49 protein-coding genes and 1 tRNA gene (2 of these 50 only partly in view) are annotated in these 57,029 nt (G+C 67.0%); 23 read left to right on the forward strand and 27 right to left on the reverse strand.

Annotated features, from left to right (window positions below):
* The 7 genes from metG to AC07M7_RS15815 form a co-directional block, all read right to left on the reverse strand.
* Window positions 1-841, reverse strand: the 5' portion of a protein-coding gene (gene metG, locus AC07M7_RS15785; protein ID WP_495207822.1) for a methionine--tRNA ligase. Its footprint begins 1,241 nt before the window's first position; only the first 841 of its 2,082 coding nucleotides appear in the window; the start codon lies at window positions 839-841; the stop codon falls past the left edge of the window.
* Window positions 842-943: 102 nt separating this feature from the next.
* Complete coding sequence (locus AC07M7_RS15790) at window positions 944-1,387, reverse strand: DUF2147 domain-containing protein (protein ID WP_136640082.1); 444 nt, start codon at window positions 1,385-1,387, stop codon at window positions 944-946.
* A 449-nt stretch (window positions 1,388-1,836) separates the two neighbouring features.
* A complete protein-coding gene (gene gloA2 / locus AC07M7_RS15795) occupies window positions 1,837-2,241 on the reverse strand; it encodes an SMU1112c/YaeR family gloxylase I-like metalloprotein (protein ID WP_495207823.1) in 405 nt (134 codons plus the stop codon).
* Window positions 2,238-3,308 carry a serine hydrolase domain-containing protein gene (locus AC07M7_RS15800; protein ID WP_495207824.1) on the reverse strand — a complete coding sequence of 357 codons (1,071 nt, stop codon included), beginning with the start codon at window positions 3,306-3,308 and terminating at the stop codon, window positions 2,238-2,240. The genes gloA2 and AC07M7_RS15800 overlap by 4 nt, the downstream gene beginning before the upstream one ends.
* A gap of 16 nt (window positions 3,309-3,324) precedes the next feature.
* Complete coding sequence (locus tag AC07M7_RS15805) at window positions 3,325-5,265, reverse strand: DUF885 domain-containing protein (RefSeq protein WP_046983548.1); 1,941 nt, start codon at window positions 5,263-5,265, stop codon at window positions 3,325-3,327.
* Between the two features lie 95 nt (window positions 5,266-5,360).
* On the reverse strand, window positions 5,361-6,146 hold the full coding sequence (locus AC07M7_RS15810; RefSeq protein WP_046983549.1) for a queuosine precursor transporter: 786 nt from the start codon (window positions 6,144-6,146) through the stop codon (window positions 5,361-5,363).
* Window positions 6,143-6,826, reverse strand: a complete 684-nt coding sequence (locus AC07M7_RS15815; RefSeq protein WP_046983550.1) for a DUF502 domain-containing protein — start codon at window positions 6,824-6,826, stop codon at window positions 6,143-6,145. Before AC07M7_RS15815 ends, AC07M7_RS15810 begins: the two co-directional genes overlap by 4 nt.
* A gap of 76 nt (window positions 6,827-6,902) precedes the next feature.
* On the opposite strand from AC07M7_RS15815, the gene AC07M7_RS15820 reads away from it, so the two are divergent.
* The gene (locus AC07M7_RS15820) at window positions 6,903-8,216 is read left to right on the forward strand and encodes a hypothetical protein (protein WP_295378723.1); all 1,314 of its coding nucleotides are present in this window, start codon (window positions 6,903-6,905) and stop codon (window positions 8,214-8,216) included.
* Window positions 8,217-8,224: 8 nt separating this feature from the next.
* On the opposite strand, the gene AC07M7_RS15825 is transcribed toward AC07M7_RS15820, so the two are convergent.
* The 5 genes from AC07M7_RS15825 to trxA form a co-directional block, all read right to left on the reverse strand.
* Window positions 8,225-8,941 (reverse strand): hypothetical protein, encoded by a 717-nt coding sequence (locus AC07M7_RS15825; RefSeq protein ID WP_046983552.1) that lies wholly within the window; start codon window positions 8,939-8,941, stop codon window positions 8,225-8,227.
* A 47-nt stretch (window positions 8,942-8,988) separates the two neighbouring features.
* Complete coding sequence (locus AC07M7_RS15830) at window positions 8,989-9,441, reverse strand: DUF4442 domain-containing protein (protein ID WP_046983553.1); 453 nt, start codon at window positions 9,439-9,441, stop codon at window positions 8,989-8,991.
* A gap of 73 nt (window positions 9,442-9,514) precedes the next feature.
* Window positions 9,515-11,140: a CHASE2 domain-containing protein gene (locus AC07M7_RS15835; RefSeq protein WP_136639641.1), complete on the reverse strand. Its 1,626-nt coding sequence runs from the start codon at window positions 11,138-11,140 to the stop codon at window positions 9,515-9,517.
* Entirely contained in the window at window positions 11,137-12,837 is a 1,701-nt protein-coding gene (locus AC07M7_RS15840) for a FecR family protein (protein ID WP_495207825.1), read from the reverse strand. The genes AC07M7_RS15835 and AC07M7_RS15840 overlap by 4 nt, the downstream gene beginning before the upstream one ends.
* 107 nt (window positions 12,838-12,944) lie before the next feature.
* Window positions 12,945-13,802 carry a thioredoxin gene (gene trxA, locus AC07M7_RS15845; protein WP_046983556.1) on the reverse strand — a complete coding sequence of 286 codons (858 nt, stop codon included), beginning with the start codon at window positions 13,800-13,802 and terminating at the stop codon, window positions 12,945-12,947.
* Between the two features lie 124 nt (window positions 13,803-13,926).
* On the opposite strand from trxA, the gene AC07M7_RS15850 reads away from it, so the two are divergent.
* From AC07M7_RS15850 to AC07M7_RS15890, 9 genes are all read left to right on the forward strand, one after another.
* A complete protein-coding gene (locus AC07M7_RS15850) occupies window positions 13,927-14,529 on the forward strand; it encodes a DUF998 domain-containing protein (RefSeq protein ID WP_253079532.1) in 603 nt (200 codons plus the stop codon).
* 105 nt (window positions 14,530-14,634) lie between these two features.
* Window positions 14,635-17,277, forward strand: a complete 2,643-nt coding sequence (gene leuS / locus AC07M7_RS15855) for a leucine--tRNA ligase (protein WP_495207826.1) — start codon at window positions 14,635-14,637, stop codon at window positions 17,275-17,277.
* A 136-nt stretch (window positions 17,278-17,413) separates the two neighbouring features.
* Window positions 17,414-17,998, forward strand: a complete 585-nt coding sequence (locus AC07M7_RS15860) for an LPS-assembly lipoprotein LptE (protein ID WP_495207827.1) — start codon at window positions 17,414-17,416, stop codon at window positions 17,996-17,998.
* A gap of 9 nt (window positions 17,999-18,007) precedes the next feature.
* Window positions 18,008-19,045, forward strand: a complete 1,038-nt coding sequence (gene holA, locus AC07M7_RS15865) for a DNA polymerase III subunit delta (protein ID WP_495207828.1) — start codon at window positions 18,008-18,010, stop codon at window positions 19,043-19,045.
* A gap of 3 nt (window positions 19,046-19,048) precedes the next feature.
* On the forward strand, window positions 19,049-19,714 hold the full coding sequence (gene nadD, locus AC07M7_RS15870) for a nicotinate-nucleotide adenylyltransferase (protein ID WP_337302903.1): 666 nt from the start codon (window positions 19,049-19,051) through the stop codon (window positions 19,712-19,714).
* 58 nt (window positions 19,715-19,772) lie between these two features.
* Window positions 19,773-20,186: a ribosome silencing factor gene (gene rsfS / locus AC07M7_RS15875; RefSeq protein WP_012511764.1), complete on the forward strand. Its 414-nt coding sequence runs from the start codon at window positions 19,773-19,775 to the stop codon at window positions 20,184-20,186.
* Between the two features lie 64 nt (window positions 20,187-20,250).
* Window positions 20,251-20,721 carry a 23S rRNA (pseudouridine(1915)-N(3))-methyltransferase RlmH gene (rlmH, locus tag AC07M7_RS15880; protein ID WP_012511763.1) on the forward strand — a complete coding sequence of 157 codons (471 nt, stop codon included), beginning with the start codon at window positions 20,251-20,253 and terminating at the stop codon, window positions 20,719-20,721.
* A gap of 22 nt (window positions 20,722-20,743) precedes the next feature.
* Window positions 20,744-20,820, forward strand: a tRNA-Asn gene (locus AC07M7_RS15885).
* A gap of 111 nt (window positions 20,821-20,931) precedes the next feature.
* Window positions 20,932-21,879: an alpha/beta hydrolase gene (locus tag AC07M7_RS15890; RefSeq protein WP_495207844.1), complete on the forward strand. Its 948-nt coding sequence runs from the start codon at window positions 20,932-20,934 to the stop codon at window positions 21,877-21,879.
* 49 nt (window positions 21,880-21,928) lie between these two features.
* Here AC07M7_RS15890 and AC07M7_RS15895 read toward each other — a convergent pair whose 3' ends face one another.
* From AC07M7_RS15895 to AC07M7_RS15910, 4 genes are all read right to left on the reverse strand, one after another.
* Entirely contained in the window at window positions 21,929-23,350 is a 1,422-nt protein-coding gene (locus AC07M7_RS15895) for a basic amino acid/polyamine antiporter (RefSeq protein ID WP_495207829.1), read from the reverse strand.
* Window positions 23,351-23,488: 138 nt separating this feature from the next.
* Entirely contained in the window at window positions 23,489-26,323 is a 2,835-nt protein-coding gene (locus AC07M7_RS15900) for a TonB-dependent receptor (RefSeq protein ID WP_012511760.1), read from the reverse strand.
* A gap of 200 nt (window positions 26,324-26,523) precedes the next feature.
* Window positions 26,524-27,180 (reverse strand): energy transducer TonB, encoded by a 657-nt coding sequence (locus AC07M7_RS15905; protein ID WP_065724414.1) that lies wholly within the window; start codon window positions 27,178-27,180, stop codon window positions 26,524-26,526.
* A gap of 217 nt (window positions 27,181-27,397) precedes the next feature.
* A complete protein-coding gene (locus AC07M7_RS15910) occupies window positions 27,398-28,135 on the reverse strand; it encodes an SIMPL domain-containing protein (protein WP_046983566.1) in 738 nt (245 codons plus the stop codon).
* Window positions 28,136-28,264: 129 nt separating this feature from the next.
* Between AC07M7_RS15910 and AC07M7_RS15915 the strand changes: the two genes are divergently transcribed.
* From AC07M7_RS15915 to tldD, 4 genes are read left to right on the forward strand one after another with little or no spacing between them, the layout of a single operon-like run.
* A complete protein-coding gene (locus tag AC07M7_RS15915) occupies window positions 28,265-28,873 on the forward strand; it encodes a Maf family nucleotide pyrophosphatase (protein ID WP_495207830.1) in 609 nt (202 codons plus the stop codon).
* Window positions 28,866-30,353 carry a ribonuclease G gene (rng, locus tag AC07M7_RS15920; protein ID WP_006382134.1) on the forward strand — a complete coding sequence of 496 codons (1,488 nt, stop codon included), beginning with the start codon at window positions 28,866-28,868 and terminating at the stop codon, window positions 30,351-30,353. The genes AC07M7_RS15915 and rng overlap by 8 nt, the downstream gene beginning before the upstream one ends.
* Before the next feature lie 30 nt (window positions 30,354-30,383).
* Window positions 30,384-34,235, forward strand: coding sequence for a YhdP family protein (locus AC07M7_RS15925; RefSeq protein ID WP_495207831.1), 3,852 nt, complete (start codon window positions 30,384-30,386; stop codon window positions 34,233-34,235).
* A gap of 59 nt (window positions 34,236-34,294) precedes the next feature.
* Complete coding sequence (gene tldD / locus AC07M7_RS15930; RefSeq protein ID WP_495207832.1) at window positions 34,295-35,740, forward strand: metalloprotease TldD; 1,446 nt, start codon at window positions 34,295-34,297, stop codon at window positions 35,738-35,740.
* Between the two features lie 41 nt (window positions 35,741-35,781).
* On the opposite strand, the gene yjgA is transcribed toward tldD, so the two are convergent.
* Entirely contained in the window at window positions 35,782-36,372 is a 591-nt protein-coding gene (gene yjgA, locus AC07M7_RS15935; RefSeq protein ID WP_495207833.1) for a ribosome biogenesis factor YjgA, read from the reverse strand.
* 68 nt (window positions 36,373-36,440) lie between these two features.
* On the opposite strand from yjgA, the gene pmbA reads away from it, so the two are divergent.
* Both pmbA and AC07M7_RS15945 read left to right on the forward strand, forming a co-directional pair.
* Entirely contained in the window at window positions 36,441-37,808 is a 1,368-nt protein-coding gene (gene pmbA, locus AC07M7_RS15940; RefSeq protein WP_495207834.1) for a metalloprotease PmbA, read from the forward strand.
* Between the two features lie 87 nt (window positions 37,809-37,895).
* Window positions 37,896-38,267, forward strand: coding sequence for a DUF4870 domain-containing protein (locus AC07M7_RS15945; protein WP_012511754.1), 372 nt, complete (start codon window positions 37,896-37,898; stop codon window positions 38,265-38,267).
* Window positions 38,268-38,379: 112 nt separating this feature from the next.
* On the opposite strand, the gene AC07M7_RS15950 is transcribed toward AC07M7_RS15945, so the two are convergent.
* From AC07M7_RS15950 to AC07M7_RS15970, 5 genes are all read right to left on the reverse strand, one after another.
* On the reverse strand, window positions 38,380-39,258 hold the full coding sequence (locus AC07M7_RS15950) for a polyprenyl synthetase family protein (protein ID WP_495207835.1): 879 nt from the start codon (window positions 39,256-39,258) through the stop codon (window positions 38,380-38,382).
* Complete coding sequence (locus AC07M7_RS15955) at window positions 39,248-39,508, reverse strand: exodeoxyribonuclease VII small subunit (protein ID WP_006381978.1); 261 nt, start codon at window positions 39,506-39,508, stop codon at window positions 39,248-39,250. Before AC07M7_RS15955 ends, AC07M7_RS15950 begins: the two co-directional genes overlap by 11 nt.
* A 36-nt stretch (window positions 39,509-39,544) precedes the next feature.
* Window positions 39,545-40,831: a tRNA lysidine(34) synthetase TilS gene (tilS, locus tag AC07M7_RS15960; RefSeq protein WP_495207836.1), complete on the reverse strand. Its 1,287-nt coding sequence runs from the start codon at window positions 40,829-40,831 to the stop codon at window positions 39,545-39,547.
* 534 nt (window positions 40,832-41,365) lie between these two features.
* Window positions 41,366-41,908 (reverse strand): WG repeat-containing protein, encoded by a 543-nt coding sequence (locus AC07M7_RS15965; RefSeq protein ID WP_447782184.1) that lies wholly within the window; start codon window positions 41,906-41,908, stop codon window positions 41,366-41,368.
* Entirely contained in the window at window positions 41,908-43,614 is a 1,707-nt protein-coding gene (locus AC07M7_RS15970; protein WP_430765916.1) for an alkaline phosphatase, read from the reverse strand. Before AC07M7_RS15970 ends, AC07M7_RS15965 begins: the two co-directional genes overlap by 1 nt.
* Before the next feature lie 154 nt (window positions 43,615-43,768).
* Between AC07M7_RS15970 and AC07M7_RS15975 the strand changes: the two genes are divergently transcribed.
* Window positions 43,769-45,103, forward strand: coding sequence for a dicarboxylate/amino acid:cation symporter (locus AC07M7_RS15975; RefSeq protein WP_006381938.1), 1,335 nt, complete (start codon window positions 43,769-43,771; stop codon window positions 45,101-45,103).
* 261 nt (window positions 45,104-45,364) lie between these two features.
* Here the strand turns inward: AC07M7_RS15975 and AC07M7_RS15980 are convergent, their stop codons facing one another.
* Together AC07M7_RS15980 and AC07M7_RS15985 are read right to left on the reverse strand one after the other, a co-directional pair.
* Window positions 45,365-46,138 carry a C40 family peptidase gene (locus AC07M7_RS15980; protein WP_495207837.1) on the reverse strand — a complete coding sequence of 258 codons (774 nt, stop codon included), beginning with the start codon at window positions 46,136-46,138 and terminating at the stop codon, window positions 45,365-45,367.
* Between the two features lie 131 nt (window positions 46,139-46,269).
* A complete protein-coding gene (locus tag AC07M7_RS15985; RefSeq protein ID WP_012511748.1) occupies window positions 46,270-46,809 on the reverse strand; it encodes a C40 family peptidase in 540 nt (179 codons plus the stop codon).
* A 111-nt stretch (window positions 46,810-46,920) separates the two neighbouring features.
* On the opposite strand from AC07M7_RS15985, the gene AC07M7_RS15990 reads away from it, so the two are divergent.
* The 6 genes from AC07M7_RS15990 to AC07M7_RS16015 all read left to right on the forward strand — a co-directional run bounded on the left by AC07M7_RS15990 (window position 46,921) and on the right by AC07M7_RS16015 (window position 52,749).
* Window positions 46,921-47,403: an FKBP-type peptidyl-prolyl cis-trans isomerase gene (locus AC07M7_RS15990; RefSeq protein ID WP_012511747.1), complete on the forward strand. Its 483-nt coding sequence runs from the start codon at window positions 46,921-46,923 to the stop codon at window positions 47,401-47,403.
* Between the two features lie 99 nt (window positions 47,404-47,502).
* On the forward strand, window positions 47,503-48,747 hold the full coding sequence (locus tag AC07M7_RS15995; RefSeq protein WP_495207838.1) for a DUF418 domain-containing protein: 1,245 nt from the start codon (window positions 47,503-47,505) through the stop codon (window positions 48,745-48,747).
* A gap of 215 nt (window positions 48,748-48,962) precedes the next feature.
* Complete coding sequence (gene gorA / locus AC07M7_RS16000) at window positions 48,963-50,321, forward strand: glutathione-disulfide reductase (protein WP_482997733.1); 1,359 nt, start codon at window positions 48,963-48,965, stop codon at window positions 50,319-50,321.
* A 404-nt stretch (window positions 50,322-50,725) separates the two neighbouring features.
* Window positions 50,726-51,646 carry a DMT family transporter gene (locus tag AC07M7_RS16005; protein WP_482997734.1) on the forward strand — a complete coding sequence of 307 codons (921 nt, stop codon included), beginning with the start codon at window positions 50,726-50,728 and terminating at the stop codon, window positions 51,644-51,646.
* Window positions 51,553-51,981 (forward strand): MGMT family protein, encoded by a 429-nt coding sequence (locus AC07M7_RS16010; protein ID WP_495207839.1) that lies wholly within the window; start codon window positions 51,553-51,555, stop codon window positions 51,979-51,981. Before AC07M7_RS16005 ends, AC07M7_RS16010 begins: the two co-directional genes overlap by 94 nt.
* Before the next feature lie 93 nt (window positions 51,982-52,074).
* On the forward strand, window positions 52,075-52,749 hold the full coding sequence (locus AC07M7_RS16015; RefSeq protein ID WP_005410509.1) for a rhomboid family intramembrane serine protease: 675 nt from the start codon (window positions 52,075-52,077) through the stop codon (window positions 52,747-52,749).
* A 229-nt stretch (window positions 52,750-52,978) separates the two neighbouring features.
* On the opposite strand, the gene AC07M7_RS16020 is transcribed toward AC07M7_RS16015, so the two are convergent.
* The 3 genes from AC07M7_RS16020 to AC07M7_RS16030 all read right to left on the reverse strand — a co-directional run.
* Window positions 52,979-54,562, reverse strand: coding sequence for a phytoene desaturase family protein (locus tag AC07M7_RS16020; RefSeq protein ID WP_495207840.1), 1,584 nt, complete (start codon window positions 54,560-54,562; stop codon window positions 52,979-52,981).
* 75 nt (window positions 54,563-54,637) lie between these two features.
* Window positions 54,638-55,132 carry a VOC family protein gene (locus AC07M7_RS16025; RefSeq protein WP_046983574.1) on the reverse strand — a complete coding sequence of 165 codons (495 nt, stop codon included), beginning with the start codon at window positions 55,130-55,132 and terminating at the stop codon, window positions 54,638-54,640.
* Window positions 55,133-55,255: 123 nt separating this feature from the next.
* Window positions 55,256-57,029: the 3' portion of a M13 family metallopeptidase gene (locus tag AC07M7_RS16030; protein WP_012511740.1), read on the reverse strand. It continues 233 nt past the right edge of the window; the window shows 1,774 of its 2,007 coding nt (coding positions 234-2,007); its start codon lies off the right edge, out of view — the gene reads right to left on this strand; its stop codon occupies window positions 55,256-55,258.

A 57,029-nucleotide genomic window follows, 5' to 3' on the forward strand; every position in this document is an offset into this window, starting at 1 on the left:
CGCGCAGGTGCGCCTCGAAGTCTTCGCCGATCCTGCCGCACATGGTCTGGAAGCTGGACAGGTAGCCGATCGGTGCGTCCAGCCAGACGTAGAAGTACTTGCCCGGCTGGCCGGGAATCTCGAAGCCGAAATACGGCGCATCGCGCGAGATGTCCCACGCGCGCAGGCCACCTTCGGCATTGAGCCACTCACCCAGCTTGGCCTTCACGCCCGGCAGGGCGACATCGCCGGCCAGCCATTCGCGCAGGAACGCATCGAAGTGGCCGACCTCGAAGAAGAAATGCTCCGAATCGCGCATTTCCGGTGTGGCGCCAGAGATGACCGAGCGCGGCTCCTTCAGGTCGGTCGGCGCATAGGTGGCGCCGCAGACTTCGCAGTTGTCGCCGTACTGGTCGGCGCTGCCGCAATTCGGGCAGATGCCCTTCACGTAGCGGTCGGGCAGGAACATTCCCTTGGCCGGGTCGTAGAACTGCGCCACCGAGCGGCGACTGATGTGGCCGGCTGCTTCCAGCTTCAGGTAGAACTGCTCGGTCAGTGCCTTGTTGGCTGCCGAATTGGTCGAGTCGTAATGGTCGAAGGCCACGCCGAAGGCGGCGAAGTCACGTTCGTGGCTGGCCTGGATGTTGGCGATGAAGGTTTCCGGGGTGACCCCGGCCTTTTCCGCGGCCAGCATGATCGGCGTGCCGTGGGTGTCGTCGGCGCAGACGAACCAGGCCTTGCCGCCGCTCATTCGCCGCGCGCGTACCCAGATATCGGCCTGGATGTAGCCGACCAGGTGGCCCAGGTGCAGCGGGCCGTTGGCGTAGGGCAGGGCGGTGGTGACGAGCGCGGTACGGGTCATGGTCGCGGGGTGCAGCCGAGGGGAACCGCAGAGTATCGCATGCCCGCAACGAGGTGACCCGGCCGGGGCCGGGTCACGGGTGTGAAGCGGGGGACGTGGCGCTTACTCGCGCTGCCAGGTCTGCGCGCGGCAGATGAAGGCGATGCAGCCGGACACGTCCAGCTTGGTGCCGCCGGCCTGCAGCTCCATCTTCGACTTGTAGGTCTTGCCGTTGGCCGGGTCGAGGATGGTGCCGCCGGACCACTTGTTGGCGCCGTCGGCCTTCAGGTTCCAGAGGATGGTCATGCCCTTCACCGGCTTGTTCTTGTTGGCACCTTCACAGCCGTCGCAGACCGGGTTCGGGCCCTTGTCCGAGTGCAGGATGTCGACCACCTTGCCGGACAGCGTGCCATTGGCGGCCTGGGTGATCTCGACGATCGACTTCACTTTGCCGGTCTTGTCGTCGATGGTCTTCCAGCGGCCGGCGGCGCTGTCGGCGGCCTGCGCCGACAGGGCGGCCAGGCACAGCGGCAGTGCCAGCAGCAGGGTCTTGAAGGTCTTGCGCATGGTCCCCTCCCAGGGTTCATTCCGGCACGGTGCCGGTATGGTTCGACTGTATACCCATTCGGCGGGGTATGGGGAAGGGGGGGCTTTGGCCGGGTTGCACCCGGCACCCGCACCCGCAACGGCAACAGCAACGGCAACGGCAACGGCAACGGCAACGGCAACAGCGTGCATTCCGTGCGGTGGCGGGGTGGGTCCGGTGGCGGGGGACGCCGTAAACCCATCCGTGGGGGCTTGGCCGCGGCATCCATGCCGCGGACACCCCCGCAACCGGACCCACCCCGCCTTCGACAGGTTCCGCGATCGGTTGGAATGGCATTGCCTGCTCTTGGTGGGTGTCGACCTTGGTCGACACGGTAAATCCACGCCATGTGTTGATGGAACTTTCCGTGGCGGCGGCGGGGTCAGATCCCTTTTCCATTGGAAAAGGGATCTGACCCCGACACACACGCTCAACCGACTTCGTACAGCTCCAGCGGCAGGTCGTCGGGGTCGGCGAAGAAGGTGAAGCGGCGGCCGGTGTATTCGTCCACGCGGATCGGTTCGCAGGCTATGCCATGCGCGGCCAGGCGCTCGATGAAGGGTTCCAGCATGGCGACGCGGAATGCGAGGTGACGCAGGCCCTGGGCTTCCGGGCGGCTGGGACGGGGCGGCGGGGAAGGGAAGGAGAACAGTTCCAGCTGGCTGCCGTCGGGCAGTGCCAGGTCCAGCTTCCAGGAGTCGCGCGCGCTGCGGTGGTTCTCGGCCAGCACGCGCAGGCCGAGGATGCGCACGTAGAAGTCTTTCGAGCACGCGTAGTCGCTGCAGATCAGTGCGGCGTGGTGGATGCCCAGCAGGGCGCAGGCGTCATCGCTCATTGCAGGGTGTCCAGCCAGCGCTGGGCAATCTTCTGCGCCAGCGGATAGGGTTCGGGGTCGTTGCGGTTGCTCAGCACGATCACGGTCAGGTGCTTTTCCGGATGGCGCACGATCACGTTGCGGAATCCGATGCTCTCGCCGCTGTGCCATTGCACCGGCCCGTTCAGGCGCCAGCCGAAGCCGTAGTGCGGCACGTCGGCTTCGGGCGTCGACGTGGCCGGGCTGAACATCGCGCGGCGCGAGGCCTTCGACAGCAGGCGGTCGTCATACAGCGCGGCATCCCAGCGGGCGAGGTCATCCAGCGAGGAATAGATGCCGCCATCACCCAGCACGGCGCTGGTGGTGCTCTGGTCGGTGCGTTGCCAGTGGCCGTCCAGCTCGCTGTAACCATAGGCGCGCTGAGCCACCACATCGACGCCGTCCTGGTGGGCCACGGTATGGGCCATGCCCAGCGGGCGGAAGATCCGCTGTTGCAGGAAGCCCACGAAATCCTGGCCGGAGGCGCGGCCGACGATCAGCGCCAGCAGCGCGTAGCCACTGTTGCTGTAGCGGTATTGCGTGCCGGGTGCGAAGTTCAAGCGGTCCGCGCGCGACAGCAGGGCCAGCACATCGGCATCGTGCACCTGGCGGGTGCCGGCCGGGTCCATCAGGTCTTCGTAATCGAGCAGGCCACTGGTGTGCGAGAGCAGTTGGCGGATCGTGATGTCCGCCGCCACCGGGGGCAGCTCCGGCAGCCAACGTCGGGCCGGCTGGTCGAGCCCAAGCCGGCCATCCTCCACCAGCAGCAGCACAGCCGCGGCGGTGAACTGCTTGCTGACCGAGGCCAGCCGGAAGTTGCTGGCCGGAGTGACTGCGGTGCGGTCTTCCACCACCGCCAGGCCATAGCCGCGGCGGAACACCGGTTTGCCGTCGTGCAGCACCAGCACGGCGGCGCCGGGCACCTGGCCGTCGTAGGCCTGCATCAGGCCGTCGATGCCCGTATCCGGTGGGGTCAGCACCGGTGCGGCGGCGCCCGCCAGAGGCAGCAGGCCCAGCACGGCAGCGAACAGGGCGACGGCAGGGCGCATGACGGCTCCAGAGGGGTCAGGGCGAAGGCGTGGGCGTGGTGCTGGCCGGCTGCGCCATCCAGCGTTCCATCTTGCGGCTCAGTACGTCCAATGGCATCGAGCCGTCCTTCAGCAGTTCGGCGTGGAAACGTCGCAGGTCGAAGGCTGCGCCCTGCCGTGCCTTGGCCTTGTCGCGCAGGGCCACGATGGTGGTCAGGCCGGCCACGTTGGACAGCGCCTGGCCGGGCTGGGCCATGATCCGCTCGACTTCGGCGTTGGCGTCATCGCTGCTCATGTCCACGGTCTTCTGCAGGTAGGCCACGGCCTGTTGCTTGCTCCAGCCCTGCGCGTTCACACCGGTGTCGGCCACTACGCGCGCGGCGCGCAGCAGGCGCGAGTACAGATAACCGATGCGGTCATAAGGGTCGGTGTAGATGCCGAGATCCTCGCCCAGGGTTTCCGCGTACAGGCCCCAGCCTTCGACGAAGGCAAGGTCGCCACCCAGGCGGCGGAAGCGCGGCAGCTTGGCAAGTTCCTGCTGCAGGCCCAGCTGCACGTGGTGGCCGGGAATGGCTTCATGCAGGTACTGCACCGGCACGCTCCAACGCTTGCGGCTGGGCAGGTCTCGGGTGTTGACGTACAGCAGGCCTGGTTGCCCGGCCGGCGACGGCTGGTAGGCCGCCGCAGCGGAGGTGAGTGCACGCTCGGGCTCCACCGCGCGTATTTCCAGTGTGGACTTGGGCAGGGTGTCCAGCACCTGTGGCAGGCGCGCGTTGACCTGCTGCTGCACCTGGCGATAGCGGTTGATCAACGCATTGGCGTCGCCGTACTGGAACTGGCGGTCGTTGCGCATGCTGCGCAGCAGCTTGGACGGCGTACCGCGCAGCTTGGCGTCCTTCATCACCGTGGCGATCTGAGCCTGCAGCTCCTGCACGCGCTGCTCGCCCAGCGCGTGCAGCTGCGCGGCGGTCTGGTCGCTGGCGGTGGTCTGCACGATCAGGTTGGCATACCAGGCCTGGCCATCGGGCAATGCGCCCAAGCCGCTGCTGGCGCGGGTGGCCGGCAGGTACTCGGTGGCGATGAAGCCGCGCAGGGCACGGTAGGCCGGCATGATGCGCAGTTCGATCATGCGCTTGTACTCAGCACTGATACGCGCCTTGTCCTCGGCTGCGATGGTGTTCGGCATGGTGCGGATCGGCGACCAGAAGATGCTCTCCTCAGCGGTTGGCTTGATCACTGCATCCAACTGCGGAATAACCTTCTCCATCAGGTCGCGCGGCTGCACCACGCCGGCCTTCACGCCCTGCCGCATGTTGTCGATGGCCTGGTCGAACAGCTCGGGAATGCCCAGCGAGCGGCGCGACCAGGTGTCGTAGTCCTGCGCGGTATTGAACGGCTGCGCGCCGGCACCGGAACCGAGGATCGCCATGATGCTGCCGACGTTGTAGTACTGGCTGATCGGCATCATCCAGCTCGGGTAACGCTCGGCGGCCAGCGAGGCGCGCGCATCGCGCACGAAGATCTCGTAGCTGAGCAGGTCCTGGCCCTGCAGGCCGTCATTGCCGAGTTTCTCGACCTTGCCCAGCCATTCGGTAGTGAAGTCGTGCGACTGCTGGCGCCAGGTGGGGGACAGGATGTTGGGCAGCTGGTCGTTGTAGCGGGTCTCGCCCTGGAAGGTGGCCTGCAGCGGATTCAACCGCATCGAGGCATCCCAGTACTCGTCGTACAGGCGCTCCAGCTGCACCTGCTTGGGCACGGCGCGGGCCGGTGCGACGGGACGTGGCGCAGCGCGGCGCGCCGAACTGCCACGGGCCGGCGCGGTGGCGCGGGCGGGCCTGGCCTTGGGCTTGGCGGCCTGGCGAGTCTGCGCGGCGGCAGGGCGGCTGGCCTTCTTCTTCGCTGCTTCGGCCGACGGCACGGCACTGAACAGGAACAACGCGGCAATGGCGGCGGCCAGGGCGCGGGGGGAATACGGCATCAAGAAGCTTCCGTGGAACACAGACCGTGGAGCTTGCACGATCCGCGCGCGTACGGCCAGCGTGAAGGCGCAGTCAGCTTGGTGGCGCTGGGGCTTCAGTCAGCCGCGGCGGCGGCACGCAGTGCGGCGGCGCGATCGGCGCCCAGATAGCGGGTGATAGCCCGCCGCATCAGGTACAGCAACGGAATCAGGGCAATCGCAAAGCCCATCTTGTACACGTAGTTGACGCTGGCGACTGCCAGGAACAGCGAGGTCGGCCAGTGTTGCGGGCCCAGCACGAAGGCGATCCAGATCACCACGAAGCTGTCCACCACCTGCGAGATCGCGGTCGAGCCGGTCGCACGCAGCCACACGTGGCGCTCACCGGTAGCCTGGCGGATGCGGTGGAACACCGCCACGTCGATCAGCTGGCCGAGCAGGAAGGCCACCAGCGAGCCGGCGATGGTCCACATGCCCTGGCCGAACACCGCAGCGAACGCGGCCTGGTAGTCGGGCACGCCGTAGCCGTTCATCGACGTTACCCACCAGCTGGCCGGTGCCAGCGAGATCGCTGCGAAGGCGAACAGGAAACCGTAGCCGATCAGCACCACCGCCAGCCACGAGATGAAGCGCACGCCGCGCTTGCCGAAGAACTCGTTGATGGTGTCGGTCATGATGAACACCACCGGCCACAACAGGGTCCCGGCGGTGAAGCTGAGCGAGCCGGTCTGGCCGAACAGGTTCCAGTTCAGCGGATCGATGCCGAGCGTGTCTTCGAGGGCGAAGATCTTCACCCCGATCAGCTCGGCCAGCACCGCGTTGCCGCAGAAGAACGCGGCCAGCACGATGAACAACAGGACCGCACGATCCTGCAGCGGGCGCTCGAATGGCGCCGCGGTCATTCGGCGCGATCGCCGGCGCGGGTGAACGGCACGGTGGGCGGGGCAACCGCGCCGCCGGAGATGATGAAGCTCATCGCCTGGTCCACGGTCCAGTCGGTCGGGGTCAGCAGCTCGACCGGCACGATCTCCAGATAGCCCGAGGTCGGGTTCGGCGTGGTCGGCACGTATACCGCGGCCAGCTCACGATCGGTGCCGTGTTCCTTGATGACCCGGGTCACCAGGCCGACCGACTTCATGTCGCGGTGCGGGAAGTCGATCAGCACCACGCGCTGGGTGCTGCCCGGCTCGGTCTGCAGCATGTCCAGCAGCTTCTTGGCGCTGTCGTAGATGATGCTGGCCAGTGGAATGCGCTTGATGACCGCGCCGACCCAGCGCAGCAGGCGCTGGCCGAGCACGCGGCGGCTGGCCACGCCCACCGCCAGGATCACCAGCAGGGTGGCCAGCAGGGCGATGATGTCCTGGATCCACTCGGCACGGACCCAACCGAGATAATGCGGGAAGTTTGTCGCGATCTGCTCGGACAATGGCACCACCAGCGGGCTGGAAATGCCCGACAGCAGCACGAACACGAATTTGACCACGACCCAGGTCAGCCAGATCGGCAGCAGGGTCAGCAGGCCGGTGAGAAACAGGCGCTGCAGGGAGGGGCGGGGGACCAGGGCGGGGGCTTCGAGCGACATGCGCGCATTGTAGCGGTCACTGCTGGTCGATTACGCTGGGTGATCGACTGCGGCAACGGCACATGGAAGGGAAGCTGTGTTGAAGATCCTGCGCGGACTGGGCTGGACCCTGGGCGGCCTGCTGGTGCTGGCGATCGTGGTGTGGTGCGCCTCGCGCATGTGGCCCGTGCCCGAATCGAGGGTGCTGGCGCAGCAGCGACTGGAGGCGCGCCTGCCGGCGACCGGGCGCAATGGCTATGCGCTGTTGTGGACGCTTCCGTTTGACGGGCTGGATGCCCGCCAGCGTGAGCAGGCGCTGGCCGAGGACGCGCGGCGCTGGGCGGCCGACCCGCGGGGCGGCAGTATTGGCCAGACCCACCTGGCGGCCAGCCACGCCGAGCTGCACTCACGGCCAGGTGCCAGTTGCGGGCCGACCGCCAGCAACTGCCTGGCCCAGGTGCGCGCCGACCCGCAACGCTTCGTGGACGCCCACGCCGGGCACCAGCAGTTGCACACGCGCCTGGACCAACTGGCTGAAGCGGACCACTTCGTGTCCCCATTCCAGCCGAAGGGCGAGGGCATTCTCGTCCCGTTGCCGACCTATGGCCTGGTGGTGGACGCCACCAGCGCCCGCGCGCTGGCCTATGTGCAGGGCGACGTCGAGGGTGCGTTGCGCGGCAGTTGCCGTGGCCTGCAGCTGGGCCGTCGGCTGGTGCCCGGGGGCAGCTACCTGGTCGAAAGCATCGTCGGTGCCAGCCTGGTCCAGGCCAACGCCCAGCTGCTGGCCGACATGCTGGTGGAACTGCCCGCCGACCATCCCTTGCCGGTCGAGTGCGAGCAGGCGATGCAGCCGATGCGGGCTGACGAACAAAGTCTGTGCCGCGCGACACAGGGGGAGTACGCAATGAGCCGGGCAGCGATTGAAACCTCGGCGAGCGAATTCGGCGGCGTACTGGTGCTGGACCGCAGCAGCACCCTGGCACGCGTGGCCGGCAATCTCGGCTGGGCCTGTGGTGCCACCGCCATGGCGGCGCTGGAAGCAGATCGACCGTTGCCGGTGCAGGCACCGCCGCAGCGGGATTTCGGTTGCCTGTCCAACGTCATGGGTTGCGTATTGACCGACATTGCGGCGCCGATCTATCCCGCGTATTCGTCCCGGACCCAGGACGCTGCGGCGATGCTGCGCCTGCTGGGTGCACAACGCTGGCTGCGCCAGCAGGCCGGTGATCCGGTCGATGCACTGCAGCGGTTGCCCGCGCAGTTCCGCTCGCCGGTACGCACCCCGCGCCTGTCGGCCGATGGCAGCCGCCTGCAGGTGCCACGCCGCTCGCCGCCGCGCAGCAACGATGAAAGCGCCTGGCTGTCGGTACCACTGGCCGCAGGTGCGCCTTCAACCGCCGCACGCGATTGAGGGCAGGTTCAACCGGCCCCGACCAACGGATCGAATCCCCAGCCATCGCCGACCGTTTCAAGCGTCCAGCGCCGACTGCTGCGCAGCGGTTGCCAGCGCACGCTGTCGGTATCGGTCTCGATGCTGCCTTCAACCTGTTTCACCTTGCCGGTGGAAAAGTTGACGCTCAACGACTCGGTCTGCCCGGAGTTGCGCATCACCGAATCGCGGTCATAGCCGATCAGGGCGAAGGCGCCGTTCTGCCAGCGGAAGGTGAACGCGGTCGTGCCCATCGACCAGCTGCCTGCGCTGGCGAACGAAAACAACGCCACCCTCAGCGTGCCGCGCTGGATGCTGACGCCGCCATCTTCGAGCGGATCGCTGAGCACGGGACTTTCCGGACGCGGAATCAGCTTGTGGTCCTGCGCTGCGAGCACGTAGCCGGACGGGCGCGACCAGGCGATGGCGAGAATGCGCGGATTGCTGTCATACGGAGAAGGACCGAAGCCATCGTGCTCGATGACGTTGCGCGGATCCTGCTGGCGCAGCACCAGCACCAGGTCGGCGCGACCATCGTGGTCGAGGTCACCTTCCAGTCGGGTTTCCAGCGTCCAGCCCTTGGGCACGAAGCCGGCCGCATCGGCCGCCTGCGCCGGCAGCGTCGGGTACTGCACCGGTGGCACATCCAGTGCGTGGGCGGCGAAGGACAGCGGGGTCAGCAGTGCAGCAAGGGCGAACGGGCGCATCGGAGCCTCCATGGCGGGGAGGCAGAGAATAGCGCCGATGCCGCCGATCAGCGTGCGTGTGGTTTCAACCGCAGGTAGACCTGCTTGCGTACCTGTGCGACCACTTCGCCGCTTTCATCGACCACGTCGTTGCTGAACCAGCGCAGCACTTTGTCGCCGCTGGCCGCTTCGGCGCGCAGTTCGTCCAGCAGTGCGTCATCGATGCGGAACGACGTACGTACGGTGCCGCGGCCGGGCTTGAGGAAATCGATCGCACCGGCACGGTCCCACACGTAGTAGTCGCGGCCGAGGATGTGCAGCAGGCCAAGCATCCAGAACGGATCGGTCATCGCAAACAGGCTGCCGCCGAAATGCGTGCCGACGTAGTTGCGGTTCCAGGGCCGCATGCGCAGTTCTACGTCGATCTGCCGGTAGTCCGGCGAGACCCGGGTGACGTGGATGCCGGTGAACAGGAACGGTGGCCAGAGGTTGATGCCGAAGCGGAACAGGCGGGCGTTCATGCGGGTCCGGGGGGCGCGGGGCGAGGCCTACAGTCTAACCATTCGCATGCGTATGTTGCACCCCGGCCGGTGTTCAGGCCTCGCCGTCGATCACGTAACCGTCGCGGCCATTGGCCTTGGCCTGGTACAGGGCGGTGTCGGCACCTTCGACGAAGTCGTGCGGTTGCAGCTCGCCGTCCGGCACGCGGGTGAACACGCCGATGGTGAGGGTGACGCCGGCGTCGCTGCCTTCACCGGGCGCCGGCAACGCCCGCACGCAGGCGATCAGGTCTTCGATCACCAGGCGCGCGCCTTCGGCCGGCGTATCCGGCAGCACCAGCGCGAATTCGTCGCCACCATAGCGTGCGGCCATGTCGCGCGGGCGCCGTGCATGCGCACCGATCAGGCGCGCGACATCGCGCAGCACGCGGTCGCCGACCTGATGGCCGTGGCGGTCGTTGTGACGCTTGAAATGGTCGACGTCGATCAGCGCCAAGCTGAGCGGCTTGCCACTGCGCCGCGCCGCATCGCATTCCTGCTGCAGCGACTGCTCGAAGCGCAGGCGGTTGCCGAGGCCGGTCAGCGCGTCGCGGTTGGCCTGGCGGTGCCAGGCCGAAATCCGCCAGGTCGCCCAGGCCAGCAGCACCAGGGTGATGCCCAGCATGGCGCTGGCCGGGGCCCACCACAGGTCGCTGGCGCGCAGCAGCAGCCAGCTCAGCAGCGGCGCCAGCGGCAGCGAGCACAGCGCAGCCAGCCATGGCAGGCGCAAGCCGAGCAGGATCACGCACAGTGCCACCAGCACGCCGCTGATGGCGTGCTGCCAGAGGCGGGGCAGCAGGTCGATCTGCTTGTGCTGAAGCAGCATCGAAGCGATGTTGGCCTGGTACTCGCTGCCACTCATCCAGAATTCGCGGGTAGTCGGGGTCAGCAGCCGCGGTGCGACGCCGCTGGCGGTCATGCCCACCACGATGCGACGGCCGCGCAGCATGGCCATGTCCACGTGGCCATCGAGCACGTCGGCGTAGGAAACCTGGGGCAGGCGTTCGGGTGGGCCGGCGTAGCGCACCCGCACGTAGTCGTCGCGCCGCCATTGATAGGGCGAGTTCACGCCAGGATCGGGATCGGGCAGTCCGCGTACCGCGCCCGGCGGCAGATCGGCCAGCGCCAGCCCGAGTGCAGGCCAGTGCGCGCGGCCGATGCCTGCGTGCAGGTACACGCCGCGGGCAACGCCATCGCCATCCACTTCGACGTCGGTATGGCCGATCGCCGCCGCGCTGGCTGCGATCCGTGGAATCGGCAGCATTTCCTCGGCCATGCGATCACCCGCTGCGGGCGCCGCCAGGACTGGCAGCACGACCCTGCCGTTGCGCCGGATGGCCGCCGCCAACTGTTCATCCTGGCGGCTGTCACGGCGATCAGGTTCGGACAGCATCAGGTCCAGCGCCACGCGCTCGGCACCGGCATCGGTCAGGCGATCCAGCAACCGCGCATGGATCGAGCGCGGCCATGGCCACTGGCCGATGCGCTGCAGGCTGCCCTCGTCGATGGCCACGATCAGTACGCTGGGATCGGGACGGTAATCCCAATTGCCGACCATGGCGTCGTAGGCGGCTTCGTCCTGTCGCCACAACCATTGGCCATGGCTGGCCACGATCGTCAGTATTCCTGCCAGCAGCGCCAGCACGATCCGCTTCGACCATGGAAGCGGCGACCGCCTCACAACAACAACCACAGCAGCAGGGCGCCACCACCGGCGCCGTAGCACAGGCGGCAGGGCAGCTTGATCTGCTGGGCAGGGGAATACTCGCCAGCGTGGCCGTCGTCATCGATGTACTGCACGCGCACGTGCAGGGTGCCGCTCCACGGCCGCTTGAAGCTGACCTGCGGCTCGGTCACGGTTTCGTCGACGAGCGGCGCCTTGAAGTCGCCATGGCGATCCACCTGCACCCGGTAGCGCTGGCCCTCGCTGCCGGCCTGCCAGCGCAGGGTCAGCGCGCCATGCGCGGCTTCGGGTGGTTGCAGGGCGGGATCGACCGGTTCATTGCTCAGTTGCAGCGGCAGTGCCTGGCCGTAGCGGCCCTGGTGGTCGTTGCCATCGCGCGAGGCCACCCGCCAGAAGTACTGGCCCGGCGGCAGGGGCTGTGCCAGGCGCAGGTCGGTGTTCTGAGTGGTCTGTTCCTGCAACGGCTGCTGGAAGGTCGGTTCGGCGGCGATCTGCAGCACGCTGCTGTGCGCGCCGGGGGCCTGGCTCCAGCGGAAACGCGGGCGGTCACTGTTGATCGTCTGGCCGTGCAGCGGTGCGACCGTCAACGGCGGTGGCGGCTGGTCGCTGAGTTCGAAATCGGCACTGGCATCGAGGCCTTCCACGCCCTGGGCATCGACGGCGCGCAGCAGGATGCGCAGCTGGCCCGGTGGCAGGTCGCCGATCGACAGGCGGGTGTCGGTGGTGGTGGCGGCGAACAGCAGGATCTCCGGTGTCGCCGCCTGTACCACTTCAACGCGGTACTGCGCGGCGCCGTCGACCGGCTCCCAGGCCAGTCGGGTCGGCAGCGGCGCCAGGCGCAGTTCATCGTTGCGCAGCTGCGGCGCAGGCAGCAGGGCGGAGACCGCATCGGGCGCGCTATCGGCGCTGCTGCTGCGGCTGGCGTGGCCAGGCTTGACCAGCTGCCGGCCATGGCTGTTGCCGACCTGTACCTTGCCCTGCAGGACTTCAGTGGCGGCAACATGCTGGGTGTCGCCGGCACTGACCCGGAACACGGTGCCGCGAACGCTGCTGGTCGCGGTGGGTGCGTCGATGATGTAACGCGACGCAGGACCGCGGGCTGGCGTCACGCGGTTGCTGGCGCGGCCCTGCTGCAGGCGCAGGCGGGTGTCGACCATACCGGTGTGGCCGTAGCGGCTGAGCTGGTCCAGGCGCAAACGGGAATATTCGCGCAACTGCAGGCGCGAGGCATCGGCAAATTCGAGAGTGACGCTGGAATCGCCTTCGGTCTCGATGGTGTCACCGATGTGCAACTGCTCGCCGGCCAGAATGGCGCGGGTAGCCCTGCCATCGGCGCCGGACAGTTCGACCTTGCCGCGTACCGACAGCACCCGGGCCGGCGCCGGTTCGATGCGCAGCCAGCTGATCGGGAAACGCAGCAGCTGGCCGGGCGGCAACTGGTAGGGGTTGTCGATGCGGTTGTGCTGCTGCAGCTGCTGCCAGCGCACCGAGGGCTTGAGGTAAACGCCACCAAGGTCCCACAGGGTATCGCCGGGGCGGACCCGGTAGTTCCAGTCCTGGGCCGCAGCCACGGTCGGCAGCAGGAGGAGGGCGCAGAGCAGCGCACCCTTGAAGCGCATGGCAAACGACAGCGAGCGGACGAAGGTCACAGTTGGCAATCCCGGCAATGCGGGGGCGCAGCTGCAAGACCCCATGGCCCCGACCTCATCCCCCCGAACGGATCGTGGCGACCGTACGGCCGCCATCCCGCGCATTATTGCCCGCGTTCAGTGCAGGGATTCTGAACGAAGCGGGCTCCCGTTCAGAACAGCAGGGACGCCATCCGGCGGCGGTACTGCCCGACCAGGTCCTCGTCGGAGATCACATTGAAGGCGTCGATCAGCGCTTTGCGCGGCAGCCCTTCCTCGAAACCACGGTCGATCCGCAGCATTTCCAGGAACTGTTCCAGCGCGGCTTCGTCGTGGCCGCCAAGCAGCAGCTGCACGCCGCGCAGGTGGCGGGCCTTGAGGTCCTTGCCGTCGGCGGCAATTCGCGCTTCCAGCACCTCGGCGGCCGGGGCGTCCTTCAACGCAGCGGCAAATGCCAGGCGGGCGCGGCCACGCACGGCGCGATCATCGGTGGCCAGGTTGGCCGGCAGGCCATCGATCAGCGTGCCGGCTTCGTCCACGCCGCCGATCTGCAGCAGGGCCAAGGCCAGGTCCAGCTTCAGCTCATCCTTGTCCGGCTCGGCGGCGATCTGCGCACGTAGCACGTCCACCTGTGCCTGCGGGTCCAGCGGCGCGTCGTCCTCGGTGAGGGTGTCACCAGCATCGGCCGGTACCACACCGTGCTGGGCCAGGAACTCACGCAGCTGGCCTTCGGGAATGGCGCCGGGGAAGCCGTCCACCAGTTGGCCGCCCTTGACCAGGAACACGGTGGGCACCGAACGGATCTGGAAAGCGGCGGCGATCTGCTGTTCGGCGTCGACATCGACCTTGGCCAGCTCGAAGGCGCCGTTGTATTCAGCGGCCAGCTTTTCCAGCATCGGGCCCAGGGTCTTGCAGGGCCCGCACCAGGTCGCCCAGAAGTCCACCAGGACCGGGGTCTGCAGCGACTTCTGCAGGACTTCGGCCTCGAAAGTCGCAGTGGTGGCGTCAAATACGTAGGTCGTCTCGGTCATGGGGGAGGCATCGCTTGGCGTCTGGAGACCGATTCTATGGTGACGATCGATGCCGGTCTCAACCCGGGTTGCGGCAAATACCTGACAATGCAGCCTTCCCATAGACGTCGTTTCCGGAGCCCGCATGTCGCCCCTGTCACCGTTGCTGCGCCTGTCCGGTCTGGCTGCCGCGCTGTTGTTCGTAGTGGCGGTGCTGGGTTTCGGCGCCGGCCTGGACGGCTACGCGCAGGCGCGCCACCCTGTGGCGCTGCTGGGTGCGCAGGGCGTGCCGCACGCGCTGGCCTTCAATCTGCTGGGCTTCGTGCTGCCGGGCCTGCTGGCGGTGGTGGTTGCCGAGTGCCTGCGCCGGCGCCTGCCGGCCACGGCCAGCTGGGCGCCGCGGGTCGGCAGCCAGATGCTGCTGCTGGCCGGGCTGGCGTTCGCCGCGATGGGCCTGCTGCCGCTGGACGTGGACGATCTGCACGGGCCGGCCAGCCAGCTGCACGCCAGTGCCTGGATGGTCTGGGTGCTGGGCTTCGTCGCCGGCACCCTGTTGCTGGGCATCTCCCAGCTGCGCCAGGTGCGCGGCCGCGCGCTGGGCGGGGTGGCGGTTGCCTGCGGCGTACTGGCGGCGTTGGCGGCTTTCGCCCTGCAGGGCGTACTGCCGGCACCGCTGGCGCAGCGGGTCGCTTTTGCCTGCTGGGCGGTCTGGCTGGCGCTGGCCCTGCCGCTGTCGCGGCCACGCTGAGACAGGTTCCGGGCGCTCGCGGCGCCTGCGTCGGGCGAGCGGGATTGGAGCCATTTGCCGCACTGCGGTACGCTGTACCGCTTTGCCGCCGCAACCGCGTGTTACATGACCAGCGTCGAACCCAACGTTTACGATCCGCAGCAGGTTGAATCCGCCGCCCAGCAGTACTGGGATGCCACCCGTGCCTTCGAGGTCGATGAAGCCTCGGACAAGCCGAAGTACTACTGCCTGTCGATGCTTCCGTACCCGTCCGGCGCGCTGCACATGGGTCATGTGCGCAACTACACGATCGGCGACGTGATCAGCCGCTACAAGCGCATGACCGGCCACAACGTGCTGCAGCCAATGGGCTGGGACGCATTCGGCCTGCCGGCGGAAAACGCTGCAATCAAGAACAAGACCGCGCCGGCGGCGTGGACCTACAAGAACATCGACCACATGCGCACCCAGCTGAAGTCGCTGGGCTACGCCATCGACTGGTCGCGCGAATTCGCCACCTGCCGCCCGGATTACTACGTCCACGAGCAGCGCATGTTCACCCGCCTGATGCGCAAGGGCCTGGCCTACCGCCGCAACGCGGTGGTGAACTGGGACCCGGTCGACCAGACCGTGCTGGCCAACGAGCAGGTCATCGATGGCCGCGGCTGGCGCTCCGGTGCGCTGGTCGAGAAGCGCGAGATCCCGCAGTGGTTCCTGCGCATCACCGACTACGCCCAGGAGCTGCTGGACGGCCTGGACGAGCTGGACGGCTGGCCTGAATCGGTCAAGACCATGCAGCGCAACTGGATCGGCCGTTCCGAGGGCCTGGAAATCCAGTTCGACGTGCGTGATGTCGACGGTGGCGTGCTGGACCCGCTGCGCGTGTTCACCACCCGTCCGGACACCGTGATGGGCGTGACCTTCGTGTCGATCGCCGCCGAGCATCCGCTGGCACTGCACGCGGCGAAGAACAACCCCGAACTGGCGGCACTGCTGGCCGACCTGAAGCAGGGCGGCGTGTCCGAGGCCGAGCTGGAAACCCAGGAAAAGCGCGGCATGGACACCGGCCTGCGCGCCATCCATCCGGTCACTGGCGAGCAGGTGCCGGTATGGGTCGCCAACTTCGTGCTGATGGGCTACGGCACCGGTGCGGTGATGGCCGTTCCCGGCCATGACCAGCGTGACAACGAAGTGGCCAACAAGTACGGCCTGCCGATCGTGCAGGTCATCGCGCTGAAGGATCCGCGCAGCGAAGAAGAGCGCAACTGGGACGCCACCCGCTGGCAGGACTGGTACAGCGACAAGAACCGTGCCTTCGAGCTGGTGAACTCGGCCGAGTTCGATGGCCTGGACTTCCAGGGGGCCTTCGAAGCCCTGGCCGAGCGTTTCGAGCGCAAGGCGCAGGGCCAGCGCCGCGTCAACTACCGCCTGCGCGACTGGGGCGTGAGCCGCCAGCGTTACTGGGGCTGCCCGATTCCGGTGATCTACTGCGCCAAGTGCGGCGCGGTGCCGGTGCCGGAAGAACAGCTGCCGGTGGTGCTGCCGGAAGACGTGGCCTTCGCCGGTACCGGCTCGCCGATCAAGACCGATCCGGAATGGCGCAAGACCACCTGCCCGGAATGCGGCGGCGCGGCCGAGCGCGAAACCGACACCTTCGACACCTTCATGGAGTCGAGCTGGTACTACGCCCGTTACACCTCGCCCGGTGCGCGTGATGCGGTGGACAAGCGCGGCAACTACTGGCTGCCGGTTGACCAGTACATCGGCGGCATCGAGCACGCGATCCTGCACCTGATGTACTTCCGCTTCTACCACAAGCTGCTGCGCGACGCGCGGATGGTGGACAGCAATGAACCGGCACGCAACCTGCTGTGCCAGGGCATGGTGATCGCCGAAACCTATTACCGCCCGAACCCGGACGGTTCCAAGGACTGGATCAACCCGGCCGACGTGGACGTGCAGCGTGACGAGCGCGGCCGCATCACCGGCGCCACCCTGATCGCCGATGGCCAGCCCGTGGTGGTCGGTGGCACCGAGAAGATGTCCAAGTCGAAGAACAACGGCGTGGACCCGCAGGCGATGGTCGGCAAGTACGGCGCCGATACGGTGCGCCTGTTCTCGATGTTCGCCGCGCCGCCGGAACAGTCGCTGGAGTGGAACGAAGCGGGCGTGGACGGCATGGCCCGCTTCCTGCGTCGCTTGTGGGCGCAGGTACAGAAGCACGCTGCCGACGGTGCCGTACCGGCGCTGGACGCGGCCGTGCTGGACGCCAGCCAGAAGGCGCTGCGCCGCAAGACCCACGAAACCATCGGCAAGGTCGGCGACGACTACGGCCGCCGCCACAGCTTCAACACCGCCATCGCTGCGGTGATGGAGCTGATGAACGCGCTGGCCAAGTTCGACGATGGCAGCGACCAGGGCCGAGCCGTACGCCAGGAAGCGCTGCAGGCCATCGTGCTGCTGCTCAATCCGATCACCCCGCACGCCAGCCACGCACTGTGGCAGGTGCTGGGTCACGGCGAGACGCTGCTGGAAGACCAGCCGTTCCCGCAGGCCGACGCCGCCGCGCTGGTGCGCGATGCGCTGACCCTGGCCGTACAGGTCAATGGCAAACTGCGTGGCACCATCGATGTGGCCGCCGATGCCGCGCGCGAGCAGGTGGAGGCACTGGCCCTGGCCGAGCCGAACACCGCCAAGTTCATGGAAGGCCTGACGGTGCGCAAGATCATCATCGTCCCTGGCAAGATCGTGAACATCGTCGCTGCCTGATGCTTCCCGCACCGGCCGCCCACGGGTGGCCGGTGCTCTTTCCGGTACAGGGCCAGGCACTTGATGGCCCTGCATTCACGCGGCTTCGGGCAGGCTGTGTGTTGCCGTGATCGCCCGGCTCCGCCAGACTGTCTCCATGACCCGAATCCTGCTTGCCCTCGTTCTTGTCCTCGGCCTTGCCGGCTGCGGTTTCCATCTGCGCAGCAAGCTGATGCTGCCGACCGACACGGCACCGGTGAAGGTGGTCTCCACCGCGCCGTACAGCGAACTGGTCAAGCTGCTCAACCGCAGCCTGCTGGCGTCCGGCGCCAGGTTGGCCGATGAGGACAGCAGGGAGCCCAGTGCCCAGCTGCAGGTGCTGTCCGAGCGCTGGGGTGATCTGCCGATCGCCATCGATTCGCAGGGCCGTGCACAGGAATACAGCCTGCGTTACGCAGTGATCTTCATCTTCCGCCGCGAGGACGGCAGCGAGCTGGTGCCGCAACAGGTGATCGAACTGTCGCGCGACTACGTGTCGCCGCCGACCGACGCCACCGGTACCACCACCGAACGCGAAATCCTGGCCAATGAGCTGCGCCGCGAGATGTCGGCCTCGATCATCCGCCGCATCGACAGCGTGGTCCGCGCCGAGATCGAGAAGGGTGGCAGCTTGTCGGCACCGAAGACCGCGCCGGTCGAAGACGCGGTGCCGGCCGGGCCGGCCCCTGCAGTGAAGCACTGAGCCGCGACGATGGAACTGCGTCCGGAGCAGCTGGCCAGCCAGGGCGCTGATACCGCGCTGGCGCCGGTCTATCTGATTGCCGGGCCGGAAACCCTGCGCGTGCTGGAGGCGGCGGATGCCATCCGCGCGCGTGCACGTGCCGCTGGCATCGGCGAGCGCGAGGTGTTCGACGCGGACGGCCGTGATTTCGACTGGAACCAGCTCGACGCAACATTCAACGCGCCCAGCCTGTTCAGCGCCCGCCGCCTGGTCGAGGTGCGCCTGCCCAGCGGCAAGCCGGGCAAGGACGGGGCCGAGGTGATCAGCCAGTTCTGTGCCAACCCGGCGCCGGACGTGGTGCTGATGATCACCGCCAACGAATGGAGCAAGGCCCACCAGGGCAAGTGGGCCGAGGCGGCCAACCGTATCGGCGTGCTGTCGGTGGCCTGGGCGATCAAGCCGCATGAACTGCCGGACTGGATCGAGCGCCGCCTGCGTGGCAAGGGTCTGCGCGCCGATCCGGCCGCGGTGCAGCGGCTGGCCGAACGGGTGGAAGGCAATCTGCTGGCTGCCGCGCAGGAGATCGACAAACTGGCGCTGCTGGCCGATGGCCAGCCGCTGGATGTAGAACGGATGGAGTCGCTGGTGGCCGATGCGGCCCGCTACGACGTGTTCCGGCTGGTGGAGGCCACCTTCTCCGGCCAGGCGCCGGCGGTGCTGCGCATGCTGGCGGGCCTGCGTGGTGAGGGCGAGGCCGTGGCGGCACTGATGCCGATCGTGATCCGCGAACTGCTGGCCGGTGCCGGCCTGGCACGGGTGCAGGCGCGTGGCGGCAACCTGGCCGCCGAAATGAAGTCCCGCGGTATCTGGGAATCGCGGCAGGCGCCGTACAAGCGCGCGCTGCAGCGGCACCCGGAAGGAAAGCGCTGGGAACGCTTCGTGGCGGAGGCCGGGCTGGTCGACCGCATCGCCAAGGGACGCGCCGACGGCGATGCCTGGCTGGCGCTGGAGCGCCTGCTGGTGGCCGTGGCTGAAGCGCGTGCCGTGCGCCTGCTGGCGCGGGCCTGAGCAATGAGCCTGCGGATCTATTACGGGGGCACCTTTGATCCGGTGCACCTCGGCCACCTGGCGATCGCGCGCGCAGCGCGTGACGAACTGCAGGTGGCGGTGCGCATGATGCCCGCGGCCGACCCCCCGCACCGTGCGCTGCCCGGTGCCAGCGCCGAACAGCGCTGCACCATGTTGTCGCTGGCCATCGGCGACGAGCCGGGCCTGCTGCTGGACCGCCGCGAACTGGATCGAGCTGCACGCTTTCCCGGCCGCCCGTCCTATACCGTTGATACCCTGCGCGACCTGCGCGGGGAGCTTGGCCCGAGCCGGCCGCTGGCCTGGCTGGTGGGGGCCGACAGCCTGCTTGGCCTGCCCAGCTGGCACGAGTGGCAAGACCTGTTCGGGTTGGCCCATTTCGTGGTGGCAGAGCGCCCCGGCAGCCCGTTGCAGGCCTCGGTGGACGGCGAGCTGGGCCGGGCACTGGAGGGGCGCTGGGCCGACAGCGAGCAGGCTCTGTTTTCCAGCCCGGCCGGCCGTATCCTGCGCCTGCACCATCCCCTGCGCGCAGAATCGGCCAGTGCTGTGCGTGCCCAGATTGCCGCCTCCGGCCCCTGGCGGGCGCTGCTGCCGCCGGCCGTGGCCGACTACGTCGCTGCACACGGCCTGTACCGCCCGGCCACGCCGTGAATGGCGCGGCAGCAGCATCCCCGTATAATCGCCCCTACGTTTATCGAGTCGATCCACTTTGAGCAACCAGACCCAGCCCCAGACCATCAAGGTCGATCTGCCCAGCCCGCCGCCGTCCGTGCCGGAACTGCTGGCCAGCGTCCGCCAAGCCACTGAAGACCTGAAGGCCAAGGACCCGGTCGAGATCGACGTGCGTGGCCGCTCCAGCGTCGCCGACTACATGGTGGTCGTGTCGGGTACGTCGACCCGCCACGTCAAGTCGATTGCCGATGAAGTCGTGCGTTTTGCCAAGAAGATCGATGTCATGCCGTTGGGCGTGGAAGGCGAGCGCGAGGCCGAGTGGGTGCTGGTGGACCTGGGCGACGTGATCGTCCACGTGATGCTGCCGCGCGTGCGTGAGTTCTATGCACTCGAGCGCTTGTGGACCGTCGGCGACCAGCCGCCGTCCCGCGACGACGACGAAGTGGCCTGAGCCACACGTTGATGCATCCCTTCGACGGCGCCGATGGCGCCGTCGACGTTTTGGAGGACCGTTGATGAAAGCCCGACTGATTGCTACCGGCGAGCGCGCACCCAGCTGGGTCGCGCAGGGCTTCGCCGAGTACCAGAAGCGTCTTTCGCACTGGCTGCCCTTCGAGCTGGTGGAAATCGAGCCGGGCCTGCGTGGCAAGGGCCGTGACCCGCGCCGCGCCACCGAAGATGAAGGCAAGCGGGTGATCGCTGCGCTGCCGAAGAATGCCTACGTGGTGGCGCTGGATGTACCGGGTCGCCAGCTCAGTTCCGAGCAGCTTGCACAGCGCCTGGAACATTGGCGCGGGCAGGGTAGGGATCTCGCGTTCCTGATCGGTGGGCCGGAAGGACATTCGCCGGAAGTCTCGGCGCTGGCTGATGAGAAGTGGTCGATCGGCCCGCTGACGCTGCCGCACATGCTGGTGCGTCTGGTGGTGGCCGAACAGCTGTATCGCGCTGCGGCGATGTTGGCAAATCACCCCTACCATCGCGCGTGAAGAGTGGTTATACTAGTCGTCTGCCCGAATAGCTCAGCCGGTTAGAGCACTTGACTGTTAATCAGGGGGTCGTTGGTTCGAGTCCAACTTCGGGCGCCACCTTGAGAAACCTGCATCGCGAGATGCAGGTTTTTTTTTGCGTCGATTGTCCGGCCCTACAATCCTTCTTCATCCATAGGGAAGTCGGATATGCGTGCGTCTGTCATTGTCATTGCCATTGCAGTGCTGCTTGTACTGTCGCCCTGCGCGGCGATGGCGGTAACGCCAACCTGGCAGCCACCACCGGGCAGCACCGAGATGCCGCTGTGGCCAGCGGGCAAGGTAACGGCGCCACCGAAACTGAAAGGGCCCGAAGAGATCAGGGATACCATCTCGAAGGCCAGCGGCGAACGCTGGGCGATGCTGCAGAACGTGGCCGTGCCGACGCTGACCGTGTTTCCCGCCAAGGGTGGTGGCAACGGAACGGCGGTGATGGTGGTGCCCGGCGGAGGCTACCGCGTGTTGGCGATGGATCTGGAAGGCAGCGAGATCTGCGACTGGTTGACCGGCCAGGGCATCACCTGCGCGCTGCTGAAATACCGTGTGCCGGCATCGGGGCCGAACTGGGATAGTGACTGCAACTGCCGAGACATTCCAGCGGTGCCGATGGCGCTGCAGGATGCACAGCGTGCGATGGGCCTGCTGCGTGCGCAGGCCGGACGCTGGAAGATCGATCCGAAGCGGGTGGGGGTCATCGGCTTTTCCGCTGGTGGCCACGTGGTGGCTGGACTGAGCACGCATGGCGCGCGCAGCTACGTTGCGATCGATGCCGTAGATGCGCAGCCGAGCCGCCCGGATTTCGCCATGGTGATGTACTCCGGGCATCTGTGGACCGGTGCGAAGCACGGGCTGTCGCTGGCCGGCGACATTACGGTGGATGATGCGGTGCCGCCGACCTTTATCGTGCAGGCCACCGATGACCCGACCGATGACGTGCGCGAATCACTGACCTATTACCGTGCGCTGGTCGGCGCGGGCGTGCCGGTGGAAATGCATCTGTTCGCGCGTGGCGGCCATGCCTTCGGCCTGCGTGTGAAGGACGCGCCGGTGGCTGCGTGGACAGGCTTGGCCGAGCGTTGGATGCAGGACATCGGCATGCTGCCGAAACGCCCGTTGTAGAGCCGAGCCATGCTCGGCTGCCTACGCGAAGCCGAGCGCGGGCTCGGCTCTACAGTGTCAGTGCTCCTCGCCAGAACGCCGCCAGCGTAGCAACCGCCACAACCAGGATCGCACCGAACAGCACCCATTCCCAGCGCGTGAATACCTGATCGCCGCGCTGGTGCCGGGTCAGCGCGAACAGCACCACGCCCGGCACATACAGCAGCACCGACAGCAGCAGGTTGTCGAGGCCGCCGGCATATACCAGCCACAGTGCATACGCGCTGGCCAGCAGCGCAACCGCGAAATCGCGCCAGCGCACACCCGGCTCACCGGCGTAGGCGTGACCGCGCCAGGCCAGCTGCACACCGAACGCGGTGGACAGGAAATATGGCACCAGGCTCATCGATGCGGCCAGCAGCACCAGTCCGGTGTAGCTGCCGGAATTGACCAGCACCAGCAGCAGGAACAACTGGATCAGCCCGTTGCTCAACCAGAGTGCATTGGCCGGCACACCGCGCGCGTTTTCGCGGCCGAGGAATGCGGGCATCGTGCCATCGCCTGCGGCGGCGTACAGCACTTCGGCGCAAAGCAGCACCCAGGCCAGCAGCGCACCCAGCACGGAAATGATCGAGCCGACGATGATCACCGTCGCGCCCCATTCGCCGACGATGGCGCGCAGCACATAGGCCATCGAAGGATTGGGCAGGCCTGCCAGTTCCGCCTGTGACAGCACGCCCATCGACAGCAGGCTGACCAGCACCAGCAGCAGCCACACACCCACGAAGCCGATCACCGTAGCGCGGCCGACATCGGCGCGGCGGGCGGCGCGACGTGAGTAGATGCTGGCGCCTTCGATGCCGATGAACACCCAGACGGTGACCAGCATCATGCCGCGCAGCTGCTGGCCGAGATCGCCGAGTGCAGGCGTGCCGAAGAAATCGGCACGGAACACGTCGAGACGGAACGCACCGGCAGCAAGCACCAGGAACAGTGCGATCGGCAGCAGTTTGGCCACCGTCACCAGTCCGTTGACGATGGCGGCAGTACGCAGGCCGCACAGCACCAGCAGGTGTACGGCCCACAGCAGCAGCGACGAGGCCGCCACCGCGGCCGGGGTATTGCCTTCACCGAAGACGGGCATGAAGTGGCCAAGCCCGCTGAAGATCAGTACGAAGAAGCTGGCATTGCCCAGTACCGAAGCGACCCAGTAGCCCCACGCTGCGGAAAAGCCGATGTAGTTGCCAAAGCCTTCGCGCGCATAGGCATAGATGCCGGTATCCAGGTCCGGGCGGCGGTTGGCCAGGGCCTGGAACACGAAGGCCAGCATCAGCATGCCGGCGCCGCTCAGCGCCCAGCCGATCAGCGCAGCGGCCGGGCCGGCGCTGCGCGCCACGTTCTGCGGCAATGAAAATATTCCCGCGCCCACCATCGAGCCGACCACCAGTGCGATCAACGCGGGCAGGCCCAGGCGTTGCGATGTCGCGGCCATGGAAATCCCCTGCGGCGGTGATGCCGCGTGCACACGGTAGCCATGTGCTTGTGAACATGCCTGCAAGGGGCAGAACGACGAAGGCCCGGGCAGCTGCCCGGGCCTTCGAAGGTACTGCGTTGACGGATGGTGCCTGTATTACTTGAAGGTGTACTTGGCACCGACGGTGAAGTAACGACCGATGGCACCGCTGAAGTGCAACGGGTTGTAGTTCACGCCGCCGTAGGTGGACGGATCCAGCGGCGCAATCCGATCGAACACGTTCTGCACCGAGGCATTCAACTCGAACGCGTCAGTGATGTTCCAGCGGCCCGACAGGTCGAACGTGGTGAACGAGGAGATCTTCTTGACGTCGGTGCCGTCCGCATACGCGAACAGATACGAGCCGTCCGGACCACGGAAGTCCTTGTTGTCCATCTTCGAGATGTAGTTGGCGACACCGCTGACGCTCCACGGGCCCTGCCGCCAGGTGGTGCCGAAGTTGATGCGGTCCTTCGGCGTGCCGATGCAGTTGGTCACGTCGCAGTTGCCGTGAGTACCCGCGTAGTCAACCGTCACGTCGGCATCGGTGCGCTCGAACTTGAGCACATGGCTCCACTGCAGATCCATCTCCAGCTGACCCGGACCGATGTCGAAGGTCTGGCGGATATCGGTATCGATACCCCGTACCCGGGTCGATGCGGCGTTGATGTACTGCGTGTTGACCGCCAGGATGCTGCCGGTGCCGGGTACGCCATTGAGCAGGTTGGTGTCACGCAGTACGTTGCCGGCAGCAATTGCCTCGGCAGTGCTGCCCTGGGCAATTTCGTTGGTGCGCTTGATCTGCCAGGCATCGATGGTCAGCGAGGTCGTGGACGTCGGCTGCAGGACGATACCCACCGAGTAGCTCTTCGACTCTTCCGGCTTCAGGTCCTTGTTCGGGCGGGTGATGATGGCGACCGGCAGGGCGCCACAGTCGTCACCGTTTGCACCTGGTGCCGGGTTGCCGCCCGGGCAGCGCACCGGATCGGATGCATTGGAGAACGCTGCCAGGCCGCCATCGCCGTTCTCGGCCGGGTTCGGTGCACGGAAGCCTTCGGCATAGCTGCCGCGCAGTGCGATCCAGTCGGCCGGTGTCCACTTGATGCCGATCTTCGGTGTGGCCTTGCCTTCGCCGCTTTCATACTTGTCGTAGCGCACAGCACCGGACAGTTCCAGGCTTTCCAGCACGGGGGCCGACAGTTCGACGTAGCCGGCGTACACGTTCTGCGTGCCGTCATAGGCCGAGTAGCCCAGACCAATGATCTGGCCCTTGTCGGTGTAGGTCTGCGGGGTCAGGCTGTTGCTGGTCTTGCGCCATTCAGTACCCAGTGCCAGGCCCAGCGGGCCGCCCTTGAGGTCCATCAGGCTGCGCGACACGGTGAAGTCGAACATGTCCAGGCTCGACTTGGCGCGGGCGCTGATATCCGGCGAGATGAAGTCGTACAACGCCTGCGAGTTCATGCCAGCGTTGTCACCGATGCGCCAAACACCACCGGCGCAGTTCGGATTGGCCAGTGCGCAACGTACGTTGTCGTAGTTGAGGAAACCGGTGCGCTTGTTGACCAGGTCGGTGCCGGAGTGCAGGTATGCGGTGTCGTAGCTCCAGTCACCCCAGTTGCCCTTGACGCCGACCAGGAAGCGAGTGAACTCGTTGGTGTTGTTGGTCACGCGCGGACCGACATCCCATGCCGAATAGCGCAGGCGCGAGGCCTGGCCCGGGATCGGATTGTCCGGGTGGTTGGGGCCGAGCACGACCGCGCCCGGGCCGCTGTTGCCGTTGACGGGACCCTCTGGGAAACCCCAGCTGCCGGATACGCCGGAAGGTGTATTGCTGAAGGTCGTTTCCTTCTTCGAGTAGCCGATTTCGGTGTAGATCTCACCCCCTTCACCAAAGGCGAAGCTGGCGCGACCGAACACGTTGATGTACTTCTCTTCAGGGGTCAGGTCGCGATACAGCTGGTTCGGATCCCACAGGCAGCCCTGCGCCTGTGCCGAGGCTTCGGTCTGACCCGGAATCGTGGTCAGGCCAGCACAGCCCGGCAGTGCGACCAGGAAGGCGGGGTTCTCCTTGGTTACATTGCGATCGTCATACACCGAACCGTTCGGACCAACACCGCCGCGGGTCTTGCCGCTGAGGAAGGCGCCGCCCAGGAACTGGGCGTTGTTGCCATAGCCCCACGGGCGGGTATCGCCGGTACCGATCCACTTGCGGTTCTTGCGATCACTGATCTTGATCGCGTCGGTCTTTGCCACATCCAGGCTGAAGAATGCATTCCAGCCATCGGTGGCGAGGTCGCCGGTACCGGCGGTCAGGGTCGCCTTCTTCGCGTCGCCATCGCCGTCGCCGGAAACGCCGTAGGAACCGCGAAGGATCGCACCCTGGAAATCGCTGCGCAGGATGATGTTGACCACGCCGGCGATGGCGTCGGAGCCATAGATCGCCGAGGCGCCATCCTTCAGCACTTCAACGCGTTCAACGGCGTCGAGCGGGATGGTGCTCAGGTCGGTGAAGACCTTCTGGCCGTCATCGGCCAGGCCATAGGTGGCCATGCGGCGGCCATTCAGCAGGACAAGGGTCGAACCCGCGCCCAGACCACGCAACGAAATGCCGGCGCCACCGCCGGCGAAGCCGTTGCCGAAGGTCTTGGGAATGGAGCCGGAACCATCGGCAGTCAATGTCTGCAGGTATTCAGCAACCGTGGTCTTGCCGGTACGGTCGATTTCCTGGCGGGTCACCACCTGCACCGGGGACGGTGTTTCGGTGTTGGTGCGCGGAATGTTCGAGCCGGTGACCGTGATCCGGTCCAGGTTGGTGGCCTTTTCCTGCGCGAAGGCGGAGGTGGAAGCCACGGCGCCAACCAGCAGCAGGGTGCCGCCGGTAAGGATATGGGTGATGGACGATGCCAGGGTGGAGCGGCGGCGGCTGGCGGGCCGTTGGATCGGGTGTTTCACAGCTTCTCTCCTAACTGGAAAACCTTAGCGTTGAGGGCTGTCTCCGGAAGGTTCCGGGACGGGCCAATCTAGGTTTCCAACGGGTGACGAAGTCGTGAAATTTTGCTTAATCCGTAACGCTTAAGGACGGACTTTGCTGAATCTGGCATTTCGGCCTTCCAGGCCGACCCGGCGGGTGCCGGGCCGGCGCTCGGAGAGGCTCAGTCCGGCAGCGAGAACTGCACCGGCACCAGGCCGATGGCCGGCACTGCCACGCCTTCACGCTGGGCGGGTTCGAAGCGCCAGTGCTTCAGTACCTGCTGGCGTGCGGCCTGGTCCAGGCTGCGCGAACCGCTGCTGCGCTCGATGCTGACCACCACCGGTTGACCGCTGTTGTCCACTTCCACCCGCAGCAGCACCGTGCCCTGCTCGTGGTTGCGCAGCGCCGGAACCGGGTAGGTCGGCGGCGGGGCGCTGCGATACTGCAGTTGGGCACCGGCCAGCGGCGTCGAGCTATCGATGCTCGGGGCCGCCTGCACCGGCGCAGGATCAGCAGCAGGCAGGACGATGCCCTGTGCCTCCTCGACGGTGGCGGTGGGGGCGGGCAATGGCGTGGGCACGGTCTGCTGCCGTGGTTCGGCCTTGACCTGTACCTGTTCCGGGTCAGTGGGCAGCTTGGGCGGCTCCGGTGGTCTGGGCTGTTCCTTCGGGATCAGGCGCACCGTGGTGTTGTCGCGGGGCAGTGCGGTGACGGCCTGGTAGGTCGCCGGGATCAGCAACATCAGCAGCGCGATCAGATGCAGGGCGATGGCCGCGCTCCAGGCGGCAACGCGGGCGGGGTCGAAGTGCGGGGATGCAACGGGATACGTACGAACCATGGTCCACCTCCATGCCAGTGACGAAGTCCTCAACGCACCAGGGCCGATGACGGGGTTGCCGCACGCGGCTGGCAGTGCATCAGTAGCGCGGCGCGGCGGCTACTGCCTAGAGGCAGGGGGGCGATCGTTGGGCTGGCCTTCAGCCAGTGCCGGCCGCGGGCATGAAAAAAGGCGGATCCCCTGCGGGATCCGCCTTTGTCGGCAATGACGAACGGGATCAGCGACCCAGTTCGAACACCACATCCAGGTTGACCGAGACGGTCGACTCGCCCGGAGCGACCGGGGTAGCCTTGTCCATTGCGGCGCCGGCCGACATCGCCCGCATCATCGGCATCGGGCGGTAGCCGCCGCCGGCATTCTCGGAAATGCTGACGATGCGACGGACCTGCAGGCCCAGCGACTTGGCATAGGTCTGGGCGCGGGCCTGGGCCTTCTTCAGTGCAGCCAGGCGGGCTTCGTCATAGACCGGTTCCGGCTGGTCGATCTCGAAGCTGGGGCCGTTGATCTGGTTGGCGCCCTGCGCGGCCAGTGCGTCCAGCACCTTGCCGAGCTTGGCGATGTCGCGGACCTTCAGGCTGACCGTGTTGCTGGCCTGGTAGCCGGTGATCTTCGGCGCCTCGTTGTCGGCATAGCGGTACTGCGGGTTGAGGCTGACGCCGCTGGTCTGCACGTCACGCTCGGCAATGCCGGCCGCCTTGATCGCGGCCAGCACCTTATCCATCTGCTGGGCGTTCTGGCGCATCGCGCTGTTGCCATCGGCGGCCTGGGTGACCACGCCGGCCGACAAGGTGGCCACGTCCGGCACGCGGGTGGCTTCGGCGTTGGACGAGATGTTCAGCAGGGTGCCTTCGGCCGGGGCGGCGATCGACGGCGACGACGGGGCAGCATGGGCGGTCATCGAGGTTCCAAGGGCGAGGGACAGGGCGAGCAGCAGCGGGGTGGCGGTCAGGCGCATGGGATCTCCTTGTTGTGCGGTGAGGGTGGTGTCGTAGCGATGAACGCGTTGTGAGCCTGTTCGGGGTTGGAAGCGTTCCGCGAGGGGTTGCCGACGATTCAGGTGGCGGCCTCAGGTTATGCTGTGCCGATGCTCTATCTTGCTTCCCGCTCCCCCCGACGCAACCAGCTGCTGGCCCGACTCGGACGCCCCTTCCAGGCCCTGGACCTGGAGGTCGTCGAGCAGCGCGCGCCCGCTGAAAGCGCCGAACAGTATGTCTGCCGGGTCGCTGCCGACAAGGCACGTGCCGGCCTGGCCCGGGTGCTGGCCGATGACCCGCAGGCGCGGGTGCTCGGCTCGGACACCGAGGTGGTGCTGGACGGCGAGGTGTTCGGCAAGCCGGCCGATGCTGGCGACGCGCGGGCGATGCTGGCGCGGCTGGCCGGGCGTACCCATCAGGTGATGACCGCGGTGGTGGTGGTCGGCGCGGAAGGCCTGGACAGCGAGCTGGTCGTTTCCGAGGTGACCTTTGCCCCGATCGACAGCGCCGACATCGCCGCCTACGTGGCCACCGGCGAGCCGCTGGACAAGGCCGGCGCCTACGCCATCCAGGGCGGTGCCGAGCGCTGGATCGAACATCTTTCCGGCAGCTACTCCGGTGTCATGGGGCTGCCACTGCTGCATACCGATCGTCTGCTGTCGCGCTGCGGCGTGCCGGCCCCAACTGCTGATGCCGCCAGGGAGGCTGCCGATGTCTGAGGAAATCCTGGTCAATGTGACCCCGCGCGAAACCCGGGTCGCGGTGATCGAGAACGGCATGCTGCAGGAACTGCACATCGAGCGCGGTTGGCGCCGGGGTGTGGTCGGCAACATCTACAAGGGCAAGGTGCAGCGGGTCATGCCGGGCATGCAGGCGGCCTTCGTCGAGGTCGGGCTGGAGCGCGCCGCGTTCCTGCACGCCAACGACGTGGTACGGCCGGCGCCGGTGGCCAGCGCCGACACCGAAAACACCACGCTGCCACCGCCGTCCAGCGTGCCGATCGTCGAACTGCTGCGCGACGGCCAGGACATCGTGGTGCAGGTGGTGAAGGATCCGATCGGGACCAAGGGCGCGCGCCTGACCACGCAGATCAGCATTCCCTCGCGTTACATGGTGCTACTGCCGCAGTCCAAGGTGGTGGGGGTGTCGGCGCGCATCGAGGATGAAGGCGAGCGTGCGCGGCTGAAGGCGCTGGTGACCGAGCTGTCGGCCCAGCATGGCGGCTACGGCTACATCGTGCGTACCAATGCCGAGGGCCAGCCGGCCGAGGCCATCGCCGAGGACGTCGCCTACCTGTCGCGGGTCTGGAACGTGGTCGAGCGTCGTGGCCGTGAAGCGGCCTCGTGCAGCAACATCTATGAAGACCTGAGCCTGCCGCTGCGTTCGGTGCGCGACCTGATCCGCAAGGATGTGGACAAGGTGAAGGTGGACTCCAAGGAGACCTTCGCCCAGCTGCAGGCCTTCGTGGCCAAGTACATGCCGGTGCTGGCCGAGAAGATCGAGCTGTACAGCGGCGATCGCCCGATCTTCGACATGTTCGGGGTGGAGGACGAGATCGGCCGCGCGCTGGACAAGCAGGTGCCGTTGAAGTCCGGTGGCTACCTGGTGATCGACCAGACCGAGGCGATGACCACCATCGACGTCAACACCGGCTCGTTCCTTGGCCAGCGCAACCTGGAAGAGACGGTGTTCCGTACCAACCTGGAGGCTGCGCAGGCAGTAGCCAGGCAGCTGCGGCTGCGTAACCTCGGCGGCATCATCATCATCGACTTCATCGACATGGACGATGCCGAGCATCGCCGCCAGGTGCTGCGCACGCTGGAAAAGGCGCTGGCGCGCGATCATGCCAAGACCACGGTGTACGACTTCTCGCCGCTGGGCCTGGTGGAGATGACCCGCAAGCGCACGGTGGAAAGCCTGGAGCGGCAGCTGTCGGAAACCTGCCCGCAGTGCAGTGGCCGCGGCACCATCAAGACCACCGAAACGGTGACCTACGAGATCTTCCGCGAGATCACCCGTGCGGTGCGCCAGTTCGACGCCGCGCGCCTGTTGGTGATTGCCTCGACCAAGGTGGTCGCGCGCATCACCGACGAGGAGTCTTCGGCGGTGGCCGAGCTTGAGGAGTTCCTCGGCAAGAGCATCCGCTTCCAGGCGGACGAGCAGTACCTGCAGGAGCAGTTCGATGTTGTGCTGCTCTGATCCAGGCCGACTGTCTTCTTCCGGTGGCCGATGAGCGCGCCGCCGCGCCTGCGACTGCGAAGGATCCGCCGTCATTTCATCGCCGCCTGCGCGGTTGGCCTGGTCGGGCTTGCACTGCTGGTGGGAACGCTCAGCCAGCTGCTGCCGCTGGCCGAGCGCCATCCTGAAAAGATTGCTGCGTGGCTGAGCGAGCGTGCCGGCCAGCCGGTCCGTTTCGATCAGTTGCAGACCGCCTGGACCCGGCGTGGTCCGCTGCTGCAGCTGAAGGGCCTGCGCATCGGCGCAGGGCAGGGCCTGGCCATCGGCGAGGCCGAAGTACTGGTATCGCTGTACAGCGGCCTGCTGCCGGGCCGCTCGCTGACCGAGCTGCGCCTGCGCGGGCTGGCGCTGGACCTGCAGCAGGGTGAGGACGGGCGCTGGTCGGTACGCGGCCTGCCCCGATCCGACAGCGGTGGCGACCCATTGGACGCACTGCGCCGGTTGGGCGAGCTGCAGGTGATCGGTGGCCGTCTGGGCGTGCATGCCCCTGGCCTCGGCATCGACACCACGCTGCCACGCATCGACCTGCGCCTGCGCGTCAACGGCGAGCGCCTGCGGGTGGGCGTGCGCGCCTGGGCCCAGACCGATGCGCTGCCGCTGACCGCGGTACTGGATGTGGACCGCGCAGGCGGCAACGGCCAGGCCTGGCTGGGTGCCGACCCAGTCGATTTCCATGCCTGGTCGCCGCTGCTGGCGGCCGGCGGCGTTCGCCTGCGCGAGGGCAAGGGCGAACTGAACCTGTGGCTGACCCTGCGTGATTTCGCACCGGTGGCGTTGACCACCGATTCGGACCTGCGCGACGTACGCATCGACGGCGCGCCGATGCCGGAGCTGGCTGCACCGCAGCTGCAGCTGCAGCGCCTGCAGGCACGCCTGCGCTGGCAACGCCAGGCCGACGGCTGGGCGCTGCAGGTCCCGCGCCTGCGCTTGAAGACGGAAGAGGGCGAGCAGCAGCTCGATGGCCTGCAGCTGCAGGTCGGCAAGCAGCTGCAGATGAGCTCCGGTGAAGTACAGGCGGGTACCGCGCTGCGCGCACTGGCGCTCAGCGACCGCCTTGACCCCGGCTTGCGCCGCTGGCTGTTCCTGTCCAAGCCGCAGCTGGACGTCGCAGAGCTGCAGCTGTCCGGCGAGCGCGATGGCCCGTTGTGGGCACAGGGCGAGCTGCAGTCGCTGGGCTTTGCCAGCGTCGGTCATTCGCCTGGCCTGCGTGGCCTTGGCGGACGCTTCGAGGGCGATGCCAATGGCTTCAGCCTGCAGCTGCAGCCGCAGCGCCAGTTGCAGTTCGACTGGCCGACCGGCTTTGGCGTGCGCCATGACCTGCATCTGGCCGGCCAGGTGGTGGGTTGGCGCGACGAGGGCGGTGGCTGGCGTATCGGCACTGCGGCGATGCGCGTGGAAGGCACCGACTACGCCGCTGACGTGCGTGGCGGGGTCTGGTTCCAGGGCGATGGCACCCGGCCGTGGCTGCAGTTGGCCGCGAAACTGGATGATGTGCCGATGATCGCGGCCAAGCGCTTCTGGATCCACTCCAGAATGAGCAAGGGCGCTACCGACTGGCTGGACATGGCGCTGGCCGGTGGCCAGGTGCGTGGCGGCATCGGTCTGGTCAGTGGTGACCTGGACGACTGGCCGTTCGACAACAATGACGGCCGCTTCGAAGCCACCGGCCACATCACCAACGGCGATATCCGCTTCCAGCACGACTGGCCGCTGATGAGCCAGGTCGACGCCGATATCGCCTTCATCGGGCCGGGCTTCGACATGCGTGGGCGCGGTGACCTGGCCGGTGTGGCCGTGCAGAAATTCGAAGCGGGCATTGCGGACTTCGGCCAGCAGCCGCTGTACGTGCGCGCCGACACCCAGAGCGAGGCAGGCAAGCTGCTGGCGATGCTGCGGCAGAGCCCGCTGCACAAGGATTATGGCGACACCCTGGACAACCTGATCGCGGCGGGCCCGGCGCATGTGACCTTCGATCTGCTGCAGCCGTTGCACCACGATGAAGGTGGCGGCCACCTGCAGGGCACGGTAGATCTGGCGGGGGTGAAGCTGGTCGACAAGCGTTTCCAGCTGACCTTCGACAACATGCAGGGGCAGGCGCGCTACGGCAACGGTGGTTTCGGCGCCGAGGAACTAGCGGTGCGCCATCTCGGCCAGGACGGTCGCCTGAGCCTGCGGGCCGGCGGCTATGTGCACGACAACAAACTGGCCTTCGAATCGCAGCTGTCGGCCAACCTCGACGCTGGCGTGCTGATCGACCGCGCGCCGGAGATGGCCTGGCTCAAGCCCTACATCAGCGGTGTCTCGCCGTGGACCATCGCGGTCAACCTGCCGAAGGTCGCGCCTGGTGCACCGGCCCCGCCGAGCGAACTGCGGCTGAGCTCGGATCTGGTCGGCACCCGTCTTGACCTGCCGGCACCGCTGGACAAGCCCGCCGGCGAGCCGCTGGCGACCACGGTGGCTGCGCAGTTGCCGATGGGCGCCGGCCGTATCGACGTGGCCTTCGGCCAGCGTCTGGCCCTGGCCGCGCGCAGCCACAACAACCGCACCGGCGTGCAGGTCACCCTGGGCAGCGACCATGTTGACCGGGAGCCGCCGCCCAGTGGGCTGACCGTCAACGGCCGCAGCCCGACCCTGGATGCGCTGGAGTGGATCAGCCTGGCCCGTGGTGGTGGCGACGATGATGCGATGCCGCTGCGTGCGGTGGATGTGCAGGTCGGCAAGCTGATGCTGATCGGCGGCGTCTTCGAACAGACCCGGCTGCAGCTGCAGCCCGGCCCGCAGGCACTGGACGTGCGCCTGGATGGACCTACGTTGGCCGGCCGTTTGACGGTACCCAACGCCGAGGGCAGCACCATCAGTGGCCAGCTCGACCGCGTGCACTGGCAGTCGCTGCCGCCGTCCCCCGGGGCTGCCGCGCCGGCGCGGGTGCAGGCCGGTGCCAATGACATGGACCCGGCCAAGCTGCCGCCGTTCGCGCTGGACATCGCCGACCTCAAGTTCGGCAAGGTCGTGCTCGGCCAGACGGTGCTGCGCACGCGGCCGCTGGGCAATGGCCTGAACGTGGATGAGCTGCGCTTCCGCGCGCCGGACCAGGAGATCGACATCAGCGGCCGTTGGCTGGGCCGCCGTGGTGGTGCGCGTACCGAACTGACCGCGCAGGTGCGCAGCGAAGACCTCGGTGGACTCATGCAGAACCTCGACTACGGCGGCCAGCTGCGCGGCGGCTCGGGCCGGGCGCAGTTGCAGGCGTCATGGAGCGGCGGTCCGTCGGACTTCCAGCTGGGCAACCTGCAGGGCACCCTCGATCTGCATGCACGCAACGGCCAGCTGCTGGAGCTGGAGCCGGGTGCCGGCCGCGTGCTGGGCCTGCTCAGTGTCACCCAGTTGCCGCGGCGCCTGATGTTCGATTTCCGCGACTTCTTCTCCAAGGGCTTCGCGTTCAACCAGATCGACGGCAGCATGCAGTTCGGCCAGGGCATGGCACGTACCGACAAGGTGTTGATCGAGGGCCCCGCGGCGAACATCACCATTCGCGGCCAGGCCGACCTCCGCAACCAGCAGTTCGACCAGACCATCGACGTCAACCCGCGTGCCGGCAACCTGCTGACCGTGGTCGGTGCGGTGGCCGGCGGGCCGGTGGGCGCTGCGCTCGGTGCCGCCACCAATGCGGTATTGTCCAAGCCACTGGGCGAAATCGGCGCCCGCACGTACAAGGTGACCGGTCCATGGAAGGAGCCGAAAGTGGAAGTGATCGAACGCAGCCGCGACAAGACTCCGCCGCCCGCGCCGAAGCCGGCACCGGCCATTCCGCCGACCGTCACCGACCTGCCGCGCTCGCGCTGAGCGTGGCCCTCCTGTTCACGGGGCTTGCCTGAGCGCCCCCGCATCCCCAGATCGAGACCATGACTGATACCGCCCTGACGCTTGCCCAAGACCGCCTGTTGCGCCCCGGTGGCCTGGATACCGCTGGCCTGGAGCGCACCTTCGGCCAGTTGCTCGGCCCCGGTGTCGACTTCGGCGACCTCTACTTCCAGCACGCCCGCCGCGAGAGCTGGAGCGTGGAGGACGGCATCGTCAAGGACGGTGCCCATTCCATCGAGCAGGGCGTGGGCGTGCGTGCGATTGCCGGGGAGAAGACCGGCTTCGCCTACTCCGATGACATCCATGCCGACGCGCTGCTGGCGGCGGCGCAGTCGGCGCGTGCGATCTCGCGTGAAGGCGGTGCCCAGTCCGGGCGTTCGCTGCTGCGCGGCAACGCGCGCGCGCTGTACCCGGCGCTGGACCCGATCGACGGCATCGGCAACGAAGCCAAGGTCGAGGTACTCAAGCGCCTGGACGGCTACCTGCGTGCCGCCGACCCGCGCGTGAAGCAGGTGATGGTCAGCCTGTCCGGCGGTGTCGATACGGTGCTGATCGCCCGCAGCGACGGTGTGCTGGGCGCAGACGTGCGCCCGCTGGTGCGTCTGAACGTGCAGGTGATCGTCGAGCAGAACGGCCGCCGTGAATCGGGCTATGCCGGTGGCGGTGGCCGCTATGGTTATGAAGAACTGTTCGCCGAGGGACGTCCGGAAGCGTTCGCCCGCGAGGCACTGCGCCAGGCGCTGGTGAACCTGGACGCGGTGCCGGCGCCGGCCGGTGTGATGCCGGTGGTGCTCGGCCCAGGCTGGCCCGGCGTGCTGCTGCACGAAGCGGTCGGCCACGGTCTGGAAGGTGACTTCAACCGCAAGGGCACCAGCGTCTACGCCGGTCGCATCGGCGAGCGCGTGGCCGCCCCGGGCGTGACCATCGTCGACGACGGCACGCTGGATGGCCGCCGTGGCTCGTTGAACATCGACGATGAAGGCCACCCGACCCAGTGCACCACGCTGATCGAGGACGGCATCCTGGTCGGCTACATGCAGGACAGCCTCAACGCACGGCTGATGGGCATGGCGCCGACCGGCAACGGTCGCCGCGAATCGTTCGCGCACCTGACCATGCCGCGCATGACCAATACCTACATGCGTGCCGGCCAGCACGATCCGCAGGAGATGATCCGTTCGGTGAAGAAGGGCCTGTACGCGGTGAACTTCGGCGGCGGCCAGGTCGATATCACCAGCGGCAAGTACGTGTTCTCGGCCACCGAGGCCTACCTGATCGAGGATGGCCTGATCACCGCGCCGGTGAAGGGCGCGACCCTGATCGGCAACGGCCCGGAAACCATGCAGAAGGTGCGCATGGTCGGCAACGACCTGGCCCTCGACGAAGGCGTGGGTATCTGTGGCAAGGACGGCCAGAGCGTACCGGTGGGCGTCGGCCAGCCGTCGTTGCTGATCGAAGGCATTACCGTCGGCGGTACCCAGGCCTGAGCCGGGCGATGGCCAGCGCCACCGCCAGGCCCGGCGGGGACTCAGTCCTCGTCGCTGGCGTCGGCCGTGTCGTCGGCCTCGACCTCGTCGTCGCTGGGCTTCAGGCCCAGCGCGGCCGGCAGCATCAGCGTACGCAGCACCTGGAAGATCTCGCGGTAGGCGCGCGGCGGCTTGTTTTTGGCCTTTTCGGCCTGGGCGTTGCGTACCAGCGTGCGCAGCTGCTGGCGGTCGGCCTGCGGGTAGTCATCGAGCAGTGCGGCCAGCGCCTTGTCGCCCTCGGCAAGCAGGCGTTCGCGCCAGTCTTCGGCACGGTGCATCATCGCCACTTCGCGGCGGCCGGTCTCACTGTTGGCATCCAGCGCATCGCGGATCGCATCCAGGGTGGCATCTTCTTCGCGGCGCATGTGCTTGGCCAGGAACGCCAGCTGGCGCTTGTGGGCGATGTGGGCGGTGATCCGCTTGCACTCGGCGATGTGCGGCAGCAGGTCTTCCGGAACCGGCAGGCGCGCCAGCTGGGCCGGGGTCAGCGACACCAGCTTCTCGCCCAGGGCCAGAACGTCGAGCGCGTCGCGCCGGTTCTGGCTGCGGCTCTTGTCGTGGAATTCACCGGTTTCTTCGTCGCGTCCGCGCATCGTCCATACCTGATTTCAAAAAAAGTCGCCCGGCGTGATGCCGGGCCCAACCTGCACAGGATAAAGCATTGAACGTGATCGCCCCTGAAGTCGCCGTCGGTGACGACAGCCCGGCCCGGCTGGAACGGCTGGCCGACCTCTCCCAGCAGCTGCTCGACCGTGCCCGCGCGCTCGGCGCCAGCCAGGCCGAGGTCAGTTGCAGCGAGGACCGTGGCCTGGAGGTCAATGTGCGCCTCGGTGACGTGGAGACCGTGCAGTCCACGCGTGACCGCGGTATCGCCGTGACCGTCTATTTCGGCCAGCGTAAGGGCAGTGCCAGCACCGGCGACCTGAACGAGGCCAGCCTGGCGGCCACCGTCGAGCAGGCCTGCGCGATTGCCCGGCATACCGAGGACGACCCGGCCGCCGGGCTGGCCGAGGCTGTGCTGATGGCCACCGACTTCCCGGATCTGGATGCCTGGCATCCGTGGGCGCTGCAGGCCGATGAGGCCGTGGACCTGGCCCTGGCCTGTGAAACCGCCGGCCGCGAGGCTGACACGCAGATCCGCAATTCCGACGGCGCCTCGGTGTCGAGCATGCAGAGCCTGTCGGTGTATGCCAATTCGCATGGGTTCATCGGCCGTGAGCGCGGCACCCACCATTCGATCGGATGTGCGCTGATCGCTGGCCAGGGTGATGGCATGCAGCGCGACGGCTGGTACACCGGTGCGCTGGCCCGTGAAGATCTGGAGGATGTGGGCCTGGTCGGACGCCGTGCCGCCGAACGCACCGTCGCCCGCCTGCAGCCACGGTCGCTGTCCACCGGCAGCATGCCGGTGCTGTTCGCCCCGGAAGTGGCGCGCAGCCTGGTCGGCCATCTGCTCTCGGCCGTGTCCGGCGGTGCGCTGTACCGCCAGGCCAGCTTCCTGCTGGACAGCGTCGGCCAGCAGCTGTTCCCGGACTGGATGCAGATCGAGGAACTGCCGCACCTGCGCCGTGGCCTGCGCTCGGCCGCCTTCGACGGTGATGGTGTGGCTACCCGTGCCTCGGCCCTGGTCCGCGACGGCGTGCTGCAGCGTTATGTGCTGGGCAGCTACTCGGCGCGCAAGCTGGGCCTGCAGACCACCGCCAATGCCGGCGGCGTGCACAACCTGCAGCTGGCCGCCAACGCCGGTTCCCTGCAGGAGATTGCCCGGCAGATGGGCGACGGCCTGCTGGTGACCGAGCTGATGGGGCAGGGGGTGAACGGGGTGACCGGCGACTACTCGCGGGGGGCTGGCGGCTTCCGTGTCGAGAACGGCGAGATCCAGTTCCCGGTGGACGGCATCACCATTGCTGGCAACCTGCGCGAGATGTTCCGTTCGATCGAAGCGGTCGGCAGCGACGTCGACCCGCGCTCGCACATCCGCACCGGCTCGATCCTGTTGGGGCGGATGACCATCGCCGGTAATGATTGATGGCGTCGATGGCGTAAGCTATGCCCGCCTGACGCAACCAGCTTGGTGCTGGTGGGTCAAGACCACCCAATGAAAAGGAGTTTTGTCGTGAGCGAATTCGATAACGTCCCGCCGCCGCCGGTCACCACCGATGTGCCGGCCGACCAGCGCACCATGGCCCTGGCTGCCCACCTGCTGGGTATCTTCACCGGCTTCATCGGCGCGCTGATCATCTGGCTGATCAACAAGGACGATGCTGCCAAGTCGTTCGTCACCGACCAGGCCAAGGAAGCCCTGAACTTCCAGATCACCGTGACCATCGCCATGGTCATCAGCATCATCCTGATGATCGTGATCATCGGCGGCATCCTGGCCCCGATCGTCGGCATCATCAACCTGGTGTTCTGCATCATCGCAGCGGTCAAGGCCAACAACGGTGAAGCGTACCGCTACCCGTTCACCCTGCGCCTGATCAAGTAAGACCGGCTGCATGCTGAAACGAAAACGCCCGGCATTGCCGGGCGTTTTTGCTTGGCGGTAGCGCCGGGCCATGCCCGTCGAGCGCGCAGCGCGGCAGCATCACCGCCAGCGATCAGTGATCGCGTTCTACCGCCAGCGTCGCCAGCTCACGCAGCGCGTCGGCTTCCTCGCCATAGGCGGCCAAGGTGGCCTGCATGCGGGCCGCGAGTTCGCGCAGCTGGGCCTTCGCACCGTCCATGCCGAGCAGGGCGGGGAAGGTACTCTTGTCCTGCGCCTGGTCCTTGCCGGCGGTCTTGCCCAGCTGCTCGGAACTGGCTTCGACATCAAGGATGTCGTCACGCACCTGGAAAGCCAGGCCGAGCGCATCGGCGAAGCTGTCGAGCTGGGCGAGCTGTGGTTCGTGGGCCTGGCCGCACAGCGCGCCCATGCGCACCGCTGCACGGATCAGCGCGCCGGTCTTCAGTGCGTGCATGCGGGTCAGAGCCGCCAAGGTCTGCTGCTGGCCGGTAGCATCGATATCCAAGGCCTGGCCGCCGCACATACCGGAGGCACCGGAGGCATGCGCCAGGGTCTGCAGGCAGGCCACGCGCAGCGTTGCCGGCAGCGGTGCATCGGCCAGCAGACCAAAAGCACGAGTCTGCAGCGCATCGCCGGCGAGGATCGCGGTGGCTTCGTCGAAGGCGATGTGGGTGGTCGGCTTACCGCGGCGCAGGGCGTCGTCGTCCATGGCCGGCAGGTCGTCATGCACCAGTGAATAAGCGTGGATCAGTTCGACCGCCATCGCCGCCGCGTCCAGGCTTTCCGTCTGCGCGCCGAACAGCTGGCCGCTGGCATACACCAGCAGCGGGCGCATGCGCTTGCCGCCGCCGAGCACCGAATAGCGCATGGCTTGGTGCAGGCGCTGTGGCGCCTCGGCCGGCGAGGGCAGGGCGGCGTCGAGCTGGCTTTCGATACGGTCGCGCCAGCGCGCGAACAATGCCTCAGCCGTCATGGCTGGGCGGGTCGAAAGGTTCGGCGGTTTCCGGCTGGGCCGGATCGCTGAGCAGGCGCACGCGCAGTTCAGCCTGCTCCAGCGCCTGCTGGCACTGGCGGTACAGACCGACGCCGCGTTCGTAAGCACTGAGCGACGCTTCCAGGCTCAGCTCGCCGGTTTCCATCTGCTCCACCAGCTGCTCCAGCGATTCGAGCGACTGCTCGAACTGGGCGACCGGGGAGGCGTTTTCGGGGGACTTCTTGGCCATGCGGCAAGTGTGGACGGGCCGCGCGCGGGGGTCAATTCACCAGCTGCCCGGCCGCCACTGCAGCTGCGCGTCGTGCGCCTGCAACCAGGCCTGCAGTGGTGCGGCGATGACCACGTCGGCGGCGGCCAGCAACTGCGCGCCATCAAAGATCAACGGCAGCTGCGCGCGACGCCACGGCGCAAGATGTTCGCGCTGCAGGCAGTCCTTCAGCGCGTGTGAATGTTGGCGTCCGGGCAGCTGGATGCGCTCGCCACCCACGCGCGCGCGCACCTGCAGCGGGCGTTCGAAGGCAGCGATGCCCTGCAGGCGCAGCTGGCCACCGTCGGGCAGGGGCAGCGGCGCTCGCCCGTCCCATTCGGTCTGCCAGTCGTTCGGCAGCACGGGAAGCTGCGCGGGCAGCAGGTAGGCATGGTCGCGCCATTGCTGGATCGCGTGATCGTGCCAGCACGCGCGCGCCTGGCGGTCGTTGTCGGCCGGCAGCAGTTCGTCCAGTGCCTGCTGCAGCACCGTGGCCGGCAGCGGCGCGGCACCGTGGCCGACCACCCAGGCACGCAACACGCGCGCGGCGCGGCCCGGCGAGACCTGGCGCAGCAGCTGCAGCGACAGCACGCGCGGTGCCACTTCCAGATGCGTGATCAGTTCCGCGTCTTCTTCATCCAGCAGGTCCCGTGTCTGCCTGCAATGCAACGCGCTGCCCGCCAATGCGCTGGCCGCATGCGGCCAGCGCTGGCGCAGCAGCGGCAGCACCTGCAGGCGCAGGAAATTGCGATCGGCGTGGTCATCGCCATTGCTGGGGTCTTCGATCCAGCGCAGTGCGTGCTGGCGGGCATGGTCGAGCAGGGTGCTGCGGGGCACCTGCAGCAGTGGTCGCCACAGACGGTGACCGTCGAGCAGGCTGTCGGCGGACATCGCCGCAAGGCCGTCGACGCCGGAGCCACGCAAGGCGCGCAGCAGGAACGTTTCGGCCTGATCGTCCTGGTGCTGCGCCAGCGCCAGCGTTTCGCCCTCGCGCAGTTCGGCCGCGAACGCCACCCGCCGTGCCTGCCGGGCCGCACCTTCGGGTCCCAGGCCTGTATCGCTTTCGACTTGCACGCGGTGTACGGCCAGTTCGATGCCCAATGCTATGCACTGCTGTTGGCAGTGCAGTACCCACTCATCAGCTGCAGCTTGCAGGCCATGGTGGATGTGCACCGCGCGCAGCGGGGTACCGGAGGCCTGTGCACAGCGCCACAACCAGTGCAGCAGCACGGTCGAGTCGACACCGCCGCTGTAGCCCACCAGCACGGGCGCATCCAGCGGAACAAGGGCAGGGAATTCACTCACGTCGGCAAGTATAGGGTTGGTCGGCAGGGCTGCGCCCTGCACCCGCAGACGCGCAAGCAACGGCAACGGCCGAAGCAACAGCAGAAGCGGGTTTCCTGAGGGCAGGCGGGGTGGGTCCGGTTGCGGGGGGCGCTGCAAGTACATCCATGTAAGCTCGGTCGCCGCATCCATGCGGCTCACGCCCCCGCAACCGGACCCACCCCGCCTTCGACAGTGTCCTGCGATCTGTTGGGCATGCTGATGGGGTCAGATCCGTTTTCCGCAGGAAAACGGATCTGACCCCGGGTTCAATTCGATATCTGACAGATCTGATCCACGCATGGCGTGGATCTACCGGCCGCCGGAAAACTGTCGAAGGCGGGGCACTGTGGGTTTGCGGGGTGTGAGCCGCATGGATGCGGCGATCAAGGCTACATGGACGTACTTGCGCCGTCCCCGCAAACCCACAGTGCCCCGCCATCCCACGGAATGCACGCTGTTGCTTCGGCTGTTGCCGTTGCGTCTGCAGGTGCAGGGCGCAGCCCTGCCGAAAACCTACTTCACTCGACGACCCTTGCGGTCGATGCGGAACCAGTCGCCGCCTTCCATCGGCGTGTGGCCATCGCCATCCGGCGTGCCACGACGGCAGCCATTGCAGACTTCAGCCACGCCATCCTGGAATGGCCACGCAAAATCGAAAGTGCCTGGTACCGTCTGCTGGAACTTCAGATCGAAGTAGGCCACGCGATTGCCAACGCGCCCGCGCAACAGGCCTTCCTGCGGTGTCTCCGGGCCGTTGTCCCAGGTGATCACCGGCAGGCTGCGACCCTTGCGGTTGATGTAGTGGAAGCCTTCGCCTGCGTAGACCACGGCCAGGCCGTGATCGTCGTACGGCAGTTGCGCCAGGATGTCCCGGCTGATCTGCGGCCGGCCGTTGGCGACCTCGCAGCCCGGCAGCATCCAGAGACCATGCTCTTCGGTCATGACCTTGCAGGCCGGTCCCTGCGCCAGCGCACTGCCGCTGGCCAGCACGCCGAGCAGGACCAGCGACCGCGCGAGGCGGCCGCTGGCAGGGGCAGGGCGTGCCGGCCACACCATCACTTGGCCTCGGCCTTGCGCTCGAAGACGGTCGGCGCCGGCAACTGCACCGGCACGCCCTTGTCATCGCAGGTACCGGCCTGGCACAGGCGCTCGCGCAGGGCCGGGGTGGCCTGCACGATCATGTGGTAGATCGCGTTCTGTTCCAGCGTGCCGCGGATCGCCTTGCTGCCGGGGCCACGGGCCCAGATGCCGACGTCCTCGCCACCGTGCGATTCGGACTTCATCGGCACCAGCGCTTCCTGCATGTAGTCCGGATGCTCGGTGTCGACCTCGCGCAGGTTCGGGCGGCCGTTGGCCGGTTCGAAGGTGCTGGGATTGTGCGGGTAGCGCTTGCTGCCGGCCGGCTGCTGGTTGCTGCTGCCGGTGTGGCCCGGGCCGTTGGCGTAGCTCAGGGTGGTGTAGGGCTGGCCGGTGCCGTCCAGCGCGTAGTCGAGCTTGCCGGCGCCATCTTCGCCGCCCTTGTCCTTCACCTTGCCCAGGATCGGGTTGCCGCGCGCCGGGTAGCCGACAAAATTCAGGGTGTGCGAGTGGTCGGCGGTGACAATGATCAGGGTGTCATCGGCCGAAGTCAGTTCGTTGGCCACGCGCACGGCGTCGGACAGCGCCACGGTCTCGGTCAGCGCCCGGTAGGCGTTGCCGCTGTGGTTGGCGTGGTCGATGCGCGCGCCTTCGATCATCAGCACGTAGCCTTCCTGGTGCTTTGAAAGATTCTTGATCGCGGCGGCAGTCAGTTCGGCCAGGCTCGGCTCACCACCCGGATCCTGCGGACGCTCGTATTCGTAGCGCATGTGGTCCGGCTCGAAAAGGCCGAGGATGGCCGGCGCATTCGCGGCCGCCGCCAGCTGCTTGCTGTTCCAGACGTAGGCACCCTGCGGATGCGCCTGCTGCCACTCCTGCACCAGGCTGCGGCCGTCCAGGCGCTGGCCGACCTTGTCGTCGTACTCGGGATCGCGCTCCTCCACGGTGGTGAACTCGCCACGGCCACCGCCCAGGGCGACCAGCGGGCCGCGGCCATAGCGCGAGGTGGACAGCAGCTGCTGGGCGATGTCCTTGCAGCCGGCGGCCTTGGCCGCTTCGGTCAGATCAGTGTCGTTTTCCCAGTTGCGCTCGGGCGAGTGCGCGTAGGTGGCGGCCGGGGTGGCATGGGTCAGGCGCGCGGTGGAGACCACGCCGGTGGCCAGGCCGGCGCTGTCGGCCAGCTGCAGCCAGGTGAGCAGACCCTTGGACAGGCTGTCGGCACAGTCAGTGCGGCTGCCGGCGCTGACGCCGATCGCGCCCATGTGGGTCTTCACGCCGGTGGTGATGGCAGTCATGGTGCCGGCCGAATCCGGTGTCTGCGAATCGGTGTTGTAAGTCTTGCTGAACGCCGTGGCCGGGAAGCGCTCCCAGGACAGCAGGTTCTCTTCACCCGAGCCGCCCTTCTGCTGGCCTTCGTAGATGCGCGAGGCGGCCACAGTGGTCAGGCTCATGCCGTCGCCGAGGAACAGGATGACGTTTTTGGCCTTGCCGGACATCGCGCCGTTGGCGGCGGCCTGGGCGGCGCCGCTGCGGTACCACCACTGCGGGGTCTCGCCGGCCGGATGGGCAACGGGATCGACGGCGACCTTCAGGCCGGTCGGGGCGGACGCGGGGGTGGTGCTGGCGCAGGCGCCCAGCAGCAGGGTGGTGGCGCAGGCGGCCAACAGGGAGACGGAACGGCGCATGGACGCTGGGATCTCACAAACTGTAACGGGACGTTCATTATGCCCGCCCTCGCAAGGCACGCCGATGACACACTGATTTGCCCGCCCGGCGGTCGTTCTGCGGGCCGCCTTGGGCTATCGTGCCAGCATCCCTTCCTTCCCCTCTGGATTGCCTATGAAGCTGGTCTCTGCCTGGCTGCGGATTCCATTCTGGCAGCGCGTGGTCGGTGGCTTCGTGCTTGGCGCGCTGGCCGGCTGGGCGCTCGGCCCGGCTGCTGAAACCTGGTTCGGCCCGCTGGGCGAGCTGTACGTCACCCTGATCAAGATGATCGCGGTGCCGCTGGTGTTCTTCGCGGTCATCAACGCGATCTCGTCGCTGCACGGCCAGAAGTCGGTCGCCGCGCTCAGTGGCCGCACCTTCCTGTGGTTCGTGATCACCGCAGCGCTGGCGGTCTGCGTCGGCCTGGGCGTGGGCACCGTTCTGCAGCCCGGCGCCGGTGGCCTGCAGCTGTCGATGGCGAGCAACTACGTGCCGCGTGAAGTGCCCAGCGTGGTGCAGGTGCTGCTGGACGTGGTACCGGCCAATGTCTTCTACGCGCTGTCCGGCATCGGCACCAAGGTCAACGCAGCGGGTGAAACCGTGCTGGCCGCCGGCCGAGGCTCGATCCTGCCGGTGATCTTCTTCGCCGGCCTGGTCGGCTTTGCCATCGTCAAGCTGGGCGAGAAGGTGACCGAAGCGCGCAAGCTGGTCGGGCAGATGAGCGACATCATGATCCAGGTGACCCGCTTCGTGCTTGAGGTTACCCCGATCGGTACCTTCGGCCTGATCGCCGGCCTGGTCGGCAGCTATGGTTTCGAGAAGCTGCTGCCACTGGGTCATTTCGTGCTGGCGCTGTATGTCGCCTGCGCGCTGCACATCGTGGTGGTCTACAGCGCGCTGCTGCTTGCCCATGGCCTGAACCCGCTGAAGTTCTTCCGTGGTGCGGCGCCGGGCATGCAGGTCGCCTTCGTCAGTTCGTCCAGCTTCGCTGCGATGCCGGTGGCGCTGCGTTCGATCACCCACAACCTGGGTGTGAACAAGGACTACGGTTCGTTCGCCGTGCCGCTGGGCGCGAGCATCAAGATGGACGGCTGCGGCGCGATCTACCCGGCGCTGTGCGCGGTGTTCATCGCGCAGTACAGCGGCGTGCCGCTGACGCCGGAACAGTACGTGGTGGTGCTGATCGCCTCGGTGCTGGGCAGCTTCGGCACCGCCGGCGTACCGGGTACGGCGGTCATCATGGCCACCGTGGTGCTGAGTGCGGCCAACCTGCCGCTGGAAACCATCGGTTACCTGTACGCGATCGACCGGATCCTGGACATGATGCGCACGATGACCAATGTGACCGGCCAGATGCTGGTACCGGTGATCGTGGCCAAGGAAACCGGGCTGCTCGACCAGGCGGTGTATGACAACCCGTCCAGCAATGTGGGTGTGGACGATCCTGACCCGACACCGCCACGCGCCTGAGGTTGCGTGGAAATGAAAGGCCCGCCCTGACCGGCGGGCCTTTTGTTTGGGGGATGGCGGACGCGTTGCCGACCAAGGCGGCCCCCCCGGTAGATCCACGCCATGCGTGGATGGAGGCGGTGCCGACCAACGGTCGGCACCCACCTGAAAGAAGGTCGAGCAGCATCTGCCTACCCGTCATTGCGGGTACAACAAAAAAGCCGCTGCAGGGGCAGCGGCTTTTTCTCGTATCAGGCGGCGCCGTGGCGCCAGCGGGCCAGATCAGAGGTCGACCCGGCGGGCCTGCATGAACTTGTTGCCCCAGTAGCCACTGAGCAGGGTGTCCACGCGGACGTCCTTGCCCGAGCTCGGAGCGTGCAGGAAGCGGCCGTCGCCAACATAGATGCCGACGTGGTCAACACGGCCCTTGCGGCCGAAGAAGACCAGGTCACCCGCGGCCAGCGCGGTGCGGTCGTTGATCAGTTCGGCGTTGTCGTCGTGCGCCATCTCGCGCGAGACGCGCGGCAGCTCGATGCCCAGGGCCGAGCGGAACACGTAGCCGACCAAGCCGCTGCAATCGAAACCGCTGTCCGGGTTGCTGCCACCCCAACGGTACGGGGTACCCAGCAGGGTCATTGCGCGGCGCAGCAGCGACTGCACCTTGCCATTGTCGGCGGCGGTACCGACAACGCTGCCGTTGGCGGCGCTGCTGGTGTCGTAGTTGGCAAGCAGGCGGCTGAGGTCGCCGGCCACCACGGCCGAGCGGTCCATCAGCGGAATGGTGTCGTTGGCGGCCAGGTGCGGCAGCAGGGCGGCCAGCGTGGCGCTGGCGGCGGCATCGACGCGGCTGCGCTGCGGAGCAGCAGCCTCGGCCTTGGCAGCCGGTCGGGCGATGTTCTCGGCCGCCGGGGCCGTGGTCACATCGGAACGGGAAGGAACAGTCTGCGACCAGGCCGGAAGGCTGGTCAGACACAGCGCCAAGCCCATCAGCAGGGGGCGGGCACTACGCGAAAATGCGGCGGTCTGGCCTTGGCACGTCTGGTCTTCAGTCGTCACGCGTCGGTCACAGGAAAAAAACGATGGGGCATCATGCCCTGCGGACGCATCTAAAAGTTAAAAATTCCGTTATAAAATCGTTATTTTGATGGTGATGGTCGTCACAGTTTTGAACATATCGCCTGTTCAGTTTAGCGAAGAACACGTTTCGCGCCGGTGTAGTGGTCTTTCCAATAGGGCCCGCTGAGCGAATCGAGCCGAACCGTACCGCCGGTGCTCGGCGCGTGCACGAAGCGTCCTTCACCTACATAAATGCCGACATGGGTGACGCTGCCGCGGCTGCCAAAGAACACCAGGTCACCCGTGGCCAGGCGCTGCGGATCGATCTTCGGGCCCTGCACCGCAGCCAGGTCGCGCGAGGTCCGCGGCAGCTTCAGGTCCAGCATCTCGCGATAGACGTAGGCGACCAGTCCGCTGCAGTCGAAGCCCGAATCAGGCGTGTTGCCGCCATAGCGGTAAGGCGTGCCGACCAGGCTGATGGCGCGCATCAGCACCGAGTTGGCGGCCTCGGGATTGTCCGGCACCGTCTTCGGCCAGTTCGCCGAGGGCGGTGGTGGGGCCGGGCGCGTGGCCTTGCCGCCGCCACAGGCAGTCATCAACAGGGGCAGGGCCAGCAGCAGGGCCGGGGCGAGGAGCCGGCGCGGGCCGGACGAAACTGGCGTGATCTGCATGATCTCCGGATAATGCGCCACCTTGGATTGGCCGTCATGATGGCGGCGTCCCCGCCGGGCGACAACCCGCCCCAACCCGCCTGCCTCCGGCAGATCCATACAGAGTTGCGCATGAAGATCGAAAAAGACCGCGTTGTCCGCTTCCACTACACCGTTTCCGAAGCCGGCCAGGAGCCGATCGAATCGTCCAAGGACCGCGGCGAGCCGCTGGCGATCCTGATTGGCCACGGCAACATCATCCCGGGCCTGGAAAACGCCATGATGGACAAGGAAGCCGGCGCGACCTTCAATGTCGACGTCAAGGCGGCCGACGCCTACGGCGAGCGCCGTGACGGCCTGTCCCAGCGCGTGCCGAAGAAGCACTTCGGCAACACCAAGCTGGTCCCGGGCCAGCAGGTCGTGCTGCAGACCAACTTCGGCCCGCGTGCGGTGACCGTGCAGAAGGTCGGCATGAGCGTTGTCGACGTTGACCTGAACCACCCGATGGCCGGCAAGGACCTGCATTTCGACGTGGAAATCGTCGACGTGCGCGAAGCCGGCAAGGAAGAGCTCGACCACGGCCACGTCCACGGCGACGGTGGTCACCAGCACTGATCGCAGCGCGATCGTGATGGCTGCAACGGCCCGCTACGGCGGGCCGTTGCGTTTGTGGAACACGGCGCGGCCATCCATGGCGCGCAGGCCAGCGGCATAATGGCGAATCTGCCCGACGGATCCCCCGTGAACGCCGCTTCTCCTTCCCTGCAGCCGGTGGCTTCCGGCGAACGCATCGCGGTGCTGGACATGCTGCGCGGTGCCGCGCTGCTGGGCATCCTGCTGATGAACATCGAGGCCTTCAGCGGACCGCTGGATCTGGCTTTCACCGGCATCGACGCGCATTGGCAGGGCATGGACTACTGGGCCGATGCCTTCGTCTACGTGTTCGTGCAGGGCAAGTTCTTCACCCTGTTCTCGCTGCTGTTCGGCGCGGGCTTCGCGGTGATGTCACGGCGCGCCGAAGTGTCCGGGCGTGGGTTCACTCCGTTCTACCTGCGCCGCAGCGCCGGACTGCTGTTGATCGGGCTGTGCCATGCGCTGCTGGTCTGGTCCGGTGACATCCTGGTGATGTACGCGCTGGTGTCGCTGCCGTTGCTGGCTTGCCGCGAGGCGCCGCGCAGCTGGCTGCCATGGATGGGCGTGATGCTCTATCTGGGCGGTGTGGCAATGATGCTGCTGGTCGGCGCGATGGTATCGATGGCCTCGGCCGAGGATGTGCAGAAGATGCTGGCTGAGGCGCAGCAGAGCATCGATCAGCAACGGTTGGTGTACGGGCAGGGCAGCTGGATGCAGGCCAACGTGCAGCGGCTGAGCGAGTTCGGCACGTCGATGGGCGCGCTGCTGATCACCGGCCCGGAAGTGCTGGGCATGTTCCTGATCGGCAGCTGGTTTGCCGGCAGCGGTGCGCTGGCGGCGCCGGAACGGTTCCCGCGGCTGTACGCGGTGCTGCGATGGGTCGCACTGCCGCTGGGCCTGCTGGTCACGGTGCTGGGTGTCGCCTGGAAACCGTACCTCGTGCCGGGCGCCTACGACCTGCCGGTGACCGCGGCAATGGCACTGGTAACGGTTGGCGCGCTACCGATGTGCCTGGGCTACCTGGCGTGGATCGTGCACTGGCGTACGCAGCTGGGATGGCTGGTGCCGGTCGGGCGCATGGCGCTGACCCATTACCTGGCGCAGTCGCTGGTCTGCACGCTGCTGTTCTATCACTACGGACTGGGGTGGTTCGAGGCAATGCCGCGCAGCGTGCAGCTGCTGTCGGCGCTGCTGCTGTTCGCCACCCAGGTGGTGATCAGCCATCTCTGGTTGCGCCGGTTCCGATTTGGCCCGATGGAATGGCTGTGGCGGGCCATGACCTACCGGCAATGGCCCGCGATGCGACGCGATGCCGGGCAGAGCTGATCGATGCCTGCCACACACGCCGTTGACCTTGATCGCCGCCACCATCTGCGCAGTTGCCGCAGATCATCGGTCGCGTCAGTTCACGTCTGGCCTGCAGTGGGCCGTGTCATGCTCGATATCAGCATGAGTGCCGGCACCGGCCCGCTGATCACCGATCCTGTCTGCGACCGTCCACCCGTGATCGATCCTGCCTCCTACCGACCCGAGCGATTCCGATGAGCACTGCACCCTATGATTACGATCTGATCGTCCTTGGCGGTGGCTCCGCCGGCCTGGCTGGCGCGATCCGCGCCTCGCAGCACGGCAAGCGCGTGGCGATGCTGGAGCCGGGCGAACTGGGCGGGACCTGCGTCAATGTCGGCTGCGTGCCGAAGAAGGCGATGTGGCTGGCGGCCGACCTGCACGAGCGCATCGGCCTGGCCAGTGCGATGGGCTTCGATGTCCAAGCGCGCCCGGCACTTTCCTGGAAGGAACTGGTGATCCATCGCCAGGCCTACATCAGCAACATCCACACCAGCTACCACAAGCGCCTGGATGAGACCGGCGTGGTGCGTATTCCAGCGCGTGGCCATCTGCTGGATGCGCACACCGTGGCCTGTAGCGATGGTGTGCGCTACAGCGCCGAGCACATCCTGATCGCCACTGGTGCGCACCCGTTGCGGCCCGACATTCCCGGTGCCGAACTGGGCCTGGTCTCCGACGATTTCTTCGATCTGCGCGCGGCGCCTGCCGAGGTCGCGATCATCGGGGGTGGTTACATCGCGGTGGAACTGGCCGGCCTGCTGCAGGCACTGGGCAGCAAGGTCAGCCTGCTGGTACGCGGCAAGCGACTGCTGGAGCGGTTCGACTACGAACTGACCGATCAGTTGGCCGAGAACCTGAAACAGCAGGGCGTGCGCATCCATTTCGACTACCGCCTGCGCGAACTGCAGCGCGATGGTGAACGCGTGCGTGCATTCGGCCATGACGGCCCACTCGACAGCGTGTTCGATGCGGTGTTCTTTGCTACCGGCCGCCGCGGCAACAGCCGTGATCTGGGCCTGGAAGCACTCGGCATCGGCATCGGCGAGCACCAGCAGGTGCAGGTGGACGAGTGGCAGACCACGAACGTGCCGAGCGTGCACGCGGTGGGGGACATCGCCGGCAAGGTCGGCCTGACCCCGGTGGCGGTGGCGGCATCGCGGCGGCTGATGGACCGCCTGTTCGGTGGTCGGCCGCAATCGAAGATGGATTACGAGAACGTGGCCAGCGTAGTGTTCTCGCACCCACCGCTGGGCGCGGTGGGCATGAGCGAAGAAGAAGCACGCGCGTGTTTCGACCAGGTGAGCGTCTACCACAGCCGTTTCCGCCCGATGCTGCAGGCGCTGGCAAATGGCACCCAGCGCAGCCTGTTCAAGATGGTCTGCGCCGGCCCGGAAGAACGCGTGGTCGGCATCCATCTGCTGGGCGAGGCCGCAGACGAGATCCTGCAGGGCTTCGCAGTGGCGGTGAAGATGGGCGCGACCAAGGCCCAGTTCGACGACACCGTGGCGATCCACCCGACGTCGGCCGAGGAAGTGGTGCTGATGCGCTGAGCCGACACTCACGGTAGTGCCGGCCGCTGGCCGGCAACCTCGACAGCAACGGCCGAAGCAACAGCAACAGCAACAGCGTGCATTCCGTGGAATGGCGGGGTGGGTCCGGTTGCGGGGGACGCTGCAAGTACGTCCCTGTAAGCTCGGTCGCCGCATCCATGCGGCTCACGCCCCCGCAACCGGACCCACCCCGCCTTCGACAGACTCCTGCGATCTGTCCGAACTGCGTTTTGTGTTGCTGTTGGTAGGTGTCGACCTTGGTCGACACGTAGATCCACGCCATGCGTGGATCAGGAGTTGCAGTGAGCATGAACGGACATCGGATCGTTCGCCCGGAAGTGCCATGAGACAATTGGAAGCAATCCGGCTGCTTCCCGCCGCCCATGCGGCCCGTTTTCTTCCTGATGTCCACTTCTTCCCCCCGCATCGCCACCACGTCCCCGCGCATCGCTCTGGGCGGCATCGGCTTGGCTGCAATCGGCGCCATTGCCGCTTCAGGCAAGGCCATCATCGTCAAGCTGGGGCTGCGCCATGGCGTGGATGCCACAACGCTGCTGGCGCTGCGCATGCTGATGGCGCTGCCCCTGTTCGCGCTGATGGCGGTGTGGGCCTCGCGCCGTGCAGAGCGACTTTCCTGGGCTGACCGTGCACGCGTGCTGTGGCTGGGCTTCACCGGCTATTACCTGTCCAGCCTGCTCGACTTCCAGGGGCTGCAGTACATCAGCGTGACCCTGGAACGATTGATCCTGTACTTGAACCCGACCCTGGTACTGCTGATCAACGTGCTGCTGGCACGACAGCGGCCGGGCCGCTGGCAGATCGGTGCGCTGGTGCTGAGCTATATCGGCGTGCTGATCGCCTTCGGCCACGACCTGCAGCGTGAGGGCGGGCAGATCATCCTCGGGAGCCTGCTGGTGCTGGGCAGTGCACTCAGCTACGCGCTGTACCTGTTCGGCAGTGGGCAGGTGGTGGCGCGCATCGGTGCGGTGCGGCTGACCGCCTATGCCAGCTGCGTGGCCAGCGCGCTGGTGCTGCTGCATTTCGCGGTGACCCATCCGCTGCCGCTGCTGTGGCAGGCTCCGGCGCCGGTGCAGTGGCTGTCGCTGGTCAACGCCACCGTGTGCACGGTGCTGCCGGTGCTGGCGATCATGCTGGCGGTGCAGCGCGTGGGTTCGTCGCTGGCCGCGCAGGTCGGTATGCTGGGTCCTGTTTCCACCATCGTGATGAGCCTATGGCTGCTCGACGAACCGATGGGGCCGGCGCAGATCGCCGGCACCGTACTGGTCCTGATCGGCGTACTGCTGGTGACCCGCCTGCGACGCTGACGCCGGAGCAGGCGCGTGCGCGCATCCTGGCGGTGATCCGTGCGATTCCGCCTGGCAAGGTGATGGGCTACGGCCAGGTGGCGATGCGTGCCGGCCTGCCTGGGCGCGCGCGGTTGACCGCACGCATCCTCGGCCAGAACGACGATCCAGACCTGCCCTGGCACCGCGTGCTGCGCTCGGATGGGCGCATTGCCATGGAAGAAGGGTCGGCCGGCTGGCGCGAGCAGTCGCAGCGGCTGCGTGCCGAGGGCGTAGCGGTGGAGAATGGCCGGGTGCGGATGCCCGCGACCGATCCGGTTGCAGCGCTGGATGCGGCCGTGTGGGGCCCCGGTTGAGCGCCGCTGGCGACTGAACAGGCTATGCCTGCCGGTCGCCAACAAGACACGGTGCTGCGGCTATGATGGAGGCCGTTCCATGCCGGTGCTCCCATGTTCCCGCGACTGCCTACCGTTACCAAGGCCCTGCTGATCGCCAACGCGATCCTGTTCCTGCTGCAGCAGCCGTTCCTGCTCGGCATGCAGACCTTCGAGCCGTTCATGCTGCAACCGTTGCAGCAGGGCTTCGACGCATTCTCGCCGGGTGGCAACTTCCAGCCGTGGCAGCTGCTGACCTATGGCTTCCTGCACGGCAGCTTCGGGCACCTGTTCTTCAACATGCTGGCCGTCTTCATGTTTGGCGCGCCACTGGAGCAGACCTGGGGCGAGAAGCGCTTCCTGCTCTATTACCTGGTGTGCGTGGCCGGTGCCGGCGTCTGCCAGCTGCTGGTGGGCACGCTGCTGGAAAACCCGGCCACGGTGCTGGGCGCTTCCGGTGGCGTGTTCGGCCTGCTGCTGGCCTACGGCATGTTGTTCCCGAACCAGCGGGTGATGCTGCTGTTCCCGCCGATTCCGATGAAGGCACGGACCTTCGTGATCCTGTTCGGCGTGGGCGAGCTGGTGCTGGGCATGACCGGCTGGCAGCCGGGCGTGGCCCATTTCGCGCACCTGGGCGGCATGCTGTTCGGCTGGTTGCTGATCCGCTACTGGCGCGGGCAGCCGCCGTTCAACAAGCGCCGCCCGCCCGGCCCGCCGAAGCGCCCGAACCATCTGCGCAGCGTGAAGTGAGGCGCGATGCGCCTCGCTTCACGCGGGTAGGTGCCAACCTTGGTTGGCACGCTTTGAACGGGATCATTTGACGCTGTAGGTGCCGACCGTTGGTCGGCACGCATTGCCCGGTAGTTGCCAACCTTGGTTGGCAATCGCTTCTGCTGACTCGTGCCAACCATGGTTGGCACCTACCAACAGCAGATCGCGCCAACGGCAGGGCAAACCCGCATCCGCGCGTGGCGAGGATCTACAGATCCTGCAACACCACCTGGGCGGCATTGTGTCCCGGCGCACCGGTCACACCGCCACCGGGATGGGTGCCCGACCCGCACAGGTATAGTCCGGGCAGGGCGCCGCGATAGCCGGCCTGGCCGACCATCGGTCGAGCCGAGAACAGCTGGTTGGCACTGAGCGCGCCATGAAAAATGTCGCCACCGATCAGGCCGAAGGTCCGTTCAAGATCCAGCGGTGACAGCACCTGTCGACCGAGAACACTGTCGGCGAAGCCGGGTGCATACCGTTCAACGGTGGCGATCATCAGGTCGGCCACGGTTTCGCGGTGATCATCCCAATGGCGGCCTTCAGGCAACACCGGCGCCACGTGCTGGCAGAACAGGCTGGCCACATGCTGGCCGGGCGGCGCCAGCGAATCGTCCAGCGTACTGGGAATGAGCATTTCCACGATCGGTTCGCGCGACCAGCCGTCGCGGCGCGCATCCAGCCAGGCCCGGTCCATGTAGTCCAGGCTGGGCGCCATGATGATGCCGGCGCTGAGGTGATCGCCGGGGCCGGGCAGGGCGCGGAAGTCCGGCAAACGCGACAGCGCCACGTTCATCCGGAAGGTGCCGGAGCCGCAACGCCAGTTCGCCATCCGCTCGCGCGTAGCTGCCGGTACCTGCGAAGGTTCCAACAATTGCTCGTACAGCAGTTTTGGATTGACGTTGGCGATCACTGCTCTTGCACGCAGGATTTCACCGTTGGCCAGTTCCACGCCCACCGCGCGGCCCTGTTCGATCCGCACGCGCTGCACCCCGGCCTCCGCGCGCAGTTCCGCGCCGGCCTCGCGTGCCGACGCCGCAATCGCCTGGCTGATCGCTCCCATGCCGCCGATCGCGTGGCCCCACGCGCCTTTCACGCCATTGCACTGGCCGAATACGTGGTGCAGCAGCACGTACGCACTGCCCTGTGTGTACGGGCTTGCGTAGTTGCCGACGATGCCATCGAAACCAAACAGCGCCTTGATCGGCGCGCTCTCGAACCAGCGATCCAGATACTCGGCCGCCGACAGCGTGAACAGGTCGAGCAGTTCCTGCCGCAGCGAGGTATCCAGCGTAGCCAGTTCACGACCGAGGCGGCCCATCTGCCACAGGGCGGGCAGGGCACGCCAACCGCCCGTCACACCCAGGTCCGGTGGCGCACGCAGAGCCCACGCGCGCAGTACGTCGGCGAAGATCTCCAGGCGCGCTTCATAGGCGGGCAGCGCCTGCGCATCGCGTTCGGAGAACTTCGCTACTTCGGCCTGGGTGCGGCCCAGCGCCGACAGCAGATAGCGGTCATCAGGCAACGGCAGGAAGTTGTTGGCCGGACGCGCGACGATGCGCAGCCCATGTGCATGCAGCTGCAGGTCATCGATCACCTGCGGTTGCAGCAGCGAGACCGTGTATGACGCCACCGAATTGCGGAAACCGGGATGGAATTCCTCGGTGACTGCCGCGCCGCCGAGAACGCCACGACGTTCCAGCACCAGCACCTTCTTTCCGCCGCGCGCCAGATAGGCCGCGCAGACCAGGCCGTTGTGGCCACCGCCAACGATGATCGCATCCCAGGTCATCAGCACCTCGGAAAAAGGGACGGAGGGAGTTAAGTCGCAATCTGCATCTGAGCACAGGACAGGGGCAGAAACGACTTAATCCCCTCCGTCCCCTTTTTTGATTGCCGCTTCGATGGTGGCGATGTCGATCTTCTTCATCGGCATCATCGCGTTGAAGGCGCGCTTGGCCAGTGCCTTGTCCTTGCTGGTTACCGCTTCGATCAGCATGCGCGGGCTGATCTGCCAGGAGATGCCCCAGCGGTCCTTGCACCAGCCGCATTGGCTCTCCTGTCCGCCGTTGCCGACGATCGCATTCCACAGGCGGTCGGTCTCGGCCTGGTCCTCGGTCTGGATCTGGAAGGAGAACGCTTCGCTGTGCTTGAACGCGGTGCCGCCGTTGAGGCCGACACAGGGAACACCACAGACCGTGAACTCGACCGTCAGCACATTGCCTTCCTTGCCGTCGGGATAGTCACCGGGGGCGTGATGCACGGCGGTCACCGCGCTGTCGGGCAGGAGGCTGGCGTAGAAGGTGGCGGCCTCGAGCGCGCCGTTGTCGTACCAGACACAGATCGTATTCTTGTGTGCCATGTCGGGGCTCCGCGATGGACGAAGCCGCAGCGATAGCACGCCCGGTGTTAACCCGGGATCGTGCTGCACCCGCAAAAAAGGGCGCCCGAAGGCGCCCTCTGCATTACCGGTGCGGCAGTTGGCTCAGCGCCAGACCTTGATCTGCTCGGCTTCGCTGCGCTGCATCGGCTGGCCGGCCTTGCAGCTGAAGGTGGCGCCAAATGCCGGCAGGTTGGCCAGCGTGCCGTTGCTGCGCCACAGGCCCGGCGCACGGATGTCGGCGGTCAGGCGGCGCACGGCTTCGTTCGGCGACAGCTGCTGTGCCCACAGCGCCGACCAGGCGCGGAAGAAGCCCTGCTGCTGTGCCTGCTTGGCCTTCGGCTCCTGTGCGAGATAAGCCGCCCAGGCCAGCTCCAGGCCGGCGATGTCGGCCAGGTTCTCTTCCTGGGTCAGCGTGCCGTTGACCTTGGCACCCTTCACGCCCGGGAAATCATAGCTGCCGTACTGCGCGGCCACGCGGTTGCCGAGCAGGGTCCAGGCCGTCTTGTCGGCCGGGGTCCACCAGCTGCGCAACTCGCCCTTGGCGTCGACCAGCGCACCCTTGGCATCGATCGCACGGGTCAGTTCGTGGCCAACCAGGCCACCGAAGCTGCCGAACTTATCGGCGGCGTCGGCCTTGGCGTTGAACACCGGGCCCTGCAGGATCGCGGCGGTGACGATCAGGCGGTTCTGGGCCAGGTCGTAGGCCAGCGACGGCTGCTGCGGCAGCACGTCCCAGCGACGGTCGGCGTTGCCCTTGCCGATGCGCTTCATTTCCTCGCGATGGCGCCAGGTCGAAGCGATCAGCATGTTGCCGCCGAACGAGCCTCGGCCCATCGGCTGCACGCTGTAGTCGAGGTCGCGCAGCGGGGTGCCGATCTCGATCTTCAGCGCGGCCAGCTTGGCCTGCGCTTCGGTCTTGGCCTCGGCGCTCATCCAGCTGCTGTTCTTGACCGCTTCGATCTGCACTTCACGGACCTTGTCGACGATCCACGCCGCCTGGCGACGGTCTTCGGCCGACAGGTAACGGGCGGCGTATTCGCGACCGACCATCGGGCCAGCGGCCACGTTGATCGCATCGAGCACGTCTTCCCAACGCTGCGGCGGCAGGGTCTCGCCACGCAGCACGCGGCCGCGGAATTCGAACTCGGCGTCGCGGTAGGCCTTGGACAGGTACGGCGCCATCGAGTCGCCCACGCGCCAGCGCAGGTAGGCCTTCCACTGGTCCGGCTTGAGCTTGGTGACCATGCCGTCGAGCTGCTTGAACAGGCCCGGGTCGGCCAGCGAGACCAGGTCGTCATCCACGCCCTGTGCCTTCAGGAAAGCGTCCAGCTGCAGGTTGCGGTAGCGGCTGTTGAGCTCCTTGGTGGAGATCGGCGCGTAGTTGTTGAACGGGTTGTTGATGCCGGCCAGCGACTGCGCATTGCGTGCCAGCTCGGTTTCCAGCGCGATCACCGCCTGCGACTCGGCATCCAGCTTGGCGGCCGGGGTGCCGGTCAGCGCCAGGATCTGCTTGACGTAGTTGCGGTAGCGCCCCATCAGGGCCACGGTGTCGGCATCGGTACGGGTATAGAACGCCGGATCCGGCAAGCCCATGCCGCCCTGCATGAAGTAGCCGATATGGCGGTCAAGTGCCTTCAGGTCGACGTCCGGGCCGAAGTTGAAGGCCACCGGGATGCCGACCTGGTGCAGTGCCGCGATCGAGGCCGGTACATCCTTGGCCTTCTTGATCGCGTTGATGCGGGTCAGCAGCGGTGCGATCGGGTTGGAACCGTCCGCTTCCACGGCCGCTTCGTCCAGGCCACTGGCCCAGAAATCACCCAGCAGCTTCTGCACGTTGCCCTGCGGCGACTTCATCGCCGCGTCGAGCAGTTCGCGC

The organism is Stenotrophomonas sp. GW821-FHT09E08, assembly GCF_059416125.1.

Bases quoted from the DNA above. Each gene is read 5' to 3' on its own strand.
- AC07M7_RS15995 (WP_495207838.1), top strand. From the start codon at position 47,503: ATGGCGAATCTGCCCGACGGATCCCCCGTGAACGCCGCTTCTCCTTCC.
- AC07M7_RS15970 (WP_430765916.1), bottom strand. From the start codon at position 43,614: ATGCGCCGTTCCGTCTCCCTGTTGGCCGCCTGCGCCACCACCCTGCTG.
- AC07M7_RS16015 (WP_005410509.1), top strand. From the start codon at position 52,075: ATGTTCCCGCGACTGCCTACCGTTACCAAGGCCCTGCTGATCGCCAAC.
- holA (WP_495207828.1), top strand. From the start codon at position 18,008: ATGGAACTGCGTCCGGAGCAGCTGGCCAGCCAGGGCGCTGATACCGCG.
- AC07M7_RS15850 (WP_253079532.1), top strand. From the start codon at position 13,927: ATGTCGCCCCTGTCACCGTTGCTGCGCCTGTCCGGTCTGGCTGCCGCG.
- rlmH (WP_012511763.1), top strand. From the start codon at position 20,251: ATGAAAGCCCGACTGATTGCTACCGGCGAGCGCGCACCCAGCTGGGTC.
- yjgA (WP_495207833.1), bottom strand. From the start codon at position 36,372: ATGCGCGGACGCGACGAAGAAACCGGTGAATTCCACGACAAGAGCCGC.
- AC07M7_RS15925 (WP_495207831.1), top strand. From the start codon at position 30,384: ATGAGCGCGCCGCCGCGCCTGCGACTGCGAAGGATCCGCCGTCATTTC.
- AC07M7_RS15955 (WP_006381978.1), bottom strand. From the start codon at position 39,508: ATGGCCAAGAAGTCCCCCGAAAACGCCTCCCCGGTCGCCCAGTTCGAG.
- leuS (WP_495207826.1), top strand. From the start codon at position 14,635: ATGACCAGCGTCGAACCCAACGTTTACGATCCGCAGCAGGTTGAATCC.
- trxA (WP_046983556.1), bottom strand. From the start codon at position 13,802: ATGACCGAGACGACCTACGTATTTGACGCCACCACTGCGACTTTCGAG.
- AC07M7_RS15975 (WP_006381938.1), top strand. From the start codon at position 43,769: ATGAAGCTGGTCTCTGCCTGGCTGCGGATTCCATTCTGGCAGCGCGTG.
- AC07M7_RS15905 (WP_065724414.1), bottom strand. From the start codon at position 27,180: ATGGTTCGTACGTATCCCGTTGCATCCCCGCACTTCGACCCCGCCCGC.
- AC07M7_RS15895 (WP_495207829.1), bottom strand. From the start codon at position 23,350: ATGGCCGCGACATCGCAACGCCTGGGCCTGCCCGCGTTGATCGCACTG.
- AC07M7_RS15825 (WP_046983552.1), bottom strand. From the start codon at position 8,941: ATGCGCCCGTTCGCCCTTGCTGCACTGCTGACCCCGCTGTCCTTCGCC.
- AC07M7_RS15985 (WP_012511748.1), bottom strand. From the start codon at position 46,809: ATGCAGATCACGCCAGTTTCGTCCGGCCCGCGCCGGCTCCTCGCCCCG.
- AC07M7_RS15910 (WP_046983566.1), bottom strand. From the start codon at position 28,135: ATGCGCCTGACCGCCACCCCGCTGCTGCTCGCCCTGTCCCTCGCCCTT.
- AC07M7_RS16005 (WP_482997734.1), top strand. From the start codon at position 50,726: ATGTCCACTTCTTCCCCCCGCATCGCCACCACGTCCCCGCGCATCGCT.
- AC07M7_RS15840 (WP_495207825.1), bottom strand. From the start codon at position 12,837: ATGGGGTCTTGCAGCTGCGCCCCCGCATTGCCGGGATTGCCAACTGTG.
- AC07M7_RS16025 (WP_046983574.1), bottom strand. From the start codon at position 55,132: ATGGCACACAAGAATACGATCTGTGTCTGGTACGACAACGGCGCGCTC.
- AC07M7_RS15810 (WP_046983549.1), bottom strand. From the start codon at position 6,146: ATGACCGCGGCGCCATTCGAGCGCCCGCTGCAGGATCGTGCGGTCCTG.
- gorA (WP_482997733.1), top strand. From the start codon at position 48,963: ATGAGCACTGCACCCTATGATTACGATCTGATCGTCCTTGGCGGTGGC.
- nadD (WP_337302903.1), top strand. From the start codon at position 19,049: ATGAGCCTGCGGATCTATTACGGGGGCACCTTTGATCCGGTGCACCTC.
- AC07M7_RS15915 (WP_495207830.1), top strand. From the start codon at position 28,265: ATGCTCTATCTTGCTTCCCGCTCCCCCCGACGCAACCAGCTGCTGGCC.
- AC07M7_RS15830 (WP_046983553.1), bottom strand. From the start codon at position 9,441: ATGAACGCCCGCCTGTTCCGCTTCGGCATCAACCTCTGGCCACCGTTC.
- AC07M7_RS15805 (WP_046983548.1), bottom strand. From the start codon at position 5,265: ATGCCGTATTCCCCCCGCGCCCTGGCCGCCGCCATTGCCGCGTTGTTC.
- AC07M7_RS15990 (WP_012511747.1), top strand. From the start codon at position 46,921: ATGAAGATCGAAAAAGACCGCGTTGTCCGCTTCCACTACACCGTTTCC.
- AC07M7_RS15800 (WP_495207824.1), bottom strand. From the start codon at position 3,308: ATGCGCCCTGCCGTCGCCCTGTTCGCTGCCGTGCTGGGCCTGCTGCCT.
- AC07M7_RS15815 (WP_046983550.1), bottom strand. From the start codon at position 6,826: ATGTCGCTCGAAGCCCCCGCCCTGGTCCCCCGCCCCTCCCTGCAGCGC.
- AC07M7_RS15790 (WP_136640082.1), bottom strand. From the start codon at position 1,387: ATGCGCAAGACCTTCAAGACCCTGCTGCTGGCACTGCCGCTGTGCCTG.
- tldD (WP_495207832.1), top strand. From the start codon at position 34,295: ATGACTGATACCGCCCTGACGCTTGCCCAAGACCGCCTGTTGCGCCCC.
- AC07M7_RS16020 (WP_495207840.1), bottom strand. From the start codon at position 54,562: ATGACCTGGGATGCGATCATCGTTGGCGGTGGCCACAACGGCCTGGTC.
- AC07M7_RS15860 (WP_495207827.1), top strand. From the start codon at position 17,414: ATGACCCGAATCCTGCTTGCCCTCGTTCTTGTCCTCGGCCTTGCCGGC.
- rng (WP_006382134.1), top strand. From the start codon at position 28,866: ATGTCTGAGGAAATCCTGGTCAATGTGACCCCGCGCGAAACCCGGGTC.
- AC07M7_RS15965 (WP_447782184.1), bottom strand. From the start codon at position 41,908: ATGGTGTGGCCGGCACGCCCTGCCCCTGCCAGCGGCCGCCTCGCGCGG.
- AC07M7_RS15950 (WP_495207835.1), bottom strand. From the start codon at position 39,258: ATGACGGCTGAGGCATTGTTCGCGCGCTGGCGCGACCGTATCGAAAGC.
- gloA2 (WP_495207823.1), bottom strand. From the start codon at position 2,241: ATGAGCGATGACGCCTGCGCCCTGCTGGGCATCCACCACGCCGCACTG.
- AC07M7_RS16010 (WP_495207839.1), top strand. From the start codon at position 51,553: ATGGCTGCTCGACGAACCGATGGGGCCGGCGCAGATCGCCGGCACCGT.